Origin of the sequence: Polaribacter sp. IC066 (genome assembly GCF_007997085.1) — a bacterium.
Taxonomy (GTDB): Bacteria; Bacteroidota; Bacteroidia; order Flavobacteriales; family Flavobacteriaceae; genus Polaribacter.
Genome location: NZ_VORR01000002.1, coordinates 1 through 57,671, shown reverse-complemented (window position 1 = coordinate 57,671; position 57,671 = coordinate 1). Strand labels below are relative to the sequence as shown.

The 57,671-nt window shown below is 32.1% G+C and carries 48 protein-coding genes and 1 pseudogene (1 of these 49 running past the window's edge); 26 read left to right on the top strand and 23 right to left on the bottom strand.

Going from position 1 to position 57,671, the window contains the following annotated elements; all coding sequences use genetic code 11:
- From arsM to ES044_RS00980, 6 genes are all read left to right on the top strand, one after another.
- Positions 1-458 carry the final stretch of an arsenosugar biosynthesis arsenite methyltransferase ArsM gene (arsM, locus tag ES044_RS01005; protein ID WP_147117690.1) on the top strand. Its footprint begins 511 nt before the window's first position, so 458 of the gene's 969 nt are visible here — the last part of the coding sequence; its start codon lies off the left edge, out of view; its stop codon occupies positions 456-458.
- A gap of 71 nt (positions 459-529) precedes the next feature.
- On the top strand, positions 530-1,021 hold the full coding sequence (locus ES044_RS01000; RefSeq protein WP_147117689.1) for a rhodanese-like domain-containing protein: 492 nt from the start codon (positions 530-532) through the stop codon (positions 1,019-1,021).
- Positions 1,022-1,391: 370 nt separating this feature from the next.
- Complete coding sequence (locus ES044_RS00995) at positions 1,392-2,012, top strand: TIGR04282 family arsenosugar biosynthesis glycosyltransferase (RefSeq protein ID WP_147117688.1); 621 nt, start codon at positions 1,392-1,394, stop codon at positions 2,010-2,012.
- Positions 2,013-2,017: 5 nt separating this feature from the next.
- Entirely contained in the window at positions 2,018-2,722 is a 705-nt protein-coding gene (locus ES044_RS00990) for a DM13 domain-containing protein (RefSeq protein ID WP_147117687.1), read from the top strand.
- A gap of 5 nt (positions 2,723-2,727) precedes the next feature.
- Positions 2,728-3,543 carry a purine-nucleoside phosphorylase gene (locus ES044_RS00985; RefSeq protein ID WP_147117686.1) on the top strand — a complete coding sequence of 272 codons (816 nt, stop codon included), beginning with the start codon at positions 2,728-2,730 and terminating at the stop codon, positions 3,541-3,543.
- 56 nt (positions 3,544-3,599) lie between these two features.
- Positions 3,600-4,484 carry a sterol desaturase family protein gene (locus ES044_RS00980; protein ID WP_147117685.1) on the top strand — a complete coding sequence of 295 codons (885 nt, stop codon included), beginning with the start codon at positions 3,600-3,602 and terminating at the stop codon, positions 4,482-4,484.
- Positions 4,485-5,171: 687 nt separating this feature from the next.
- On the opposite strand, the gene ES044_RS00975 is transcribed toward ES044_RS00980, so the two are convergent.
- From ES044_RS00975 to ES044_RS00945, 7 genes are all read right to left on the bottom strand, one after another.
- Positions 5,172-7,406: an LruC domain-containing protein gene (locus ES044_RS00975; protein ID WP_147117684.1), complete on the bottom strand. Its 2,235-nt coding sequence runs from the start codon at positions 7,404-7,406 to the stop codon at positions 5,172-5,174.
- Between the two features lie 245 nt (positions 7,407-7,651).
- The gene (locus ES044_RS00970; protein ID WP_147117683.1) at positions 7,652-11,899 is read right to left on the bottom strand and encodes a collagen-binding domain-containing protein; all 4,248 of its coding nucleotides are present in this window, start codon (positions 11,897-11,899) and stop codon (positions 7,652-7,654) included.
- Between the two features lie 629 nt (positions 11,900-12,528).
- Positions 12,529-13,257 (bottom strand): metallophosphoesterase family protein, encoded by a 729-nt coding sequence (locus tag ES044_RS00965; protein WP_190311484.1) that lies wholly within the window; start codon positions 13,255-13,257, stop codon positions 12,529-12,531.
- Positions 13,258-13,878: 621 nt separating this feature from the next.
- The gene (locus ES044_RS00960; RefSeq protein WP_147117681.1) at positions 13,879-14,628 is read right to left on the bottom strand and encodes a hypothetical protein; all 750 of its coding nucleotides are present in this window, start codon (positions 14,626-14,628) and stop codon (positions 13,879-13,881) included.
- An 8-nt stretch (positions 14,629-14,636) separates the two neighbouring features.
- A complete protein-coding gene (locus ES044_RS00955) occupies positions 14,637-15,470 on the bottom strand; it encodes a universal stress protein (RefSeq protein ID WP_147117680.1) in 834 nt (277 codons plus the stop codon).
- Between the two features lie 83 nt (positions 15,471-15,553).
- The gene (locus ES044_RS00950; RefSeq protein WP_147117679.1) at positions 15,554-16,555 is read right to left on the bottom strand and encodes a glycoside hydrolase family 113; all 1,002 of its coding nucleotides are present in this window, start codon (positions 16,553-16,555) and stop codon (positions 15,554-15,556) included.
- Between the two features lie 27 nt (positions 16,556-16,582).
- Positions 16,583-17,476: a hypothetical protein gene (locus ES044_RS00945; protein WP_147117678.1), complete on the bottom strand. Its 894-nt coding sequence runs from the start codon at positions 17,474-17,476 to the stop codon at positions 16,583-16,585.
- Between the two features lie 163 nt (positions 17,477-17,639).
- Here ES044_RS00945 and ES044_RS00940 point away from each other — a divergent pair, with 163 nt between their 5' ends.
- From ES044_RS00940 to ES044_RS00905, 7 genes are all read left to right on the top strand, one after another.
- Positions 17,640-18,986, top strand: a complete 1,347-nt coding sequence (locus ES044_RS00940) for an NAD(P)/FAD-dependent oxidoreductase (RefSeq protein ID WP_147117677.1) — start codon at positions 17,640-17,642, stop codon at positions 18,984-18,986.
- Positions 18,987-19,045: 59 nt separating this feature from the next.
- Positions 19,046-20,668: a 4Fe-4S binding protein gene (locus ES044_RS00935; protein WP_147117676.1), complete on the top strand. Its 1,623-nt coding sequence runs from the start codon at positions 19,046-19,048 to the stop codon at positions 20,666-20,668.
- 570 nt (positions 20,669-21,238) lie between these two features.
- The gene (locus ES044_RS00925; RefSeq protein ID WP_189663149.1) at positions 21,239-21,931 is read left to right on the top strand and encodes a glycosyltransferase family 2 protein; all 693 of its coding nucleotides are present in this window, start codon (positions 21,239-21,241) and stop codon (positions 21,929-21,931) included.
- Entirely contained in the window at positions 21,931-23,421 is a 1,491-nt protein-coding gene (locus ES044_RS00920) for a cellulose synthase family protein (protein ID WP_147117674.1), read from the top strand. Before ES044_RS00925 ends, ES044_RS00920 begins: the two co-directional genes overlap by 1 nt.
- On the top strand, positions 23,421-24,782 hold the full coding sequence (locus ES044_RS00915; protein WP_147117673.1) for a mannosyltransferase: 1,362 nt from the start codon (positions 23,421-23,423) through the stop codon (positions 24,780-24,782). Before ES044_RS00920 ends, ES044_RS00915 begins: the two co-directional genes overlap by 1 nt.
- Before the next feature lie 63 nt (positions 24,783-24,845).
- Entirely contained in the window at positions 24,846-25,859 is a 1,014-nt protein-coding gene (locus tag ES044_RS00910; protein ID WP_147117672.1) for a LacI family DNA-binding transcriptional regulator, read from the top strand.
- Between the two features lie 2 nt (positions 25,860-25,861).
- Positions 25,862-26,671 (top strand): HAD family hydrolase, encoded by an 810-nt coding sequence (locus ES044_RS00905; protein ID WP_147117671.1) that lies wholly within the window; start codon positions 25,862-25,864, stop codon positions 26,669-26,671.
- 175 nt (positions 26,672-26,846) lie between these two features.
- Here the strand turns inward: ES044_RS00905 and ES044_RS00900 are convergent, their stop codons facing one another.
- The 4 genes from ES044_RS00900 to ES044_RS00885 all read right to left on the bottom strand — a co-directional run bounded on the left by ES044_RS00900 (position 26,847) and on the right by ES044_RS00885 (position 29,849).
- On the bottom strand, positions 26,847-27,269 hold the full coding sequence (locus ES044_RS00900; protein ID WP_147117670.1) for a secondary thiamine-phosphate synthase enzyme YjbQ: 423 nt from the start codon (positions 27,267-27,269) through the stop codon (positions 26,847-26,849).
- Positions 27,266-28,225: a carbon-nitrogen hydrolase family protein gene (locus tag ES044_RS00895; protein ID WP_147117669.1), complete on the bottom strand. Its 960-nt coding sequence runs from the start codon at positions 28,223-28,225 to the stop codon at positions 27,266-27,268. The genes ES044_RS00900 and ES044_RS00895 overlap by 4 nt, the downstream gene beginning before the upstream one ends.
- A gap of 116 nt (positions 28,226-28,341) precedes the next feature.
- Positions 28,342-28,926 carry a hypothetical protein gene (locus ES044_RS00890; protein WP_147117668.1) on the bottom strand — a complete coding sequence of 195 codons (585 nt, stop codon included), beginning with the start codon at positions 28,924-28,926 and terminating at the stop codon, positions 28,342-28,344.
- A gap of 131 nt (positions 28,927-29,057) precedes the next feature.
- Entirely contained in the window at positions 29,058-29,849 is a 792-nt protein-coding gene (locus tag ES044_RS00885) for a DUF2797 domain-containing protein (protein WP_147117667.1), read from the bottom strand.
- A 58-nt stretch (positions 29,850-29,907) separates the two neighbouring features.
- Between ES044_RS00885 and ES044_RS00880 the strand changes: the two genes are divergently transcribed.
- On the top strand, positions 29,908-31,416 hold the full coding sequence (locus ES044_RS00880; protein ID WP_147117666.1) for a GH3 auxin-responsive promoter family protein: 1,509 nt from the start codon (positions 29,908-29,910) through the stop codon (positions 31,414-31,416).
- 3 nt (positions 31,417-31,419) lie between these two features.
- Here ES044_RS00880 and ES044_RS00875 read toward each other — a convergent pair whose 3' ends face one another.
- From ES044_RS00875 to ES044_RS00855, 5 genes are all read right to left on the bottom strand, one after another.
- Positions 31,420-32,397, bottom strand: coding sequence for a polyprenyl synthetase family protein (locus ES044_RS00875; protein WP_147117665.1), 978 nt, complete (start codon positions 32,395-32,397; stop codon positions 31,420-31,422).
- A 22-nt stretch (positions 32,398-32,419) separates the two neighbouring features.
- Complete coding sequence (locus tag ES044_RS00870; RefSeq protein ID WP_147117664.1) at positions 32,420-32,908, bottom strand: hypothetical protein; 489 nt, start codon at positions 32,906-32,908, stop codon at positions 32,420-32,422.
- Between the two features lie 11 nt (positions 32,909-32,919).
- Complete coding sequence (gene rlmN, locus ES044_RS00865) at positions 32,920-33,960, bottom strand: 23S rRNA (adenine(2503)-C(2))-methyltransferase RlmN (protein WP_147117663.1); 1,041 nt, start codon at positions 33,958-33,960, stop codon at positions 32,920-32,922.
- Between the two features lie 88 nt (positions 33,961-34,048).
- Positions 34,049-35,098, bottom strand: a complete 1,050-nt coding sequence (queA, locus tag ES044_RS00860; RefSeq protein ID WP_147117662.1) for a tRNA preQ1(34) S-adenosylmethionine ribosyltransferase-isomerase QueA — start codon at positions 35,096-35,098, stop codon at positions 34,049-34,051.
- 67 nt (positions 35,099-35,165) lie between these two features.
- Positions 35,166-36,401, bottom strand: a complete 1,236-nt coding sequence (locus ES044_RS00855) for a 3-phosphoshikimate 1-carboxyvinyltransferase (protein WP_147117661.1) — start codon at positions 36,399-36,401, stop codon at positions 35,166-35,168.
- A 55-nt stretch (positions 36,402-36,456) separates the two neighbouring features.
- On the opposite strand from ES044_RS00855, the gene ES044_RS00850 reads away from it, so the two are divergent.
- Complete coding sequence (locus ES044_RS00850; RefSeq protein ID WP_147117660.1) at positions 36,457-39,564, top strand: VPS10 domain-containing protein; 3,108 nt, start codon at positions 36,457-36,459, stop codon at positions 39,562-39,564.
- Between the two features lie 52 nt (positions 39,565-39,616).
- On the opposite strand, the gene ES044_RS00845 is transcribed toward ES044_RS00850, so the two are convergent.
- From ES044_RS00845 to ES044_RS00825, 5 genes are all read right to left on the bottom strand, one after another.
- On the bottom strand, positions 39,617-39,865 hold the full coding sequence (locus ES044_RS00845) for a hypothetical protein (protein WP_147117659.1): 249 nt from the start codon (positions 39,863-39,865) through the stop codon (positions 39,617-39,619).
- On the bottom strand, positions 39,866-40,192 hold the full coding sequence (locus ES044_RS00840; RefSeq protein ID WP_147117658.1) for a nucleotide pyrophosphohydrolase: 327 nt from the start codon (positions 40,190-40,192) through the stop codon (positions 39,866-39,868).
- Between the two features lie 164 nt (positions 40,193-40,356).
- Complete coding sequence (locus ES044_RS00835; RefSeq protein WP_147117657.1) at positions 40,357-41,115, bottom strand: DUF481 domain-containing protein; 759 nt, start codon at positions 41,113-41,115, stop codon at positions 40,357-40,359.
- A gap of 137 nt (positions 41,116-41,252) precedes the next feature.
- A complete protein-coding gene (locus tag ES044_RS00830; RefSeq protein WP_147117656.1) occupies positions 41,253-42,032 on the bottom strand; it encodes an alpha/beta fold hydrolase in 780 nt (259 codons plus the stop codon).
- Between the two features lie 161 nt (positions 42,033-42,193).
- Positions 42,194-42,907: a pyridoxine 5'-phosphate synthase gene (locus ES044_RS00825; protein ID WP_147117655.1), complete on the bottom strand. Its 714-nt coding sequence runs from the start codon at positions 42,905-42,907 to the stop codon at positions 42,194-42,196.
- A 60-nt stretch (positions 42,908-42,967) separates the two neighbouring features.
- On the opposite strand from ES044_RS00825, the gene ES044_RS00820 reads away from it, so the two are divergent.
- The 8 genes from ES044_RS00820 to murI all read left to right on the top strand — a co-directional run bounded on the left by ES044_RS00820 (position 42,968) and on the right by murI (position 50,975).
- Complete coding sequence (locus tag ES044_RS00820) at positions 42,968-43,627, top strand: CBS domain-containing protein (RefSeq protein WP_147117654.1); 660 nt, start codon at positions 42,968-42,970, stop codon at positions 43,625-43,627.
- Positions 43,628-43,695: 68 nt separating this feature from the next.
- Complete coding sequence (locus ES044_RS00815; protein ID WP_147117653.1) at positions 43,696-44,595, top strand: NAD kinase; 900 nt, start codon at positions 43,696-43,698, stop codon at positions 44,593-44,595.
- 106 nt (positions 44,596-44,701) lie between these two features.
- On the top strand, positions 44,702-45,379 hold the full coding sequence (locus tag ES044_RS00810) for a DUF6089 family protein (protein WP_147117652.1): 678 nt from the start codon (positions 44,702-44,704) through the stop codon (positions 45,377-45,379).
- A gap of 3 nt (positions 45,380-45,382) precedes the next feature.
- Positions 45,383-46,126, top strand: a complete 744-nt coding sequence (locus tag ES044_RS00805) for an isoprenyl transferase (protein ID WP_147117651.1) — start codon at positions 45,383-45,385, stop codon at positions 46,124-46,126.
- A gap of 7 nt (positions 46,127-46,133) precedes the next feature.
- Positions 46,134-48,665 carry an outer membrane protein assembly factor BamA gene (gene bamA / locus ES044_RS00800; protein ID WP_147117650.1) on the top strand — a complete coding sequence of 844 codons (2,532 nt, stop codon included), beginning with the start codon at positions 46,134-46,136 and terminating at the stop codon, positions 48,663-48,665.
- Between the two features lie 64 nt (positions 48,666-48,729).
- Positions 48,730-49,575 carry an OmpH family outer membrane protein gene (locus ES044_RS00795; protein WP_147117649.1) on the top strand — a complete coding sequence of 282 codons (846 nt, stop codon included), beginning with the start codon at positions 48,730-48,732 and terminating at the stop codon, positions 49,573-49,575.
- 30 nt (positions 49,576-49,605) lie between these two features.
- A complete protein-coding gene (locus ES044_RS00790) occupies positions 49,606-50,112 on the top strand; it encodes an OmpH family outer membrane protein (RefSeq protein WP_147117648.1) in 507 nt (168 codons plus the stop codon).
- A gap of 68 nt (positions 50,113-50,180) precedes the next feature.
- Complete coding sequence (gene murI, locus ES044_RS00785; RefSeq protein WP_147117647.1) at positions 50,181-50,975, top strand: glutamate racemase; 795 nt, start codon at positions 50,181-50,183, stop codon at positions 50,973-50,975.
- On the opposite strand, the gene ES044_RS00780 is transcribed toward murI, so the two are convergent.
- Both ES044_RS00780 and ES044_RS00775 read right to left on the bottom strand, forming a co-directional pair.
- Positions 50,972-51,955 (bottom strand): type IX secretion system membrane protein PorP/SprF, encoded by a 984-nt coding sequence (locus ES044_RS00780; RefSeq protein ID WP_147117646.1) that lies wholly within the window; start codon positions 51,953-51,955, stop codon positions 50,972-50,974. The genes murI and ES044_RS00780 overlap by 4 nt on opposite strands.
- A 164-nt stretch (positions 51,956-52,119) precedes the next feature.
- Positions 52,120-52,893, bottom strand: a complete 774-nt coding sequence (locus tag ES044_RS00775; RefSeq protein ID WP_147117645.1) for an XRE family transcriptional regulator — start codon at positions 52,891-52,893, stop codon at positions 52,120-52,122.
- A gap of 52 nt (positions 52,894-52,945) precedes the next feature.
- Between ES044_RS00775 and dinB the strand changes: the two genes are divergently transcribed.
- The 3 genes and pseudogenes from dinB to ES044_RS00760 all read left to right on the top strand — a co-directional run.
- Positions 52,946-54,160, top strand: coding sequence for a DNA polymerase IV (dinB, locus tag ES044_RS00770; protein WP_147117644.1), 1,215 nt, complete (start codon positions 52,946-52,948; stop codon positions 54,158-54,160).
- 3 nt (positions 54,161-54,163) lie between these two features.
- A complete protein-coding gene (locus ES044_RS00765; RefSeq protein ID WP_147117643.1) occupies positions 54,164-57,121 on the top strand; it encodes a DNA polymerase III subunit alpha in 2,958 nt (985 codons plus the stop codon).
- A 37-nt stretch (positions 57,122-57,158) separates the two neighbouring features.
- Positions 57,159-57,671, top strand: a pseudogene (locus tag ES044_RS00760) (recombinase); the annotation flags it as partial.

Below are 57,671 nucleotides of genomic sequence, written 5' to 3'. Positions count from 1 at the left end.
TAATGAGCGACCCAACGTGTGAGCAAGAAATGAATGATGAGTTGCGCAATGATGACCGCTTGCGTGCTTTGTGTTTAAGCGGAAGTTTATCGATTGCAAACTATGTAAAAGCGCTGACCGATGCTGGTTTTGGAACGATTGAAATTAGAGCCAGAAAACCATATCGTATTTTAGACCCAAAGAGTTATCCAACAGATGAATTAATTTATATTGAATCTATAGAAGTTGCCGCAATTAAAGATCCGATGCCAACAGATGGTCCGTGTATTTTTACAGGAAAAGCAGCTATTTATTATGGCGAAGATGATTTTTTCGATGATGGTTTAGGACATACTTTATTAAAAAATCAGCCTTTAGCAATTTGTGATAAAACTGCTGCTGCTTTAGAAAGTTTAGGACGAGATGATATTTTCTTCTCTCCTTCTACTTTTCATTATGATGGCGGTGGATGTTGTTAACTAGCGCAGCTAGTTTTTATAGAAATAGCATTGCTATGAAAGTAGTCGTCTTTTGATTTAAAACACATTTTATGAAAAAAATTCTCCTACTTTTTTTAGTTATTAGTTCAGCAACTTTTGGTCAGAAAAAACTAGATAAATTACTAAACAAATGGAATCAGCGAAATATTCCTTATATGTCTGTAGAAACTTTGGCAATGCCCAAAACAAACGCTATTTTATTAGATGCAAGAGAAGAAAAAGAGTTTAAAGTGAGCCATTTGCAAGATGCTATTTCTGTGGGTTATAACGATTTTAAAATCGAAGAAACTTTGCGAAAATTACCAAAAGATAAAGCGACAAAAATTGTGGTGTATTGTTCTTTAGGAATTCGTTCTGAAACAATTGCTTATAAAATAATGCAAGAAGGCTACACCAATGTTTATAATTTATATGGCGGTATTTTTGAGTGGAAAAATGCCGATTTTCAAGTAATTGACACTTTAGGAAAATCAACAGAAAAAGTGCATGCTTTTAATAAAAACTGGGGTAAATGGCTCAAAAAGGGAGAAAAGGTTTATTAGTTGTTCGATTTACGATGTTCGTTGTTCGTTGTTCGTTGTTCGTTGTTCGTTGTTCGTTGTTCGGTAATCGATAATCGATTTACGACGTTCGGCTAACTATAATCGGTTAACGATAGACGATAATCGATGGACGATTTACGTTGTTCGTTGTTCGATTTACGATGTTCGGTAATCGATTTAAGACGTTCGGCTAACTATGATCGGTTAACGATGAACGATAATCGATGGACGATTTACGTTGTTCGTTGTTCGGTGTTCGGTGTTCGGTGATCGATTTACGACGTTCGGCTAACTATAATCGGTTAACGATAGACGATAAACGGTAATCGATGGACGATTTACGTTGTTCGTTGTTTAAAATTTATAAAAAATGAATTCATATAGTAGAAACTTACTTTTAATCTTCACAAGAAATCCTGAATTAGGCAAAGCAAAAACACGTTTAGCAAAAACGGTTGGTGATGAAACTGCTTTAGAAATCTATAAATTTTTACTAGAAAGAACTCGTGATGTTTCAAGTGAAGTAAATTCTGATAAAGCGGTCTATTATTCCGTAAAAATTAGAGAAAATGATATTTGGGATGCAAAAGTATATCAAAAACACCAACAAGTTGGTGAAAATTTAGGCATAAGAATGCAAAACGCTTTCAAAAACGGATTTGAAGCTGGTTATCAAAAAGTGATGATTATAGGGAGTGATTTGTATGATTTATCGTCGGAAAACATCGAAAAAGGATTTCAAGAATTAGACACGAATGATGTTGTTATTGGGCCTGCTGAAGATGGTGGTTACTATCTTTTAGGAATGAATTCGTTGCAAGAAAACATCTTCATAAATAAAGAATGGGGCACAGAAAGCGTTAGAAAAGATACGTTAGAAGATTTAAAGAATAAAAAAGTGAAATTATTGGCAATAAAAAACGACATAGATGTATATGAAGATCTTGTACATATTCCAGAAATCATGGATTCGTTTATAGACCCTAAATAATTTACATGAAAAAATTACTACTTATCTTACTTTTAGCATTTATTAGTATCAACATACATGGACAATGCACAGAAACTCTTGGCGAATTTGGCAACAATGTAAAAGATGCGCCTTCTTATAATATTTCTGGTGATGTAAGCATTTCATTAACATCTAAAAATCAAATAACACTATCTCTTGAAGAAAATTTTTCTACAGAGCCAGGACCAGATGTAAGAGCTTTTTTAGTTTCATCAAATGGAAAAACAAAAGAGGAATTAACGGAAACATTAATTGCTACTTTAAATCATATTGATTTCGGTTTGATAAAACCTTCAGGAAAACAGTCGCTTTCAGTTACCATTCCAGACAACAAAGATATTTCTGATTTTGATACCGTTTTTTTCTATTGTTTGCAATTTAATCATTTTTGGGATTTAGGGACTTTTACTAAATTTAATGCTAGTTCTTGTTCGGTATTAGATAATGATACTTTTAAAATAGATAAAATTTCTTTCTATCCAAATCCCGCAAAAGACAAAATTCATTTTTTAAATATGAATACTAGTTCTGCTGAAATTCGTATTTTTAATGTTTTAGGAAAACAAGTTTTTCATCAAAAGAACAACACAAAAACAACCCTTAATATTTCTAATTTTAGTCGCGGAATTTATCTCGTTAAAATTAATATGGAAGGAAAATCAAAAACTCAAAAATTAGTGATTCAGTAATACTTATGAAAAAACACCAATTAAAAGAAACAGTCAATTTTTTAATATCAAACGGAATTACAAATCCAGAAATAGGAATTGTTTTAGGAACAGGCTTGGGAAGATTAGTGAACGAAGTTTCTATTGAAAAAGAGATTGCATATGCCGATATTCCTAATTTCCCTGAAGCAACCGTAGAATTTCATTCAGGAAAACTAATTTACGGAGAATTATCTGGCAAAAAAGTACTTGTAATGGCTGGTCGTTTTCACTTATATGAAGGGTATGATGCTTGGGAAGTTACCTACGGAATTAGAACCATGCATGGTTTAGGAATCAAGAAATTACTAATTTCAAATGCTGCCGGAGCTATCAATCTTGCCTATAAGAAAGGTGATTTAATGCTCATTGAAGACCATATTAATTTGCAGGGAAGTTCTCCTTTAGCGTTTCCAGGCGCCAATAACTTTGGTAATATTTTTGCTGATATGTTGGCACCGTACTCTGCCGAAATGAACTCGCAATTGAATTTAATTGCTCAAGAACATAAAATTCAATTACATAAAGGAATTTATGCAAGCGTTTTAGGACCGCAATTAGAAACAAGAGCAGAATATAGAATGTTGCAAATTTTAGAAGTAGATGCTGTTGGAATGAGCACAGTTCCTGAAGTTATTGTTGCCAAGCAGTTAAACTTACCTTGTGCTGCTATTTCTGTTTTAACAGATGAATGTGATCCTAAAAATTTACAACCGGTAGATATTTCAGAAATTATTGCGATTGCTGGTGAAGCAGAACCAAAAATGATTACCCTCTTTAAAGAAGTGATTAAGGTTTTATGATATATTTAAGTATCCCACTTTTAATAATTTAAAAGCTCTCTGTATCTTTGTAGTCGATGGATAAATATATAGAAATCATAAAAATTTCCTATTCCAATTATTGGAATTACATAAAACAGTCTGTTTTAATGGATCTTAATTGGGAGAACTATTTCTACGGATTAATTATAATCTCTTTGGTTGTTTGGGGATTGGAAGCTATTTTTCCTTGGCGTAAAAATCAATCTTTATTCAGAAAAGATTTTTGGTTAGACACGTTTTACATGTTTTTTAATTTCTTTTTATTAAACTTAATTGTTTTAATTGCTTTATCAAATTCTGCAGCCGCAATTTTTAATGATATTTTAGGATTTATAGGTTTATCTGTTGCTAGTTTTCAATTATTAGATTTGAATTCAATGGCTTTTGTACCTCGTATTTTTATCTTTTTTATTGTGGTTGATTTTGCACAATGGTGGACGCATAGATTATTACATAGAGTTGAATTTCTTTGGAATTTTCACAAAGTGCATCACTCTGTAAAACAAATGGGCTTTGCTGCACACTTGCGTTATCATTGGATGGAACCTGTTGTTTATAATTCTTTACGCTATATTCCTTTAGCAATTATTGGAGGCTTTTCTGCACAAGATGTTGCATTTGTGCACTTTTTTAACATCACTATTGGGCATTTAAATCATGCCAATATCAATTGGGATTATGGCTTTTTAAAATACATTTTTAACAACCCTAAAATGCACATTTGGCATCACGCTAAAAAATTACCAGCAGAAAGAAAATTTGGTGTAAACTTCGGACTTACTCTAAGTATCTGGGATTATCTTTTTAAAACCAATTATATTCCGCATTCTGGCAGAGATATTGAAATCGGTTTTAATGGTGATGAACATTTCCCGAAAGGGTTTTTGAAGCAAGAATTATATCCTTTTAGTAAAAAATAATTGAATTCGTTACTGCAAAGCATCAACTAAAAAAATTTTTAAACAAAAATTATATGCCACAGTTTTGTGTTTTTAACCAGAAAAACAGAAAGAAGCCTCATTTTAGAATTCAATATTCTACAATTTCTGCTTGAGTTTATCTTGATTATTTTTATTTGGCTTTCTACAAACCTTTTTAAAAAGTAAAAATAATAGGAAGTTATAATTTTTTATCCTTTAAAAAAACACCTTAATCACCTAAAATAAATCAACTTACAAAAAAATTAACCGAAAACAAGCAACAACCTTTTTTGTATTTAAAGAGTTTACAAAGCAACTCTCTTATAAAATAAATAAGCTCTGTGTTTACTGGACACTAGATACCACTACTTTTTATTTAGCTACTATTTTATTTTAGCCGCTACAATAGTAGAGCTGAAGTGTAAATACTCAATCAAATTTCTGGTATCGTTTAATTTCTATTCATTAAAAGTAATCTACATCACTCTAAAAAGCAAAATTGAGCATCACAATAAATAAAATGCCCTGTTTTTTTTTCAAGAAATTTAGCCTGCTATTTTAATTGAAATCGTATTCAAAATACCTAATAATTTAGCTGTACACAAACTTAAACAAACTATAAAAGCGCCTACATACTAGTTGATTACTATTATGTAGGCGCTTTGTAATTGTTTAAACTCTATTTAATTATTTTATTATTTGCGATTCTTCTCTGTTTCCATTAATACTTGAATACCAATCTAAAGCAGGATTTGAAATTACAAAATCATCAAAATTAGGATACGCTTCTAAAATTAAAACCCCCTCTTTTGGCCAAGGTAAATCCATTGGTAAATCTGTTAACACCCAAGGAAATCCGTTTGCATTTATAAATAAATTACCATCACCTAAAGACTTATCATCACATCTTGAAAAGTTATTTGCATCATTGTACATCGTTGGTGTGTTTAAAGCCGAATAATTACGGTGCAACTCATTATATAAAGGATGTATTTCATGACCCAACTTACCATCTTGAAGTATAAACTCGTCATAAGCTCCGTTTATATTTGAAACAGTTCCTGAAATTACTGGAATGTCTGAATACTCTATTTCCACCGTATTAATGATGCCACTAACATTCTCGGTATAGATTGTTTTTATATTATTAAAAATAAATAAGGTTGTATTATTCTGACTGTCATGCATTCTTGTTATTTTGCTGCTAGCATACCGATCAGAGCTCTCTAAATTTAAAGTTGCATTATTATCTTCATCCATAACACGTAAAACAAGGCTGTTGTTAAAACCTGCTCCTATTGCTGGAAATTTATAATTGAATTTAATTTCGGTTATCGAAGCATTTTCTCCATTACTGATACTTTCTTGGTACGTGTAATTATGTACTAAATCATTTAAATCGTAATCTCCCATACACGGATATAAATCTTCATACAACGATGTAAAGAAAGTATTTTGTCCTTGCGGATACTGATAAGAAGCTACACTCGCGTTGTTATCATCTACATCTACACCTGCAATTGCGCCATCGTTATCGTTATCAACTGCGTTATTATATCCTAATGAACAAGCACTGGTAGAGATAAAAGTAGTACAAGAATTAATTACTTTGTTATCACCCATGCCGTCTGTATAACTATTAGAGCAAATATCTAATTCTCCTTTAAACTGTTTACTTGATGACCAAAAAGTTATAGAACCAGTTTCTATAATAGAATACCCATGATTTCCTTTTATGTTTCCGCCAGATGTAATACTTGCACATTTAAATATTGAACCTTCTTCAATTTTTATATCGGTACTTGGATTACTTGTAAAACTTCCAGTTATTGCGGTGTAAGAAGCATTTTTAAATTCTACTTTTTTACTGTTTACGAAGTTACCAGAAATAGTAGTTTTACATTCGTTTTTAAATTCACCACTATTAACAGTAAAATCCCCACCAACTTTAAGTGTAGATCCCTCTTTATTGTGCAATTTATCTGAAATTGTAACACTTCCACCAACATTTACAGTTCCTCCATCATTATCAAAATGTCCCTCTATGCTTAAAGATCCCGAAATATTACAAGTTCCTCCATAAATATTTATTTCATCAGAAAAGACACCAAGATTTCCAACAATATTCGCAGTCCCCCAGTTGTTAAATTCACTTTTATTTGTGAAGATTGTATTTACTCCATTAAAAGTACCTTCGTTATATGTAGTTGAATATAATGATCCACGAAGAGATAAACTCGCCCCACTAGCGACATAGATAGTAAGTTTACTACCCCAATCAGTTAACAAGGTTGGATTCCAAGAGCTACCGCTACATATATAGATACTTGTGTTTTTAGTAACTGTAAGTGATTGCGTTGAATTAGTGGTTATTTGGAAATTACCGTCATCGTTGCCATTAAATTCGGCATAATCACCGCAATTCCATGATGGAGGATTGTCTTTAGAAAATGCTGCGCTTGTTTTAGCTGCAGTAGCGCTTTTGTTTTCACTATCCTCCTCATCAATTAGAACTTCATCTTCAATAACTAAACTTCCTAATTCATTAGGTGTTAGGACCCACTCTCTTGTGCCTCTTGCTAAATCTGCTTGTACCGCTAACAAACCTACATGATTAGGTATTTTGATAAGACTACTAATTGATTTTTCTCTATCAATAGCGCCATCGAACAATAATTTATACGTATCATTCTCAATTTTGAATATTTTTATTTTTACAATATCTGCTTTAGATTCTTCAGATAAATTAATGTTGGTATTTTGTAATGTAATAGGTCTTAAATCGTGACCTTTGGGTACCACCAATGTTGTAATATCATCCGTGATGTATGCTACTGATTCAGCCTTATCTTTTGGAAATTCATTAGTACAACCTTGTAATAATGTTAATAAAATAATTAATGTAAAAAATTTAGTTTTCATATAATTTGATTTGAGGGTTAAACACAATAAACCTAATGTCTATTACTATTTTAAAATTTGATGATAAAATGAACTTTTTAAAGAACATTCTGTTTTTCTTTTGAACAAAGTTATAAATATAAACTCTTAAAAAACGGTAAGCCCTATAATTAACCTGCTTATGTCGATGAATTGTTTTTTTTTAAGATAAACACACTTTATCGATATAAAATGAAAAATATATTTAGCGCTTACACACTATTAGACTATCTGAATAGAATTTTAGAGGTCCCATAATTTACTTGATTGCTGGTTACTTTTAAAAGCATTACTCCTGGTTTCACCTTAAAATCGAACGCTAGTTCATTTTTACCCGCTGTTAATGTTGTTTCTCCTTGGTAGATGATTTTGCCCGTAATATCTGTTAAAGTTACTGTTGCTTCTGTATCTGTTTTACTAAACAATAACAAGTTTACATTTCCTTTTGATGGATTTGGATAGGCCATAAACTCATTCTCAAAAGTTTTGATTTTTTGTATTGTTTCACTTTCAACAGCTGTCTTGGTAAACCTTACATCAGAAATGTTTAAGTCTAATTCTTTTGTTTGTGCTTCTACAGGTAAAAACGTAAAGGTTAAGGTGGTAAAATCTTCTACAGTCATCTCATCCAAGGTTCCGGTAGATGTAAACACATCAAAAGGTACATAGTAGGTTTGTGCTTCTTCAGAGACGTCGACCATGATTCTGTATTGTGATTTCCAGTTTTCAATTGATGATTTGATCAAACCTAACTCCATTAATCCAGAGCCTGTTGCTGTAAAAGCAACATACTTGTATTCGGAATAATCTGCAGATAATGTTCCGGGTAATAATGACTTATAAACCGTTAAATAATCATATTCACTCGTTGCTTTGATGGCTATATTTCTGTTGATAGCATATTCATCGTCATTATAAAATCTGTCGAAATCATTAGATACAAAATACTCTTTTACCTCGGTGTATCTCTTGTCGAAATCCAATCCCCAGTTTCCGTCTGAATGATAAAAAGCGTCTTCTACTTGTCCGTTTACTTTGATCAAAGCATCATATTCATAACCATCTTTGATGTCTACTCTTACTGTTTGCTCAAACGCTGTATTTACAGGATTGTATCTGTATTTTACATTATTGGCCGTTTCAGAGTACAATTCTTCCATAGAGATCTCGGTGTTTAAACCTTCTTTTGTGCTTCTTAATAGAATGACCAAATCTGCTTGCTCTCTTGATATTTTTGCCGCAAAGGTTTCTGGAACTTTCTGCAGTTCTGTTTGTGTTACAGGAATAAAGGTTCTTAAGTTCTTTAAAATATCCGTCACTAACTTTTTAGTACCTTCAGGATTCGTAGACCATACTTGAAAATTATACACATCGTTAAACTTGGTGTAGTTGTTTACATACCAGTTGGTTTGAATGGTATACGTGTTCTCGTTGTTGTTCTTTGCCGTTGCAAAAGAGATAGCATATTCTACCACACCGTTTCTTTGCTGAATGCCTTGCATTAAGAAATTGTAGCCCTCTAATTGAACTGTTTGAATGTTTAAAATCTCGGCACCTCTTAATCGATCACAAGATGCTTTGGTATGGTTGTAGATTTTATCAGATGTTTTAATCCCTAATACAACCCCTTTTGTTTTTCCGTCTAAAGAAAAATCTACAGACAATACTTCATCGGCAACCGTATAATCTAAAATGTCTGTTGGTGAGGTAATATTCGCAATGTTTCCGGCAACTAATTCTGTAGGAAACATGTCTAACATTGTTTGTCCTTTTCCTTGATAAGGCTGTGCTGATTTTAACTTTGCTTTGTTGTACAAATTGGCATTTGATTTTACAAACTTTGTTGGTACAGAGTTTTTCTTACGACCTACATAGATTTTAGAAATGATATCGCCTAAAGATTCACTTTCAATCGCCCCGTCGTTACCTCCGGTAACTTCGTTAGAACTAATCACTACCACTTTGATTGTTTTTACCGTACATCCATTTAAATTGGTTCCAGAAAAGAGAATATTATACATTCCTGATTGGGTAAACGTAAAGTTTACTGTTGTTTGATTCGGAAATAAACCAGCCCCTGTTCCGGTTAAAGCCCAAGAATAATTTGTAAAATCATTGGGATTGTTTAGGGTAAACTCTTTGGTTACTGAAGCATCTGTAGCACTCATTGTTGTTGTGGTAATATCTGCATTTACAACAGGTATTACAGTAATTTGAGTTGTGGTAGTATCAGCGCCAAAAGTGTTTGTAGCGGTTAAAGTAACTGTATAGATGCCTGCATCTGAATAGGTTTTAGTAGGCTTCATAAAATTGCTAGTTGTCCCGTCTCCAAAGTTCCATGTATATGAAATTGGGTCTGTTGGCTGTGTTGCTGGCTGTATGTTTGAGGTATTGTTAAAAACAAACTCATTACCATTTAAACATTCGGTATTGTTAACAGTTAATGTTGCTACAGGTGCAAAATTTGAAACTGTAGAATCTACTACTTCGGGGATAAAGTTGGCACATTTTACATAGCCACCGTCTTGTGTAAAAGAAGTTCCAATTACCTGTCCTAAAATATCTGCGGTGTGTACCGTTTTTATAATCGCTGCAAAGGGCGCTAAAATAGTTCCGAATACATCGTTGTTCCCTTCCATGATTAACTCCGTAGTATTATAAAAATTATAGAGTACGTAAGGTGAGTCTTGATCTGCAAACCCTCCTTGAGACCATACATTCCAATTAAAAGTAGCAGGTGCATTTACATTAATCACTAATACTTTAGTTGCATCTGGGTGATTTTGAGCGGTAAAATTCTGAACGCTATTTAAATCTGCCCCTGTAATGTTCATATAGTTGATGCCATTGTTTAGAAAAATTTCTAAATCGCTGGGTGGATTAATATTGGATATTGAATTGCCTGCAGCGTCTTCTAAAGATGCATTGTGTGCATTCTCTGACATACTCGTTGAATTTGTTCGTAATCTTTGAAAAGCTAAAGGAAAATCAATCAAATCTTTTGCAAACACAGCGTTTGTTCCGGCAGATGCGTTAAAACCTGCTGCATTTCCTGACAATTGAATATAAGAGGCGCTCTGATAATCTGCTGCTGGTGTTATTCGAATTGGTGTTGGTGCGTTTTGTGGATCTGCATACCATGCATTAGATCCTGCACTTGTGCCAATTTGTGCATATTGTGTTGGATTGTATAACTTTAAAACACCCGAAGTATACTGAACTTTGCCAGCTACTAAAAGGCCTACTTTATTTCCGTTACTTTCAAAACAACCACAGTCTTGCAAAGCAACTCCATAATTACCGTTTATGGTTAAATCGCCTCCTGCTGCTAAACTTCCATTTGTACCACCACTAGTTACGTGAATGTTATTTTCTACAAAAATACTAAAACAATCTGCTGTCGCGGTTGGTTGATAAGGAGTATCACAAATAGATGATCTTACAGTATCATCTAAACTACTGCCTACTGTTTGACTTGTTAACATTGCAACTAACGGAACTCCGTTTGTATTTACATCACCTGTTAATTGACCATTGCTATCGATATCAGTAATTGTAAAGTTAGCGCCTCCTTCTAAAGCGTCTGGACACCCATCGTTGTCTGAATCTGTATCTAAATGATTTGGAATACCATCATTATCCGTATCTACATATAAAGGATAACTACATAAATCATTGATTAATCTAATTTTTTGACTATTGCTTAATCCTCCAGTAGATGACGTAAAACCAAAATGAACATTAGATTCCCCGTTAAACACATTCGCGATTAAATCATCCGTATAATTTGCGATAACAGTGCCATTAAAAGAATAGCTTAACGTTTTAGCATCTGCATCCCAACTAAAATCTACAAGATGCCATTTGCCATCTTCTATATTCCCTAAATCGGTCATTGGTGTAAGGTCAACCCAAGTCCTTGTATTTTTTATTTGCGTATGATCATTCCTTAAATCTTCTATATTTTGATGCGTATCAAATTCTATAGCAATACCGTTTCTAATATTTCTAGCGCCAATTCCTTGACCTGTAGAACCAACAGTAGCAATACCATTAGAATCGTTATGAAAAACAATTGCAATACCATCTGCTCCTATATCTTTAACGCCTAAATTAATTTCTATCGAAAAATCAAAATTTTGATTAAAATCAATTTTACCAAAAGACATCGACGACCCAGCTTGCGTTTGCAAGTCTGGTGTAAGTTCTATTTCGCTTGCACTGATAAAAGATGCACTGCCCGCAGTAGAAAACAAATTACTCAAAAACGGCGTGCTTGAACCATTTTCTACACAATCTAAAATACCGTCGTTATCGTCATCTAAATCAATGCTATTTACAATTCCGTCACCATCGCAATCTGTTGTCACTACACACTGTGCGTTTGCATGAAACATTGATAAAAAAGCACATAATAGCGTTAAATTTAACAGGAAATTACTTTTACTATTGAATTTTTTATTCTTTAAGATCATATTTATTTTTTAGAGGATATACAAAGTTCACTTTTAAAAGTGATTCAGAAATTAATATTCGATAAAAAGCAACCTTCTTTAGATTAATAACTTGTAAACTAATTTTAACTTACAACTAAAAACTAGTTTGTATCAAGTTTCAGAAAGGATTTCAAAAATTTACCAAATAAATTAAAGGCTAAAATTAAATAGGGAAAGAAACAATAGAAAAATGTTATAACCGTAAAACCGTCTGCTAAAGAATTTATGCTAGATATGGTTGGTAGATTAAGGTCTAAAAGACACAGGCCCATTGCAACTCCTAAAAGAATTGCTGCTTATTTTAAAGTATTCTTTTTCATAATTGGGGGAATTATAAGTTCATAAAAATAATTGAAAACCCAAATTTACATTAAAATGACGATTTGGATATCAAAAAAAGGAATGTAGTAGTATTTGCGCTTTTTAAAAAATAAACGTAGTAGGATAAAGAATAAGTGTATTAAAATCAAAAAAAACATTACTAGTGCTCGATAAAAACCTCTAAAATATTTTTTTTCAAAACTTAAGACAGCCTCTTTAAACGTTGCACCTATTGCATCTAAAGTTACAGCTATAACTTTAGAAATAGTTTAAAAGAAAGAAGGCACTTATTTATTTCTTCCTTTTTCATTAGGATATAAATCTGGTAAACAATCGCTCTGAAAAAAAACCTTTGTGTCTATATTCATTGCTGTAACTCGTCCTTTAAAGGCAGCTCCAGTGTCAACATTCCAAATATTAATTGCTTTCATTGGTACCGTTTCTGCGTAATTCGTTGTAGGCGTATGACCAATGTAAATTTCCTTATAATGCGTTAGCCTTTTAGGATAATTCGCACTGTTTTTAGCCATTTTTTTATCTATTGCCAAAGCCATTTCCCATAAAGTTCTGTCTGTGCAGAAAGTATGCGAAAACGCTTCTTTTTCAACGCCGTGCATCGAAGTAAAACCTGCATGCAAAAACAATCTATGGTCGCTATCTAAATAATAAAAAGGCATATTCTCAAAGAATATTAAATGTTGTTTCTTTTCATCATCAGAAAAACCCTCATAACTATCTATCGTTTCTTTACCTCCGTGCAAATACCAAGACGGATTTACAGATTTATCTTTTAACCAATTCTGACACCAAACATCATGATTTCCTTTGATAAAAATACAGTTAATTTTTTGTGACACATTAATCAAGAATTCGATTACTTGGGCAGATTCGCTCCAACCATCAACATAATCTCCCATAAAAATAATGGTATCCTCCTCTTGTATTTCTAACTGATTTAGAACTTGCACCAACGCTTTAAAACCTCCATGAATATCACCAACTGCAAACGTTCTCATTATAATTTTATTTTTTACAAAACTAACATCTAGAACCTCATCTCAAAGAATAATACGTTAAATTATCACTAAAAATATTGAATACTACCAAAAATTAAACCTCCTTCAGCATTATTTTTTTGGAATGAGCATACCAAAACTAAAATCTACTTTAAAAATAGCTTTGTATATTTTGTTACTGATACAGGGCAAACTAACACTACTGTAACATTTTAAACTATCAAACTTAAAAAAATTATTAGGATTCTTTTCAGGATTTCGCCAAAAACTCATATCAGCAAAAATATTCGTCTGAATTGCCAGCCATTTTTTATCGGAAACTGTATACCTATATTCCGAATTTAAAAAAAATGATTAGTCACTCTAGCTAACAAAATACCCGCACATCGCAAATTCATATTATGATCTAAAGCAAAAGGCACAAAAAGAAGTATATTAACTAGAAGACAGACCAAAACGCATGCTGTTTAACCAATTCCGTTTATCTTCAATTATTTTCTAGTTTAAAAAACTATTTTGATGTGCATTCTTAAAAACAACAAATTACAGAGATAAAAAACCTTTAAATTTATTTATATATTGCTAAAAAAAACAAGCGAAACACACATGTTTTGCAGTTCATTATTTGACTACAAATGATTTCTGAATCATCAAATTCACCCAATTATCTTTACTTAGAGCCATTAAAGTAAAATTATAGGTAGCATCTAAAATTAAACTTGGCGGATTTTTTGTATTGATAACAAGGTCTTGATCTGTATCTGAAATATCATAATATTGAAAAAAATTATTGCGCGTATAAATTCCTGAAATAAAATCATTTTCTTCATCTGTAAGCACTTGAAAATAAATGTCATTATCTGTAATACCGAAGTCTGACCAAGTAAATTTGGGTTCTAAAGGAGTAGTATATTCTATGGCAACCTCATTTTTCCAGTTTGTTGGGTTCGTTGCATTTTTTAATCTTATCGGTGCTGATCTATTTAATTTACCCCCTGTTAAATAGGTAACAATGCACCAAGATTCACCAGCACCTGATCGTGAAAAACGTTTTAACTTTCCGCCAAAAATAGCCGTTTCTGCTAAAATTTTTCTTGTATAATTAGCAAAATTATTTTCATCTACAGTGGCATTTTCTGTTTCAAAATATTTTATTTCTGTAGCACCATCAACCGGATAATAGAAAATATAAGTCAATGCTAAATTGGCATCTGCATTTGCGGCGTATGCAATAACATCGTTTAATTCACTATCGCTATTTGCAGCTATATATTCTTGCAAGTCTCTTGGGATTATTTCATCGTTATCTACAGAACAAGAGACACAAAATATTAAAACACAAAAAACAAACGCTATATATTTTAATTTCATAAAAGATTTTAAATTTTAAAAGTCATAATTGGTAGCGCAGCATGGTTTGAAATATCTTCAGAAATACTCCCTGTAAAAACATGAGACAATCCTTTTCTGCCATTTGTAATTAGCGTTATTAGATCGGCACCTATTAAATTTGAAAACGTTAAAATACCATCTTCAATAGATTTTGCACACACAAAATTAACATTAATTAATCGATCTACATTTCCTTCTGCTTGCATTAAAAAATTATTTGCTAAAAAATCCATTTCTGGCGTTGTCTTAAAATTTTCATTTGGCAAGTTCACATATAAAAGGTGCTTTCTAGCATTTAAAAAATCTAATGAATTGAGCATTTTTTTAAAGGTAGCAATAGACTCTTCAGAGAAATCTGTAGCAAAAACAATATCAGAAAAATTAATATCGAATAGCTCATGTTTAACAACCAAAACTGGCACTTCTGCATATCGAATTACTTTTTCTGTATTAGAGCCCATAAAAAATTCTTTTAGCCCACTTGCTCCATGAGACCCCATAATTATAAAGTCTGCATCTACTTCTTTTGCTATAGAATTTACCTCACTAAAAACTTTATAGTGCTTAATAATAGGAACAACTTTAACATCTTGTAAGTAGTCTTTTTTTAAAAATTCTTTGAATCTTTTTTCTGCTAATTTTAATAAAAACACAGCCTTTTCTTGACTGTATTCAGGGCTTTGTGACAAACTTACTTCATGAATATCTAGCATATGCAAAGCATACACCGTTACGGCTGTTTTTTTTGATAAAAGTGCCGCCGCTTTTAAGGCATATTCTGAATATTCAGAAAAATCAATGGGTACTATTATATTTTTCATAAGGAATTATTTTAAAATGATACTACAAATTTAACTTTCTATACAATGGTTTTCTACGACTTTCGTCATGTTTCAAAAATAAATTATTGCCTATATAATTGCTGCAATAAAACCTCTGCAGGTTTATTTTGTGGCGTAAATCTATTATTATTTTGACCACCAACTTTATCATGACGATGAAACCATTTCCAAATAAAACCACCTGCAAACCACTCTTCGTTCCAAAATTGATTATGAATTGCTTGCAGGCCATTTGCTTGCGCTTGTAAATTAATGTTCCCTTCTACTCTGTTAGAGTCCCAGGGTTTTTTACCATTAAAATCTACACTTCTATACCCAAATTCGGTAAACAAAACAGGTTTGTTAAATTGTTTTTGAATTTTCATAATTTCCTTTTTATGGGGTTTCCAACCCATTTCAAACTCTTGTATTGTTGGCGCTTTTTGATCACTCAAAGGAAAATAAGCATCAATGCCAATAAAATCGATTTCTCCCCAAAAAGGAATTCTTTTAAACTCGTCCCAATTTGCAGCGTAGGTTAATTTACCAAAGTAAACTTTTCTAATTTCTTTGATTAACCCTAGCCAATATTGAGGTCTGTTCTGTACAAATTTTTCTAGTTCGGTTCCTATACAAAACATATCTGCCTTTAAATTTTGCGCAGCTTTTGCATACGTGAGTATAAAAGCGCTGTACGATTCTTCTAACATTAACCAATTTTCTTCAGAATCCATTTCTATCAATCCTGTAAATTCGCCATTCCAAACCCAAATCTGGGGTTTTACCATAATTTTTATGCTGTTCTTTTGAAACTCTTTTGCGTATTGTAACAATCCGTTTTCAGTTTCTCCGAACCATTGTCTTTTGGTATTATGTATTATTTGAGGCGATGCCAATTTTTTTATAAAACCAAAAGGCATCAAGGCAACATAATTACTTTGTGCCTTTAAAACGGGCGCTATATGTGTAACATCGATAGAATCTCTTGAGGCCACAAAGCTTAATCCGTTAATTTTTTTGGTTTGACCTGTACACGAGAAATGTGCCAAAATAAGTGCGAATAAAAAGAGATTTTTTGTTTTCATAAATCTCCCTAAAAATAGTCCTTTTTATTAGAACAACGCCCTTAAACCCATGTTAAAACTTTGCCCCAAACCAGTATCGTTTCCTCTTACAAATTTGTTGTACAAAACTTCTAAATTTAAAACTTCTGTCAATTGATATTTGCCCCCAAAACCCATTGTGGTAAAATCTTGTGTAAAATCTCCAAAACGTTGGTAATGCTGTACCGAAACGAATACGGTAGACTTATTATGTGGAAAATAACTTATAAAAAACCCAGGAGCAATCACAAAAGTATTGTTGGCAAAACTAGCATCTTCGCCAAAATTATATTCTGTATTTAATTCTGTAAACAATTGCCAATTGCCGCTTGGTAATGTATAATCATAAAGAAATCTATTTTGAAACATGTATGCAGTTTGATCTAAAAAAACACGATTGATGTCCTTTTCTTCAACTACTAAAGGAATATGAAAAGCACTCTGAATAGAAAATTTATCGGTATTTTCTATGGGCTGCCATTTTAATGCAGGCGCAAAAGAAGACAAACTATTTCTTGAACGAACATCATCAGCAAAATTAAAAACCGCCGTTGCTTTTTTACCATTTATAGTATTAGATCTGTACGCTAATAACAAACCAATGTTTACCCTGTTGTTATCTGTAACTCCTGTAAAAATATCTAGCGTCGATGTAAAATAGGTTTCTCTTGCCTTAGCCCTTTTTACACCGTTAAATTTAGCTACTATTTCTGTGTATAAGTTATTAAAAAACTTAATATCCCATTGACCTTTGTTTAGTAATTTAGAAGGTGTATAAAATTGAATATTACTGGCTTGCATTGCACTTAATTCGCTATCAACATCTGAATCGTTTTGTGCAACCAAATGAATACTGATAAGAACAAAGACTAAAAAAGCTGTTTTTATGAATTTAAAGTTCATTTTGATTGATTTTGTTTAAATCACAAGGTAAGTCAATTAAAAAATGACTTACTTACAAAATTCTTTAAAATCAATTTGTTTTTTATTTAAATCAATTCTAAATTGCTATTAAAATTTAAGTTCTTCATATTAACTTCGACATAAACCCAACAACCTACAAACCATGGAACATATTGTTATTATCGGAAACGGAATTTCTGGAGTTACGGCTGCAAGGCATATCCGAAAAAATTCTGATAAAAAAATTACGATCGTCTCTGCAGAATCCAAATACTTTTTCTCAAGAACCGCGCTCATGTATGTGTACATGGGGCACATGAAATTTGAACACACACAACCGTATGAAAACTGGTTTTGGGATAAAAATAGCATCGACTTAAAAGAAGGTTTTGTAACTCATTTAAATACGGATGAAAAAATACTCACATTTAAAGATTCTTCTACACTTGCTTATGATAAATTAATTATTGCTACGGGCTCTAAACCGAATAAATTTGGCTGGCCAGGGCAAGATTTAAAAGGCGTTATGGGCATGTACCACAAACAAGATTTAGAGAATCTAGAAAAACATGCGCCCAATAAAGAGGTTTGCAAGAGAGCTGTAATTGTTGGTGGTGGATTGATTGGTATTGAATTGGCAGAAATGTTAAGAAGTAGAAAAATTCCGGTTACCTTTTTAGTACGTGAAGCTAGTTTCTGGAATGGGGTTTTACCAACACAAGAATCAGAAATGATTACTAAACACATCAAAGAACACCATATCGATTTGCGTTTAAGCACTAATTTAAAAGAGATTAAAGCGGATGAAAATGGCACTGTAAAATCGATTATTATTGAAGAAACTGGCGAAGAAATATTTTGTAATGTAGTGGGTTTAACCGCCGGTGTTGTACCCAATATTGATTTTTTAAAGGATTCTAACATTGCAACAAAACGTGGAATTTTAGTCAATCGTTTTTTAGAAACCAACATACCCCACGTTTATGCCATTGGCGATTGTGCAGAACAACATGAAGCCATAGGACAGCGCAGAAATATTGAAGCTGTTTGGTATACAGGCCGCATGATGGGCGAAGCATTAGCGCAAACAATTTGCGGCAAAAAAAGGGAGTACAACCCAGGACACTGGTTTAATTCTGCCAAGTTTTTAGATATCGAATATCAAACTTATGGGTGGGTATTTAGTGAACGAGATAAACTGGAGCATGAAAAATATTTTCAATGGCAACATCCAAAAGAAAATATTTGTATTACTATTTCCTATGATAAAAACACCCATCAATTTTTAGGGATTAATACATTCGGAATTAGAATGCGTCATGAAATTTTTGACAAATGGCTCACAGAAAATAAACCGATTGCACATGTTTTAGAATTTTTATCAGATGCTAATTTTGACCCTGAATTTTATAAATTATATGAGGTTGAAATTCTATCGAAATTTAATCAAGAAAACAACACCAACATCCAACTAAAGAAAAAAAGTTGGAAACGAATTTTTAGCCTTTAAATGAGAGTAAGCACCCATAAAAGTCTTTCAACTAAAACTTATAACATAAAATTATTATTGTGAAATTTATACAACAGACAGGTTTAGTAATCTTTTTAATAGGATTAGCCCTTTTTATAGGAGCTATTTTTACAGGTTCATTTAGTTTAACTCCGCAAGAATTAGATACTTTTATTTCCGAAAAGGGATATAAAAGTGAAATCATCAAAGACGAACTTTCTAAAGCAATTGTTGATAAAGAAGATTTAAATATTTTTGCTTTTTCTGACAAAGTAATTACTGCAATTGAAACATCTAACAATTATTACGATGCTTTAATTGCAAAATACAATGCTGAAAAAAATTGGACTAAAAAAGGACAACAATATCAATACAAAATTTCAGGCAAACTTCATAGCACAAGTTTTACACTTGCAAAAAAAGCAGGTAAAGGTTTCGCTGCTGACAACACAGCACTCGCTTGGTTTTTAACTTTTGGCTTGGGTATTATTGGTGCACTGCTATACATCGTTCCTGATGTTGTGCTATTAGGTAAACCAGGAATTAAAAACGATGGCATATTTTTAAACGCAGCTACAAACCGTGGCTGGATTGGTTGGTTTGCCTTTATATTTTTGGTGACTTTTTATATTCTGCTTTATTTTTATCCAGATTTTATCGTAAACTGGGTGTATTTAGTAGACCCTATTAGTAAATTTACAAGCGGTAATCCTGCCAGTCAATGGTTTTTATATGGTTTTTTATATTGCACCGTGATGACGGTTATGGCTGTAAGAATGTACATAAAATACCGCCACAGTAAATATCAAATTTTAAGAACAACGTCTGTTTTGTTCTTTCAAATTGTATTTGCTTTTTTAATTCCAGAAATTTTAGTTCGTTTTGATAAACCTTGGTACGACTTTAAAAATGCCTTTCCTTTAGACTATGATTTTTTCTTTAAATGGAATTTAGACGAACTACTTGCAAGCGGAACATTTGGTTTGTTTATTTTAGTCTGGGGCGTCGTTTTAACAGTCGTGGTAGTTCCTGTAATGGTTTATTTCTTTGGTAAAAGATGGTATTGTTCTTGGGTTTGTGGTTGTGGTGGTTTGGCAGAAACATTAGGAGATCCTTACAGACAGCTGTCTAGCAAAACGCTCCTTTCTTGGCGGGTAGAGCGTATTGTAATTCATTCGGTGTTAATTTTTGTTTTGGTGATGACAGGTTTTGCTTTGTACACATTCTATTCAGGGGCTGGCGAAGTAATCGGAATCAAAACACAAACAATTCAAGATATTTATGGTTTTTTAATCGGTGCTATTTTTGCAGGTGTTATTGGTACTGGTTTCTATCCTATTTTTGGAAATCGTGTTTGGTGCCGTTTTGGCTGTCCATTAGCAGCGTATTTAGGTTTTATTCAACGTTTTAAATCACGTTTTAGAATAACTACCAATGGCGGACAGTGTATTTCTTGCGGAAACTGTTCAACCTATTGTGAACAAGGAATTGATGTAAGAGCCTACGCCCAAAAAGGTGAAAATATTGTACGTTCTAGTTGTGTAGGCTGTGGTATATGTTCTGCTGTTTGCCCAAGAGGTGTTTTAAAATTAGAGAACGGCCCAGAAGAAGGAAGAATAAATCCGACTGAAATTTTACTAGGAAATGATATTGATTTAATGGAATTGGTGAATAAGAAATAGGTTTAGCTTTTAGCTCTAGGCTTTAGGCTTTTAGCTTTTAGCTTTTAGCTTTTAGCTTTAAAAATTACAAATTTCCCTATGAAAAAACGATAATAATGAATAAACTTTTCATCACCTTTATTTTATTGATACGTAGTACAATCTATGCCCAAAAAAAATATCAAAAAGAGTATTATACCAGCGGACAAATAAAAAAAAAGGCTGAGTTTTAAATAATTTAAAAACTGATTATTGGCTATTTTATTACAAAAACGGAAACATCAAAAAAGAAGGCAGTTTTAAAGATAATTTAGCAACTAAATATTGGTACTTTTACGCCGAAAATTCAGTTATCGAAAAAGAGGGTCATTTTAAAAAAGATACAAAAAGTAATTGGTGGTTGTTTTATGATAACGCAGGAAATGTGAGTCATAAATGTCAATTAAAAAACAATCTAAAAAATGGCTATTGCTTGGTATATCAAAAAAGCAAATTAGTAAAAGCCTCGAAATTTAAAGCAGGTAGAAAAGTAAAAGAATGGACAAGTTTTTCATCTTTCAGAAAGGAAAATAGTCTAAACGATTTAAGATAATGAAACCTATTATTAAAGTAATTATTCCTGCATTTAACGAGCAAGATTCTATTGGAAACGTCATTAAAGACATTCCTGCAATTGTTGATGAAATTATTGTCATCAGCAATAACTCTACAGACCATACAGAAATAAACGCTAAAAACGCTGGTGCCACTGTCTTATCAGAAAACAGAAAGGGTTATGGTTACGCCTGTTTAAAAGGAATGGATTATATTTCACAACAAAGTATAAAACCAGAAATTGTTGTATTTTTAGATGGCGATTATTCTGATTATCCAGAACAGTTAACAGAAATTATTGCACCTATTTTAAAGGATGGTATCGACTTTGTAGTTGGAGCTCGCGTAAAAGAATTGCGCGAAAATGGTGCTATGACACCGCAGCAAATTTTTGGCAATTGGTTAGCAACTTTTCTAATGAAATTGTTTTTTAATGCTAAATTTTCTGATTTAGGGCCTTTTAGAGCTATTAAATACGAACAATTGTTAGCACTGAAAATGGAAGACAAAACGTATGGTTGGACGGTAGAAATGCAATTAAAAGTATTAAAACAAAAAATGAGTTACATAGAAATACCCGTAAAATATAGAAATAGAATTGGTGTCTCTAAAGTTTCAGGTACTGTAAAAGGTTCTATATTTGCAGGCATAAAAATACTTGGTTGGATTTTTAAATACAGTTTTAAATAATGGTTTTAGCGTACTCAATTATAATCGTCTACACCATCTGTCTAGTGCTAATTTTTATTTATGCACTCGCACAGCTAAATCTGCTTATAAATTATTTAAAATACAAAGACAAAGAAGATACCTCTCTTAAATTCGACTTTAAAAAACCTTCTGAAATTCCTTTTATTACCATTCAGTTGCCTGTTTTTAACGAATTGTATGTCATGGAACGTTTGTTAAAAAACATTGCAGAACTAGCATATCCCTTAGAAAAATTAGAAATTCAGGTTTTAGATGACTCTACCGATGAATCCGTAGACATAACTGCAAAATTGATCAAAGAAATCCAAGATAAAGGAATCGATATTCAGCATATTAGAAGACCTAACAGAGATGGGTTCAAAGCAGGCGCTTTAAAAGAAGGACTCAAAATTGCAAAAGGTGAATTCATTGCCATTTTTGATGCTGATTTTTTACCAAAAACAGACTGGTTATACCAAACAGTTCCTTACTTCATAGATCCAGAAATTGGTGTTGTACAGACCAGATGGGGTCATATTAATAGAAATTACTCTGCGCTTACAAGAATTCAGGCTTTTATGCTAGATGCACATTTTACGCTAGAGCAAGTGGGCAGAAATAGCAAAGGTCATTTTATCAATTTTAACGGAACTGCAGGAATTTGGCGTAAAGAATGTATTTACGATGCTGGCAATTGGGAAGGTGATACGCTTACAGAAGATATCGATTTAAGTTACAGAGCGCAGTTAAAAAATTGGAAATTTAAGTATTTAGAGAAAGTAGAAACACCCGCAGAATTACCCGTCGTTATTAGTGCAGCCAGAACGCAACAATTTAGATGGAACAAAGGAGGTGCAGAGAATTTTCAAAAAATGATAAGACGCATTGTTACAAGTAAAAATATTTCTTTAAAAACAAAAATTCATGGAGTCTTGCACTTGTTAAATAGCTCTATGTTTATTTGTATTTTTTTAGTGGCCGTTTTAAGTATACCGATGTTGTACATTAAAAATGAATATGCACATTTAAAAAATTATTTTTATGTGATGAGCTTTTTTATCGCTAGCTCCATTATCTTTTTTGTTTGTTATTGGCATATGTATAAAAATATTTATGGCAGTAGCTTTATAAAGTTCATAAAATATATTGGTGCATTTTTTACTTTTTTCTCTGTTGCTATGGGTTTTTCTTTGCACAATACTATTGGTGTTTTGGAAGGTCATTTTGGTAAAAAAAGTGAATTTGTAAGAACTCCTAAATTTAATATTACGACTATAAAAGATGCTTGGAAAACAAATAAATACATCAAAAAGAAACCTTCTGTTCATGTAATTTTAGAAGGTCTTTTAGCAATTTATTTTGTTTTCGGAATGTATAGTGCATTTATTGTAGGAGATCAAGGAGGCGATTTTGGGCTATTTCCTTTCCATTTTATGCTTTTTGCAGGATTTTCTTATGTGTTCTTTAAATCTATTTTCTCAAAAGCGTAATGTATTTTTTTAAAAAATATAAAAATATTTTACCTTTATTCTTAAGCATTGTTTTATACGTTCTATTTGCTTATTTTACAGAAAGAGTCGAATTTAACAAACTCGTATTTTTATGGTTTTCGTTATTTGGGTGTTTTTACTGGTTGATAAAAAGTACTCAAATTTCATTTACAACACTCGTTATAATTTCTGTTATTTTTAGGTTGATATTTCTTTTTGCAACTCCAAATTTATCGCAAGATTTTTATCGATTTATTTGGGATGGCCGCATACTTCTAGAAGGATTGAATCCGTATTTATCATTACCACAAACCTTTATTCAGCAAGGTTTAAAACCTATTGCAGAAGCCTCAACCTTATACCAAGGGATGGGTGTTTTAAACGGAAGTCATTACACAAATTATCCGCCTTTAAACCAACTATGCTTTTTAATTGCAGCTATTTTTTCTAGTAAAAGTATTTTTGGTTCTGTGATTGTTTTAAGAGTGCTTATAATCCTAGCCGATATCGGAATTTTATATTTTGGTAAAAAACTTTTAGAAAAGTTACAGCTTCCAGTAAAAAATATTTTTTTGTATATATTAAATCCGTTTATCATTATAGAAATGACAGGCAATTTACATTTTGAACCTGTAATGCTATTTTTTTTAATTTTCGGAATGTACAAACTGTATCAACAAAAATGGATTTGGGCAGCCATTCTAATTGCTTGTTCTGTTTCTGTGAAATTAATTCCGTTGCTATTTTTACCCCTATTTTTTCAATGGTTTGTTGGTCACAAAAATATTTTACAGGTTTTAAAAACCAACGAGGTTTGGAAATTAATTTCATTTTACGCCATTATCTTTATCACAAACATCCTTTTATTCCTTCCTTTTTATTCTCAAGAATTAATTGCTAACTATACTGGTTCAGTGGGTTTATGGTTCAAAAATTTTGAATTTAATGCAAGTTTCTATTATTTTTTTAGAGAATTAGGCTACTTATTTAGAGGTTATAATGAAATTGCCATCATTGGTAAAATAACTCCTGTTCTTACTATAGGTTTCTTATGTATATTAACTTTCTTTAGAAAAAACACCTCACTACAACAACTATGTACAGCAATGTTATTTGGTTTGTGTTTTTATTATTTTACAGCGACCACGGTACACCCTTGGTATGTAGCAACGCCAATTATTCTATCTATTTTTACAAAATATAGATTCCCGATTGTTTGGAGTATCGTTGTTATTTTAAGTTATCAAGCCTATGCAAATATACCCTGGCAAGAAAACTTATGGTTTGTAACTCTTGAGTATTTAGTCGTATTTTCTTATCTTATTTATGAAATAAAAATTAAATCGACAAAAATTAGATAATTTAATAATTTCTTAAAAATAGAATGGTTATATTTTTATACCTTACCAGCTAACTTTTTTTTTATGAAAAAACTTACGATAAAAGATATTGCCAAAGAATTTGATGTTTCAATTTCTACGGTTTCAAAAGCGTTAAACGACAGCTATGAAATAAGTGAGGCCACTAAAAGTAAAATCCAAAAATATGCCAAAGAGCATAACTATAAACCTAATTTTAATGCATTAAGCTTAAAAAACAGAAGCACAAAAACAATAGGGATTATCATTCCTACCATGTTAAAGTATTTCTTTGCACAAGTTTTTAAAGGCATTGAAAAAACCGCTTTAGAAAGAGGTTATAAGGTTATTACCTGTATCTCTAACGAATCTTTTAGCAAAGAAGTAGAAATAATCGAGATGCTCTCTAATGGCAGTATTGATGGCTTTATTGTTTCGCTGGCAAAAGAAACAGAATTAAAAGGTGATTACAAGCACTTGCAAGACGCCATTGATAATGGCACGCCCATTGTAATGTTTGATAGAGTTGCGCAAACATTAGATTGCGATAAAATAATTACAGATGATTTTAACGGTGCAGAAAATACCGTTGAATTTTTATACAAAAGCGGGCATAAAAACATTGCATTTGTTTCTACAATGAGTGATTTTCATATTGGAAAACAACGTTTTTTAGGATACAAAAAAGGATTAGAAAATGTTGGTTTACCTTATAACGAGAATTTAGTCATCAATATTTTTGATAGAGATTACAAAAAATATGAGTCTATATTAATTCCTTTTTTAGAGAAAAACAAGATCGATAGTATCATTACAACTGGTGAATCTGCCGCTGTAGCCTCTATGAAAGCTGGTATAAAAACCGGACGTAAAATTCCGAACGACTTATCTGTAATTGCATTTTCTAACGGAATCTTAGCAAGACATTCTAGTCCTAAAATGACAACGATTAGTCAGCATGGAGAGCAAATGGGAGAATCTGCTGCCAAAGTTCTAATTGATAAGTTAGAGAAAAAAAACACAGATACCCTGATAAAAGTAGTTACAACAGATTTAGTAATTAGAGATTCCACCAAATAAATATGATCGATTTTTCTAAAGTAAAATTAGTAGTTTCTGATATGGATGGTACTTTACTGAACTCAAAAGGTGAAATTAGCAACCGTTTTTTTGAACTTTTTAAAAAATTGCAAAAACGCAATATTACCTTTTGTGCCGCAAGTGGCAGACAACATAACAGCATAGTTTCTAAATTAGATGCGATAAAAGATGACATCTATGTAATTGCAGAAAATGGTGGGGTCGCAAAAAAAGGTCACAAAGTATTGCTTTCTAATTTCTTAAAGCCAGAAAAAGTATTGAGCTTAATTCCTGTTTTAAGAGAACTTAAAGGGACTAATATCGTACTTTGCTGCAATGATGCTGCCTATATAGAAAGTAAAGACGCACGCTTTATTTCTTTGTTTCAAGAATACTATCATAGTTTTCAAGTGGTCGATGATTTAATGGAAACGGCAAAAACAATACCTGTTTTTAAAATTGCTGTCTATCATTTTGATAATTCAGAAAAATTTATTTATCCGTTTGTAAAACATTTAAATGACCAAATATTGCTCAAAGTTTCTGGTATAAATTGGTTAGATATTTCTGATGAAAAAGCCAATAAAGGAAATGCTTTAAGAGAAGTGCAACAACTTTTAAATGTTAACAAAGCAGAAACAATGGTTTTTGGTGATTACCATAATGATATAGAAATGATGCAAGAAGCGGACTTTAGTTTTGCGATGAAAAATGCTCATAAAGATATTACTAAATTGGCTAAATTTTCTACTGAAAGTAATGATAATTTTGGAGTTGAACGTATTTTAGAGAAGTTGGTTAGGTCTTTGTAGTTTTTACGCAGAGATTCGTAGCCTTTTTTATGGGTTCTTTTTATAAAGTTCAACAGAGAGATTCCGAATTTTGAAAACCTCCTTTTTTTTGTATAATTTACCTTTTATCTATAAACAATTTCCATTTAATTTCTCTTGCTTTAAGCATTTCACTCAAGACCAAGAAAACTCCAAATTAAACTCCAAAAGCAGAAAGAATTAATTTTCTAGAACCTCCAAGATTTCTATGTTCACAGAGATAAATTCCTTGCCAAATACCCATATTTAATTTGCCATCTGTAATTGGCACTTCAATAAAACTTCCTAACAAAGATGCTTTTATATGCGCTGGCATGTCATCACTCCCTTCATAAATATGTTGGTAATAACTTGCATTTTCAGGAACCATTATATTAAAATGACTTTCAAAATCTAATCTTACCGTCGTATCTGCATTTTCGTTAATTGCTAAACTCGCAGACGTATGTTTAATAAAAACTTTCAAAAATCCCTTTTCAATTTTTTCAACTTCAGGAAACTCGTTTAGAATTAGATCCGTGATTAAATGAAACCCTCTGTTAAAAGGGTTTAACTGGATTTCTTTCTGCTCAAAAATCATAGGATATCAGTATAAGAAACCGTGCTTTGTCTTTCTCTATTTACCTGCAATTTCGTGACATCTGGTCTCGAATAATGCCCAACAACATCAAAGTTTTGACGCTCTTCTAAAACGCGGTTAAAATCTAACGTTTCTATGATTAGTCCTTCTTTGTTAATGACAGGTTCTACGATCCACTCGCCATTAGGACCTGCAATACAAGAACCTCCGTTTGCCAAAATAGCTGGCGCATCTTCTACAATTTTCTCATAATGAGGAACATCCAAAGAAAAATCTGATTTTGCCATCAAACAACTTACTGAAATTACGAAAGAACGAGATTCTCTTGCAATAAACCGTGTAATATCTTTGGTGTTATGATCAGAACCTGGCCAAACAGCAATGTGTAAATTTTCTCCTAAACCATACAACGCAGTTCTTGGCAAAGGCATCCAGTTTTCCCAACAATTTAAACCGCCAACTGTAAATTCTTTTAATGAGTGCACTTGTAATCCATTTCCATCTCCAGGTGCCCAGGTTAAACGTTCGTCATACGTTGGTTGTAGCTTTCTATGTACAGATTTTATGTCTCCTTCTTGATTTATATAGACCAAAGAAGCATAAAGACTATGTCCGCCTCTATTTTGTGCACGTTCTATAATTCCTAAATAAATAGCAATCTTGTGATCTTTTGCCAATTTACAAATAGAATCTAATTCGCCTTTCTCGATCGTTATAGAATTCCGAATATAATGTGCATGAATTTCTTTTTGAGTTTTAGAATTCCATTCGGCACCGTTTGTTAAACTAGTCCAAAAAGGGTAACCCGGCAATAATGCTTCGCCAAAAACAATCAATTCACAGTTTTCTTTTGCTGCGTCTGTAATTGATTTCTCAATCTTCTCGATGGTTTTTTCTTTGTTTAACCAAACTGGCGCAATTTGCGCTAAGGCTACTTTTAATAAGTTGTTTTTCATAATATATTTATTATTTCTCCGCAAATCTTTGTGTTTTCTCTGTGATTCTTTGCGTAAAAATTATTAGACAGAGTCTCACAGAGTTTTTTTACAGAGATACTTAGAGATTTATTTCATCAATCTTCTATTTCAATTGGAGGTGGCGGAGGTGTTGGAAAAACTCCTTTTAAAGGATATTCAAGAAGAATATTAAACTGAATACTGTCTTTAAAATTAATATTTGTTTCATTATACGTTTTAATCACTTCTAATAACAACTCTTTTAGTTTTTTAGAACTTTCTTTTCTTTCTAAATTTAGCACTACATATGCCCATTTGTGAGAACTTGCATAAAAATATTCTTTATTATTATTTTCATAATGTAGTTTTAAATATTTTGATAAATCTTTTAATGGATACTTACCATTTATCAAATCTAAACTATCATTCCTTATATGAAGCCCATTTCTTTCTCTTCTATAACCTCCTGTATCGGCAAAAGAAATTACGTTATAAGTTTTATTAGACTCTTCAATTTTTAAAAATAATTTTTTATCATCGTATAATCCATTTCTTATTGAATCTGTAATTTCTTGAAAACTTAAATCATCAATAATAATTTCTTGCGGATTATTTTTATCAAAAAAATCTTTGGATGGATAATAATAAACTTCCTTTTTACAAGCTGAAAAAATCAATAATAAAATTAAGACCTTCTTCATATTATCCTCAATATTTCTTTGTAAATCTCTGTGTTTTCTCTGTAAATCTGTTTGCAGCAGGCAAGTATTTGTGTAAAATTGTTTCGCAGAGCCACACAGCGTTTTTTTACAAAGATTCGCAGAGCGTAACGTTACACCTCAATAGAAACTACCAAACCTTCATTGCTCCTCACATTAAAAACAGTATCATCATCAAAAATTAAATATTGCCCTTTGATACCTACTAATTTTCCAGTATATTTTGGTGTTTTTATCAAATTTAAACTTTTAGGCTTTTCGGGATGTTTTTTTACGGGAAAGTTTAAATGTGTTTCTGAATTATTTTCGATAAAATACTGTTTCGCTTCTTCAGGAATAAATTCTTTTAGCTTCTCTCTCCATTCAAGCAAACTAACATCTTCAATATCATTCTTTAGCATTTTACGCCAATTGGTTTTATCTGCAACAAACTCCTTTAAAGCAACCTCTGTAATTCCGGCTAAATATCTGTTTGGTGTTTCTACAATTTCAATGGCTTCGTGCGCTCCTTGATCTATCCATCTTGTTGGCACTTGTCCTTTTCTGGTTACACCAACTTTTACGTTGCTAGAATTTGCCAAATACACAATATGTGGTTTTAACTGCACTGATTGCTCATACGCTAAATCTCTATCTTCAATTCCTAAATGCGCCTTGCTTAATTCGGGTTTCATGATCCAATCTGCCGCATTCGGAATGTCAAAAAAACAAGATTTACAAAAACCTTGTCTGTAAACTGTCTTTTCTAAATGACAATTTAAACATTCGTATTTTATAAAACTGATAGAAATCTCCTTATTTAACAACTGATTCATGTTTAAAAAATCAGTTTTCATATCTAAATAATACTGAATTTCTTCTAGATTTTCAGTTTTCATTTTTTTTAACACTCCTTGATATTGCATAACGAAATTTTAGTATTTTTAGCGTTCAACAAATTTACAAAAAAACGGAACTTAATTTATGGCATTACCCATAGTAAATTCAATCATTTCATGGTTTTTAAAAAAACGAATTCATCAGATTGAATTATTTTTAAAATATCCTACGGATGTGCAGGAAGAACTGCTGTTAAAACTTACGCATGCTTCTAGAAAAACCGAGTTTGGTAAAGCGTATCAATTTTCAGCTATCAAAAATTATAAAGATTTTACAAATTTAGTTCCCATTCAAAAATATGAAAGTGTCGAACCTTTAATTGAGCGTTGTAGAAAAGGAGAACAAAATTTATTTTGGCCAACGCCCATAAAATGGTTTGCAAAAAGTAGCGGAACCACCAATGCAAAGAGTAAATTTATTCCTGTAAGTGACGAGTCCTTAGAGTATTGCCACATGAAAGCTGGCAAAGACATGCTGTGTTTGTTCATTAACAACAACGAAGAAACGTTGTTGTTTACGGGTAAAGCGCTAAGACTAGGCGGAAGTTCTGATATTTACGAGGATAATAATTCTTATTTTGGAGATTTATCTGCAATTATTACAGAAAACTTACCCTTTTGGGCAGATTATAGCTCTGCTCCTAGTCAAGAAGTTTCTTTAATGGCAGAATGGGAAACTAAAATGGAGGCGATTATTGATGAGACAATTCATGAGAATATTACCAGTTTAGTTGGTGTACCAAGTTGGATGCTCGTCTTATTAAACCGCGTTTTAGAACGAACCGGAAAAAATAATATTCTAGAGGTTTGGCCTAATCTGGAAGTATATTTTCATGGAGGCGTTAACTTTAACCCTTATAGAGAGCAGTATAAAAAGCTAATTCCTAAAAAGGATTTTCAATATTATGAAACCTATAATGCTTCTGAAGGCTTTTTTGCTATTCAAGATAAAAATCGTTCTAAAGAATTATTGTTGATGTTAGATTACGGAATTTTTTATGAGTTTATTCCGATGAAAAATTATAAGGGAGAAAAATCTTCAACAATTCCTTTATCCGAAGTAAAAAAGGATATTGATTATGCTTTAATAATTACCACAAATAGTGGTTTATGGCGTTATTTAATTGGCGACACCATAAGGTTTACCTCTTTAGAGCCTTATCGAATTAAAATTACAGGAAGAACAAAACACTATATTAATGTTTTTGGTGAAGAACTAAATATTGAAAATGTAGAAGATGCTTTAAAACTAGCTTGCGAAAAAACAAATGCAACCATTGTTGATTATACGGTAGGACCTATTTTTATGAAAGATAAAAATAGTGGTGGTCATGAATGGATTATTGAATTCAATAAAAAACCAAAAACCATGTGTTATTTTACAGAGTTGTTAGACAATGCCTTAAAATCTATCAATTCTGATTATGAAGCAAAACGTTACAATTCTATGGCTTTGGCAATGCCTAAAATTCATGTGGCAAAAAAAGGGTTATTTTATGATTGGCTAAAGAAAAAAGATAAATTAGGCGGACAACATAAAGTGCCAAGGTTGTCTAATTCTAGAGCTTTTGTAGAGGAGTTATTGGCGTTATAAAAACTACACTTTACGTTCTACAACATAATCTATCATTTGTAATAAAGAGGCTCTATAAGGCGACTCTGGGTAATTTTGTAAAATGGCTAAAGCTTTGTTTTTATAACTATTCATTTTAGCAGTAGTGTATTCGATACCACCATTTTGTTTTACGAATGCAATCACTTCTTTTACTCTAACTTTATCTTTATTGTATTTCTTGATAGAATTTATAATCCAAGCTTTTTCTTTTTTAGAGCAATTATTCAAAGTATGAATTAGTGGTAAGGTCATTTTTTGCTCTTTAATATCGATGCCTGTAGGTTTTCCTATTTTTTCATCAGAATAATCAAATAGGTCATCTTTAATCTGGAAAGCGATACCAATATATTCGCCAAATTTTCGCATTTGCTGCACAGTGTCTTGTTTTGCACCTACAGAAGCCGCACCAATTCCGCAACAAGCAGCAATTAAACTTGCTGTTTTCTGACGGATAATATCAAAATAAATATCTTCTGTAATATCTAGCTTTCTTGCTTTTTCTATTTGCAATAATTCACCTTCGCTCATTTCACGAACCGCGATAGAAATTAATTTTAACAAATCGAAATCTTCATTATCGATCGATAAAAGCAGTCCTTTAGAAAGTAAAAAATCACCCACTAAAACCGCAATTTTATTTTTCCAAAGAGCATTTATAGAGAAAAAACCACGTCTTCTATTGCTATCATCTACCACATCATCATGCACTAAAGTGGCTGTATGAATTAATTCTACGACAGAAGCTCCTCTATAGGTTCTTTCATCAAAACCGCCATCAGAAACCATTTTTGCAACTAAAAAAACAAACATTGGTCGCATTTGTTTTCCTTTTCTACGAACAATATAATAGGTAATTCTGTTTAAAAGTGGTACTTTAGAAAGCATAGAATCCTTGAACTTTTTTTCAAAGAGTTCCATTTCACTTTTAATAGGAAGTTTTATAGATTCTACTGTTTTCATCCGTTTTACAAATTTTACTATATTAAAGGAAATATCGAAAGCCGTAAATACCAACGGCAGGAGATAAAGCTAATTGAAAGCTAAATTTTTTAGCGAATCTATAGTCAAAAGTAAGCCCGGCCAAAGGGTTAATTTCTCCTTTAAATAGAAACGTATTTCTAAACGGTATAGTAGGTACATCGACTAATTCACCATGATAACCATACATAATACCAATACCATAAATAAGCGACAATTTTTGAGTAATACCAATTTTCCTTTTATATAGTGCCCCTATAGTAGGCTCATTAAAAGAATTTTTAAAAACCAAAAGCTCTATACTTTTGTAGTTAAAAGTGGTGTACCAAACTTCATTAAACTCTAAAGAAGTGTAGTGCGTGCCAAAGGGAAGAAAAGATATCGAAGTTTCTAACTCTTCTCCTTTTAGTGTTTGCCAAAAAGTTTTCTTTTTGTCTTGCGCTACTAAACTTAATGAACATAAAAGTAATAAACTGATACTAAAATTCTTCATCATTAAAGTTTTTAAGATTTATTTGCCAATTGTCCGCAAGCAGCATCAATATCTTTACCTCTACTTCTTCTTACATTTATGGTAATACCATTCATTTCTAAATTAGAAATATAATTATTAATTGCAGATGAACTTGCTTGCTGAAACTCACCATCATCTATAGGATTGTATTCTATTAAATTCACTTTACAAGGTACCGCTTTACAAAAATCTACCAGTGCTATAATATCCTCTTTTTTGTCGTTAATTCCGTCCCAAACAATATATTCATAGGTAATTTCTCGTTGCGTTTTTTCATACCAATACTCTAAAGATTCGCGTAAATCTTTTAACGGAAAAGTACTATTAAAAGGCATAATTGAAGTTCTTACTTCATCAATCGCAGAATGTAAAGAAACGGCTAAATTAAATTTCACGTCTTCATCTGCCATCATTTTAATCATTTTTGGCACACCAGAAGTAGATACTGTAATTCTTTTTGATGACATTCCTAAACCTTCGGGAGATGTAATCATTTCTATAGATTTCATTACGTTTTTATAGTTCATGAGCGGTTCTCCCATTCCCATAAAAACAATATTTGTCAGTTTATGATTAAAGTACAATCTGCTTTGCTTATCGATAACCACAACTTGATCGTAAATTTCATCAGGATTTAAATTCCGCATTCTTTTTAAACGAGACGTTGCACAGAATTTACAATCTAAACTACAACCAACCTGACTAGAAACACAGGCTGTTGTTCTTTTTTTAGTCGGAATTAAAACAGACTCTACAATTAAACCATCATGTAGTTTAATGCCGTTTTTTATAGTACCATCCTCACTTTTTTGCATAGAATCTACTTGTATGTGATTAATCACAAAGTTTTCTTCTAACATTTCTCTGGTTTGTTTAGAAATGTTGGTCATAGCATCAAAAGTGTGCAACGATTTACTCCATAGCCACTCATAAACTTGGTTGCCACGAAAAGCTTTGTCGCCATTTTCTACAAAAAAATCTCGCAATTGCTCTTTAGTTAAGGCTCTAATATCTTTCTTTTTTGTTTCCATGTTCTGCAAAAATACAAAACCTCACAGCGATACTGAAGTAAGTTCAGCAAAGGCTTGTGAGGTTTATGAATATATAAATGATTTGTAATTATATAATTAACAACGCATCGCCGTATGTAGAAAATTTATAACCTTCTTTAATGGCTACTTTATACGCTTCCATTAAAAAATCATACCCAGCAAAAGCAGCTCCCTGCATCATTAAGGTAGATTTTGGTGGATGAAAATTCGTAATCATAGCGTTTGCGATGCTAAACTCAAAAGGAGGAAAAATAAATTTATTTGTCCAACCTTCAAAAGCATTTAATTCTTGTTTTGAAGAAACAGAAGATTCTACAGTTCTCATAACCGTTGTACCTACGGCACAAATTCTTCTTTTTTCTTTTTTAGCTTTGTTTATTTTCTCTGCCGTAGCAGCAGGAATTACAATTTGTTCAGAATCCATTTTGTGTTTCGATAAATCTTCTACCTCAACAGCACTAAAAGTTCCTAACCCAACATGCAATGTCATTTCAGCAAAATCTACGCCTTTAATTTCTAAACGCTTTAATAAATGTTTAGAAAAATGCAAACCCGCTGCAGGTGCTGCAACCGCTCCTTCATGTTTTGCGTAAATGGTTTGAAAACGATCTTCATCAGAAGCTTCCACGTCTCTATTCATTGACTTTGGTAAAGGAGTTTCTCCTAATTCCAATAATTTTTCTCTAAAAGCCTCGTAACTTCCATCGTATAAAAAACGTAAAGTTCTTCCTCTAGACGTTGTATTATCTATCACTTCTGCCACTAAACTATCATCTTCTCCAAAAAACAATTTGTTTCCGATTCTAATTTTTCTTGCCGGATCTACTAAAACATCCCACAATCTGTTTTCAGAATTTAGTTCTCTCAATAAGAAAACCTCAATTCTTGCTCCTGTTTTTTCCTTATTCCCAAACATTCTTGCAGGAAAAACTTTGGTGTTATTCAACATCATTACATCACCTTCTTCAAAGTAATCAATAACATCTTTAAAAGTTTTGTGCTCTATAGTTTGGTCTTTTCTATTTAATACCATCAAACGAGATTCATCTCTATGCTCTGCAGGGTAAGTTGCTAGCAGTTCTTCTGGTAATTCAAAATCAAATTGCGATAATTTCATATATATATTTGCTATAAAAGTTGCAAAGATACGATATGCAAATAGGCGTTGTCAAGTGTTTGACTGTTTATCTTTTAACTTCGCTAATATTAATTCCAATTTGTTGCATATCATCCCAAAATTTTTGGTATGACTTTGTAACCACTTCCGCATTTAAAATTTTAATAGAAACCTTTAAAGCCAAAGGTGCAAACGCCATTGCCATTCTGTGATCGTTATAGGTTTTAATGGCTATATTTTCTTTTATTTCTGATGATTTTTTTAGATGTAAACTTTTGTCTGTCACGGTAATTATGGCCCCCAACTTCGATAATTCGTCATGTAAAGCCACCAATCTATCGGTTTCTTTGATCTTTAAAGTATGCAAACCCACTAAATTGCACGCAATTCCTTCTGCAAAACATGTAACTGCAATTGTTTGTGCAATGTCAGGCGCATTTTTTAAATCGATTTCTAAAACCCCTTTATTACTTTCCTTTTCTTTTTTTAGGGTGATAAAATTCTCGCCGAAAATAGTTTGTACCCCAAAATGTTGGTAAATCTCTGCCAAACAAGAATCGCCTTGTAAACTTTCTTTTTTATAGGCAGATAATTGGATTTCTGAACCCATTGCTGCAGAGGCAACAATCGAATAAAAATAACTTGCAGAGCTCCAATCAGATTCTACCACAACAACTTGTTTCTGTATTTCTTTCTTCGGATGTACCTTGATGACATTCCCTTCAAATTTATTCTCGATGCCTAACTGCGTTAACAAACTCAATGTCATTTTTATATACGGAATTGATGTAATATCGCCTAAAAGCTCAATTTCCAATCCGTTTTCTAATTTCGAAGCGATTAATAATAAGGAAGAAATATATTGACTACTCACATTTCCGTTAATCTGAACTTTATCTTTTGTAATTTTTGTTCCTTTCAATCTTATTGGCGGATATCCAACTTTTTCTTCGTAAGATATTTCTGCGCCCAAATCACTCAAAGCATTAACCAAAATTTCAATCGGTCTGTTTTGCATTCTTTCAGAACCTGTTAAAACCGTTTCTCTACCTTGGTTTACTGCAAAATAAGAGGTTAAAAAACGCATCGCTGTACCCGCATGGCTAATATCTACCAATTCATTATCTGTAGAAAGTGCATGTTGCATATGTATAGAATCATCTGAATCTGATAAATTTTCAATAGCTATTTCTGGAAATAGTTTTTGTAAAATAAGCAATCTATTCGACTCACTTTTAGAACCAGAAATGGTAATTTTTTCATGAATATTTTTATCCGCTATAACATTTAACAATATGTCCATTCTCAAACCTGATTTTAATTCTTACTTTTAACTTTCAAACTTACAACTAACCCTTATGAAAAAAATTCTTTTTCTGGCAATTTGCATTTTTCTGTCTGCAAGCGTCAAAGTTAATGCACAAAAAACAGCTACCAAAGTTTCTGAAGAATATTTTAGCGCTGTAGAATGGCGAAATATTGGCCCTTTTAGAGGCGGAAGATCTGCTGCCGTTACCGGTGTTTCTGATAAAGCGAATCTTTTTTATATGGGCGCAACTGGCGGTGGTGTATGGAAAACTACCGATGCCGGTAATACTTGGCAAAATATTTCTGACGGCTTTTTTGGGGGTTCTGTGGGCGCAGTTGCCGTTGCTGAATCTGATAACAACGTAATTTATGTTGGTATGGGAGAAAAAACCGTTCGAGGAAATGTTTCTTCTGGTGACGGAATTTGGAAATCTGAAAACGCAGGAAAAACTTGGAAACACATGGGTTTAAAAAACTCTAGACACATTCCTAGAATGAGAATTCATCCTGAAAATGCTGATATTGTTTTTGCAGGTGTCATGGGTGATTTATACAAACCAACCCAAGAAAGAGGTATTTATAAATCTGTTGATGGTGGCGAAAACTGGAAAAAAGTGTTATTTTCTGATGAAAACTCTGGCGTTGTCGATTTAATTATCGACCCAAATAATCCTAGAATTTTATATGCTACTACTTGGGATGTGCGAAGAACTCCGTATAGTTTGTCGTCTGGCGGGAAAGGTTCTGCGATGTGGAAAAGTACCGACGAAGGAGAAACTTGGACGAATATTTCTGAAAATAAAGGATTACCAAATGGCATTTGGGGAATTAGCGGTGTAACTGTTTCACCAGTAAATTCTGATATTGTTTGGGCATTGATAGAAAATGAAAAAGGTGGCGTTTATAAATCTACGGATGCCGGTAAAACTTGGGAACTGATCAATTCTGAACGAAAATTACGCCAAAGAGCTTGGTATTACACGCGTTTATACGCAGATACTCAAGACGAAGATATTTTATATGTTTTAAATGTTCGCTATCATAAATCTACCGATGGCGGAAAATCATATTCAACTTACAATGCTCCTCATGGCGATCATCATGATTTATGGATTGCGCCAGAAGACAACCAAAGAATGATTATTGGTGATGATGGTGGAGCTCAAATTTCTTTTGATGCTGGTGAAAATTGGAGTACGATGGATAATCAACCAACTTCGCAATTTTATAGAGTTACCACAGATAATCATTTTCCGTATCGAATTTTAGCTGCACAACAAGACAATTCTACTGTTCGAATTGCTCATAGAAATTCTGAAAGTTTTATTACAGAATCTGATTGGACATCCACCGCAGGTGGAGAAAGTGCACATATTGCCGTAGATCCTTTAAATGATGATATTGTTTATGGTGGAAGTTATGGCGGATTATTAACCAGAAAAAATCATAAAACGGGAGAAACAAGAGCTATAAACGTTTGGCCAGACGACCCAATGGGGCATGGAGCTGAAGATTTTAAATATCGTTTTCAATGGAATTTTCCAATCTTCTTTTCGCCAAATAATAAAAAGAGATTGTACGCTGCTTCTAATCAGTTGCATGTGACCGAAAATGAAGGACAATCTTGGGAAGTAATTAGTCCTGATTTAACAAGAAACGATCCTACAACGTTAGGCTCTTCTGGCGGCCCTATTACACAAGACAATACAGGCGTTGAATATTACGGAACTATTTTCGCTGCAACAGAATCTGCCTTTGAACCTGGTTTAATTTACACAGGCTCTGATGACGGTTTGGTGCATGTCTCTAAAAATAATGGCAAAACTTGGGATAATATTACCCCTAAAAAAATGCCCGAATGGATGATGATTAATTGTATTGAAGTAGATCCTTTTACAAAGGGTGGCGCTTATATTGTTGGTACAAAATATAAATCTGGCGATTATGCACCTTATATTTATAAAACAGAAAACTACGGAAAATCTTGGGATTTAATTGTAGACGGAATTGGAGAAGAAAGTTTTACCAGAGCCTTAAGAGCAGATCCTAAAAGAAAAGGCTTGTTATATGCTGGCACAGAAAAAGGAATGTATATTTCTTTTGATGACGGAAAAAACTGGCAATCTTTTCAACAAAATTTACCGATTGTACCAATTACCGATTTGGCCATTAAAGACGATAATTTAATTGCGGCAACACAAGGTCGTTCTCTTTGGATTATTGACGATTTAACCCCTTTACATCAACTAAATGAAGCAATCTTAAAAGAAGATCTGGTTTTATACCAGCCAAAAGATGCGTATAATTTATCTGGCGGAAACGGACGAACTTCTAGAACTGCAGGGACAAACCATGCTGGTGGTGTTGCTGTAAATTATTTTATCAAAAAAGAAAACGAAAAAGATACGATTGCACTGTCTTTTTATGATTCGAATGATACTTTAATCAAAAAATATTCAACAAAACCAAACAAAGAAAACAAAGAAGAAACTTTAAAACTTGAAGATGGAAACAATGTTTTTAACTGGAACATGATGTATACTGGCGCAGAATCTGTAAAAGGAATGATTTTATGGTGGGCTTCTTTAGATGGCCCAATGGCATTGCCTGGAACTTATAAAGTAGAATTAGCTGTGAACGATAGAAAAATACAGCAGAGTTTTAAGATTTTAAAAAATCCTGTTTCTGAAGCTTCAGAAAGTGATATGAAAGCGCAATTTGACTTTATCAATAATATCAACACTAAAATGACCGAAATTCATAAAGCATTGATAAACGTGAAAAAAGTGAGAGCCCAGGTTAGTTTGTTAAAAACATCTATTTCTGATAAAACAAAACATAAAGAGTTGTTAGATTTTGCGGATACTTTAGTAAAAGACATGACTAAAATTGAAGAAACGCTATATCAAACAAAATCTAAAAGCGGACAAGATCCATTGAATTTCCCGATTCGTTTAAACAATAAATTGGCACATTTAAATTCTTTAACAAGAATAGGAAACTATGCGCCTACGCAACAAGCAATCGATTTTAAGAATGCTATTACAAAAGATATTGACATAGAATTAACTAAATTATATACGCTGTTTGATAAAAAGGTAAAAGAATTAAATAAAAAAGTAAAAGAAAGTACGATTGATTTGATTCGGTTGGATTAAAGAACACATCACTTAATTAAAATAGCGACTTTTTAAAGTCGCTATTTTAATTTTACTTCGTTTTCTTATTGGTTACATAAATGCCATAGAAAAAGCTAATTAGAATTTTTGATACCCAAAAATTCTTCCATTTTCCGTCTGCAAAATTTAGCTCATTTACTTTAGCGAAATCTCCTGAAAAAATAGCTCCCCAACTATTCCATAACAAACTAATTAAAACCACAATAATAAAAAAAGGAATGGTAATTTTTGCAACATTATTCCAAAATATTGGTTGTTTAATTTTTTCTTTAAAAGTCATTTATTTTAATTTTTGATTATTATGATGGCGATCGTGATCGCGTTTTGTTTTAATATCTAATTTCTTTTCAAAAGCATCTTGCAAATTAATACCTGTTTGATTTGCTAAACACAAAACCACAAATAATACATCTGCTAATTCTTCTCCTAAATCTTTGTTTTTATCAGATTCTTTTTCACTTTGCTCGCCATAACGTCTTGCTATAATTCGGGCAACCTCACCAACCTCTTCGGTTAGTTGTGCCATATTTGTAAGTTCATTAAAATAGCGAACTCCATGCTTTTTTATCCAATCATCTACTTGCTGTTGTGCGTTTTCTATATTCATGTTTCTTTTATTAAAAGATTGTAGCGTTTAAAGATTCAAAGATATAGTTTCTAAAATTAGTTGGTTTGTTTCTAAACTTTAAAACAGCCCCAATAAAAACAGCCCCAATATAAGTTCTAAAAAACGTACGTATTTATTTCTTAAAACATGCCGTTTTCAGCCAATCAAAAACTTTTTAAAGTAAAGCCAAAAGACAGCATACCGTCTTCTTGTTTTTGACTTTCGATAACAATACTTTCAAAAGTATGCAGGTAATTTATTTTAAAATTTAAGAATTTCCAAACAGGCAATTCTAACCCTAAATCTGCTTGCCAGCGAAAATTATTACTTTGCTCAAGAGAGGGTTGAAAATAAATTTCGTGATTTATAAGTACTTTTTTCTTAAACAAATTATACTTTCCGTTTACCCAAAAAGTACTCCGAAAGGTATTGATAGATTGATTTCCGTTATATTCGGTAAGATTAAATTTAGCGCTTGCAAACTTGGTTTGCTCGTACTCACTTGAAACCGAAAATTTAAGCCAATATTCTTTATTTTCTAAAACCTGATAGGTAACTCCGACACCTACTAAAGAACGTAAATCGATTTCCCTTCTAAAATTTGTGCTTACAAAGCTTAACAATAACGGATATATTTTACGGTTTGGATTGAAATATAAAAAGTTAAGACTCAAAATATCTTCATCTGCCTTTACTTTTCCGAATGCCTGATACACATAAGAATTGATAGTTTTAAACACCCATTTTTCGGCTGGTTTGAAACTCACATCAGATTTTGCCCTAAAAATTAAAGTCTCTACATTACCTCCTTGCCAAAACCCTGTTAAAGAAATTTTTGCCTTAAATTTTAAGGTATCACTTTCATTAATTTGAGCTGAAATAAAAATGGGGAGAAACAAAAAACAAAATAAAATATTTTTCATGCTATTTCATTAAAAAATTACTCTTTTAAACCTTTTTCTGAAGAATAAAATTCTAAAACAAAAATATACAACATAAATTAACGAACAACTAAATTTAAGAAAGCAATCAAGAGCAAGGTTAGCAACCGGTAAACTCTTTAACATGCATCTAAAAACACATCAACTTCTTTATAAAAATCTTTCGGATTTTCTGCATGCAACCAATGCCCTGCGTTCTTTATTTCTACAATTTTATGGTTAGGAAAATGAGCATCGATAATAATATGTTCAGAAGAAATGATATATCCCGACTTTTCTCCTTTTAAAAATAAGGTTTCTTTTATAAACTTTGTACCTGTTGGCAAAGGTTTACCAACTTCAGGATTATTTTCTGTCAATGATTTTAAATTAAAACGATACGCTAAAAGCCCTTTTTCTTTCCAATAGATGTTTTTTAGTAAGAACTGACGAACCCCAATTTCTGCTATATACTTGGCAACTTGTTTATCAACCAAACCTCTAGAGTTTTGTTTTGTAAAGTCGACCGAATTTAAACCTGCTAAAATTGCGTTATGATGTTGTGCATATTCTTTTGGTGAAATATCAACAACTATCAATTTATCAACCAAATCTGGATATTTTACAGCAAATAACATCGCTGTTTTTCCGCCCATAGAGTGCCCGATCAAATAAAAGCTTTCTAATTTGTAATCTTGAATATACGCGTACAAATCATCGACCAAAAGCTCATAATTAAACGCATCGGCATGAAAACTTCGCCCGTGATTTCTTTGGTCTATTAAATGAACTTGGTAATTTTCAGCAAATTGATTTCCTAAAGTTTTCCAATTATCACTCGAACCAAAATAACCATGTAAAATTAATAAAGGCTTCCCTTCTCCTAAAATTTGTGAATGTAATATTGGATTTTTTGTCATTTTTATTTGATTGTACTGAAAAGTTTCCCTGTACAAGAAACAATAATGCACAGAAAAACTATAACTTTTATTTTAAGATTCTCTTCTTTAGAAATTATTTAGATGCAGATCGCTTTTTTAGCATCGCTTATTGATTATAGACTGATACTAAAAACTAACTATTATTTTAATCGATGCAAATACATATTCACAACATTTTCTAAACCTAAATACAAACTTTCTGTAATTAAGGCATGTCCTATAGAAACTTCGGCTAGATTAGGAATGTTCTCTTTAAAAAACTTGATATTCTCTAAACTTAAATCATGCCCTGCATTAATTCCCAAACCTAATTTATGTGCTAAAATTGCAGCCTCTGTATATGGTTTTATAGCGTCTTTATTGCCTTTAGTAAATTCGCTTGCAAAATATTCTGTGTACAATTCTATTCTGTCCGTTCCTGTTTTTGCGGCAGCTTCTATCAATTTCACATCTGTATCAATGAAAATAGAAGTTCTAATTCCGTTTTTCTGAAACTCTTGAATTACTTCTTTTAAAAAAGATTGATGCAATATGGTATTCCAACCTGCATTAGATGTAACTGCATCAATTGCATCTGGCACGAGAGTAACCTGCGTTGGCTTTGTTTCTAAAACCAAATCCATAAACGATTGTATCGGGTTGCCTTCGATATTAAATTCTGTTCTCACAGTATTTTTTAGATCTCTTGCATCTTGATACCGAATATGCCTTTCATCTGGTCTTGGGTGAATTGTAATTCCTTCTGCCCCGAAATCTTCGATATCGGCAGCCACTTTTAATAAATTAGGCACATTACCACCTCTAGAGTTTCGTAAAGTTGCAATTTTATTAATATTTACGCTTAACTTTGTCATTGTATAAAATTAGCTTACAAAGATAATTCATTTAATCATTTTATCCTATATTCGTAACGAATGAACATAAACGATTACATACTACAAGAGATTAAAGTTATAGAACTGAAAAACACAGTGAGGAGCGCCCAAACGCTGTTTAAAAATTATCCGATAACACATTTTCCTGTTATTGAAAACGAAAAACTATTAGGTTCTTTTGCCGAAGACGATCTACAAACAATTGAAAACAAAGAAGATGAACTTGTAGGTTATGCACATTTATTAAATACTTTTTTTGCAGATGAAGAAGCGACGGTCTTAGAGTTGCTTAAAATTTTTGCGGATAACGATACCAATATAATTCCGGTTTTAGACAAAGATAAAAACTACATTGGTTATTACGACTTGAGAGATGTACTGGATGTTTTTTCTACAAGTCCTTTTATGATCGAAGAAAGTGAAACTTTAATTGTAGAAAAATTAGAAAATGATTACTCTATGAGTGAAGTAACTCAAATTGTAGAATCTAATGGTGGTAAATTATTAGGCTTGTATATTTCTCAAAAAGAAAATGAATCTGTGCAAGTAACCTTAAAAATAATATCCGAAGAAATTAACGAGATCATGCACACGTTTAGGCGGTATGATTACAAAGTTATTTCTGCTCATGAAAATGATATTTATTTAGAGGATTTAAAAAACAGATCAGAGTATCTACAAAAATATCTAGAAATGTAACCATCTTAGATGGTTTTATTAAAAATTACTACACGGTTTTTTTTTAATACGTTAATGAATTATACAAAATGAAGAAAGTTGCAATTTACGGCCAATCTTATTCAATTTCTGCAGAAAAAGAAATCCAGATTTTATTGGAGGTTCTTAAAGAAAATAACATTGTCAATTTTATTGAAAAAGAGTTTTATGATTTATTAGTTGAAGGTAATATTTTAGATAAAAAATACCCAACTTTTTCTCATTTTTCTGATTTAGATAACTCTTTTGATGCCATGTTTACTTTAGGTGGAGATGGTACTATTTTAAGAGCTGTTACCTATATAAGACATTTAGACATTCCTATTTTAGGAATTAATACAGGACGTTTAGGTTTTTTGGCCACCATTAATAAAGGAAAAATAAAAGAAAGTATTACGTTAATATTAAATCGTGCATATACCATTCAAGAAAGAACCTTACTTTCTGTTAAAACATCACCCAAAACACCAGAATTTGAAGAGCTTAATTTTGCTTTAAATGAGGTAACTATTGCCAGAAAAAACACGACTTCTATGATTGGTGTTAGAACAAGTTTAAACAACGAATATTTAACAAATTATTGGGCAGATGGTTTAATCATAGCAACCCCAACAGGCTCTACAGGTTATTCTTTAAGTTGCAATGGTCCTGTAATATCACCAGACTCTAAAAACCTGATTATTACACCTATTGCACCTCATAATTTAAACGCAAGGCCTATGGTAATATCTGACGAAACCAATATTCAGTTAACCATAGATTCTAGAGAAAAAGATTTTTTAATTTCATTAGATTCTAGAATTACTACCGTACCAAAAAACACCCAAGTATCCATAACCAAGGCGCCGTTTACAATTCAAAGTATTATTCCGAATAATCAATCTTTTCTAAAAACTTTACGGACAAAACTGTTGTGGGGAGAAGATACTAGAAACGAAACCAACCTTTAACAAAGAAGCTGCAATAAATCTCTCAAATAGTTGTTATTCAAAAAAGACTGACTATTAACTTTAAAAAGCAAATTGAAATCCCTACATTTGCTCGCTATTTTTTAGGATGAAAAAAAGAATATCATTACTCATTTTTATAAGTATCTCTAGCATTTTGTTAGGGCAAGAATATGAGGCTGGCGTATTTATTGGAGGCTCTAATTATGTTGGAGACATTGGTAGAACCAACTATATCTACCCAAATAATATTGCTGGTGCTGTATTTTTTAAATATAATTGGAATCCAAGAATAGCACTAAGAGCTACCTATAGTTATTTACCCATAAAAGGAGATGATTTAGACGCAGATACAGATTTTAGAAACGATAGAGCTTTAAACTTTTCAAATACCATAAACGAATTGGCAGTAGGGATAGAATATAATTTTTATGAATACGACATCTCTTCAGAGGATAAAAGCTGGACTCCTTATCTTTTATTAGAACTAGCCGCTTTTAATTATAAGTATATTGTTTCAGAACCGCTACCTGGTCAGTACGAGTATGCCACTAAGAATTCGGTTTCCGTACCTTTTGGAATAGGCTTTAAATCTAAATTAGTAGGTCCTATTGCATTTTCTTTAGAAACAAAATTTAGGTATACTTTTGAAGATGATCTCGATTATACAACTGGCAGAATACCAAGTTTAAGCTTGGGAGGCGATGGTAAAGATTGGTATATGTTTACAGGCGTTTCTTTAATTTATACGTTTGGTAGACCTGCGTGTTATACAAAAGGATTATAACACATGGATAAAAAACTACGCATCGATTTACAGAGAGTTCCAAAACACGTTGCCATTATTATGGATGGCAATGGGCGCTGGGCTAAAGGTAGAGGGATGAGTAGAATTTTTGGTCATAGAAATGCACTAACTGCGGTAAGAGAATCTGTAGAGGCAGCTTCACAATTAAATATAGAAGCCATTACTTTATATGCCTTTTCTACAGAAAACTGGAATCGTCCTAAATTAGAGATAGATGCTTTAATGAGTTTACTCATTAATTCCTTAAAAAAAGAATTACCAGACTTTATGAAAAATGGCGTGAAGGTTAATTCTATTGGCTCTATAGAAAACATGCCAAAAAATGCCCAAAAAGTACTAAATGATGTTATTTTTGAAACCAGAAATAACACAGATATTATCTTAACTTTTGCGCTTAGCTATGGCTCAAGAGAAGAAATTGTTAACGCAATCAAAAACATATCCAAAAAAGTTGTTAATAAAGAGCTCGATTTAGAAAAAATAGATGAAAATACTATAAATAACCATTTATATACATTTAATTTGCCCAACGTAGATTTAATGATAAGAACTAGTGGAGAACAACGCATTAGTAATTTTTTATTATGGCAAATGGCGTATGCCGAACTGTATTTTACGGATACACTTTGGCCTGATTTTAGACAAGAACATTTCTATGATGCAATCATAGACTACCAGAATAGAGAAAGACGATTTGGAAAAACAAGCGAACAAATTACAGAATAAATTTTATATGAAATTAATTTCTGCAACAGTAGTGCTATTCGCATTATTTTTTACTTTTAATGTAAATGCACAAACAAAAATAGACACTATTTCTAATACTACTGCTTCTTTTGAGAAAGGAAAAGATTATATTTTAGGAGGGATTTCTGTTACTGGTTTAAAGAAATTTAGTGAAGAAACCGTAAAAGTATTTACAGGTCTTAGAACAGGTCAGGTAATTAAACTACCGGGTGATAAACTTACCAGTGCTATTAAAAAGTTATACGAAAGTAAGCAGTTTAGTAACGTAGATGTTTATTTAGCTAAATTAGATGGTGAATCTGTATACCTTGAATTTGATGTACAAGAATTACCTCAATTAAATGAAATAACCATTAGCGGAATTAAAAAATCTAAAGCTAAAGAATTAAAAAAAGAGGCTGAATTAAAAACAGGCGCCATGGTTACAGACAATTTAGTTGTAACCACTAAAAACTATTTTACAAAAAAATATACAGATAAAGGGTTCCTAAAAACAAAAGTTAATTTAGATATTCAAAACGATACTTCAGATATTAACATTGTTAATATGAAGATCTATATTGATAAAGGTTCTAAAATAAAGATAAAAGACATTATTTTTGACGGTAATAAAGCGCTTGCAGGCAAAAAGCTTCGTAAGGCAATGAAAAACACCAAAGAAAAATTCTTTGGTCGTTTTTGGAAAGGGTCAAAATATATAGAAGAAGAGTATCAAGAAGATTTAGAAGCTATTCTAGATAAATACAGTAGACTTGGTTACCGAGATGCCCGTATTTTAAGTGAAGGTATTTCATGGAATGAAGACAATACGATTAACATAAATATAGATTTAGAAGAAGGAAGACAATATCGTTTTGCAGACATCTTATTTGTAGGAAATAAAGAATATACAGACGAACAGTTAAGAGCTGTTTTAAGAATTGATAAAGGTGATGTGTACAATGGCGCCGTCTTAAAAGAGAGAGTTAAAGGAGATGGTTCACCAACATCAGAAGATTTATCTACCATGTACCAAGATACTGGCTTTTTATTTTCGCAAGTAAATGCCGTAGAAACAAAAGTTGAAAACGATTCTATTACGGTAGAAATTAGAATTAGAGAGGATGAAAAAGCAAGAATTAGAAAAGTAACAGTAACAGGTAATGACAAAACAAATGATCATGTAATTTTTAGAGAATTGCGGGTAAAACCAGGAGATTTATTTAGTAGAAGTAATATTATACGTTCTATTAGAGAAATTGGTCAATTAGGTTTCTTTGATCAAAATGTATCTCCAAATGTAATTCCTGATTATCAAAATAAAACGGCAGACATCGATTTTACTGTTATTGAAAAAGGAGGAAGCCAGATAGAATTACAAGGTGGTTATGGTGGTGGTGCCTTTATTGGTACTCTAGGATTGTCATTTAATAATTTCTCGATTAGAAACCTCTTAAACAAAGACGCGTACAAACCTTTGCCTATGGGCGATGGTCAAAATTTAGCCTTACGTTTACAAACAAGTAGAACCTTTAGTACGTATAGTTTTTCGTTTACAGAACCTTGGTTGGGTGGTAAAACTCCGCAATCATTATCATTCTCTGTATACTCATCAAACCAATATCAACTAAATCCGCAAACTTTTGATGTAGATAGAGATCGTAGTTTGGGTATTATTGGTGCATCAATCGGTTTAGGAAAACGTTTAAAATGGCCAGATGACTTTTTCCAGTTATCACAAACCGTCAGTTACCAAAGCTTTAAATTAAATGATTATGGCTTTAGAGTGGGCGCAGATATTTTAAATAATGGTACTTTAAATAATTTAGCATACAATGCAAGTTTAACAAGAAACTCTGCCGGACCTAGTTTAATTTTCCCAACCTACGGATCAGAATTTACTTTAGGCGTAAAAGCAACATTTCCTTATTCTTTAGTAAATGGTAAAGACTATTCTATTGATGGGGGTTTATCTGCAGCGGAAACAAGTGCACAGATAGCAGAAAAATACAAATGGTTAGAGTACTATAAATTAAGCATAAAAGGTAAATGGTACACGGCTTTTACAGACAAGTTAGTTTTAATGTCTAATGCAGAAATGGGCTATTTAGGATTTTATAATTCTGAAGTAGGTTTATCTCCTTTTGAACGTTATTTTGTGGGTGGAGATGGTATTGCTGTTTTTCAATTAGATGGTAGAGAAGTTGTTGGTTTAAGAGGATACGAAAACAATAGATTATCGCCTTTAGAAGGAGGCTCTATTTACAATAAATTTCAACTAGAATTAAGGTACTCTATTACAGATGCTCCTTCTGCCTCTATTTATACATTAGGTTTTGTAGAAGCGGGTAATTCTTATGACAATTTTGAAACATTTAATCCGTTTGAATTAAAACGTTCGGCTGGTTTAGGTGTAAGAATATTTATGCCTGCCTTTGGATTATTAGGTATCGACTTTGCGCACGGCTTTGATCCGCTGCCAGGACAAATAGAAAAATCTGGCTGGCAAACACATTTTATTATCGGAAGACAATTCTAGGAAAACTGTACATTTGTGATGTCAAGGTTTTTTTGGCACGGTTTTTTCTAAACACATTATACAAATGAAAAAAATATTTTTAGTAGCCGTTCTCTTATTTATCGTAACAACATCTTGGTCACAAAGAAACCAAACTATTGCCTATTTAGATATGGAGTATATTCTAGAAAATGTACCTGAATATTTACAAGCGCAAAACACCTTGGACTCTAAAGTTGCCAAATGGAGAAAAAAACTTGACAAACAAGCACGTTTTATAGAAGTTTTAAAATCTGATTTAGCAAATGAAAAGGCAATTTTAACAAAAGATTTAATTGAAGAAAAAGAAGAAGAAATTACCCTAAAACAAGAAGAATTAAGAAGACTAGAATCTTTGTATTTTGGTTCAAATGGCGATATGTTTTTGGTAAGAAAGCAATTAGTAAAGCCAATTCAAGATCAAGTTTACAATGCAGTTCAGAGTATTGCAAAAAGAAAAAAATACGACTTTGTTTTTGAGAAATCTACTGATTTAGTAATGCTATATTCAAATAAAAAATACGATATTAGCGACCTTGTTTTAGCTACTATAAACAGAACAAGATTATCTGAAGAAAAAAAGGAGCAGATAGAGGCAAGAAGAAATAAAACAAATGCCCCTACAAGAGAATTATCTGAAAAACAGCAAGAAGTATTTGCTGAAAAAACAGCAAAGAAAGAAGCGCAACTAGAAGAATTAGAAAATAAACAGATAGAAGCTGTAAAAAGAAAAGTAGCACAAAGAGAAGCACAAAAAGAGGCTATCGAAGAAAAAAGACAAGCCCGTTTAAAGCAGCGTGAAGAAAAAAGAAAACTGTTAAGAGAAAAACAAGAAGCTGCCAGAAAGAAAAAAGAAGACGAGAAAAAAAAGAAAGAAAAAGAAAATAATTAAACAAAAAATAATAATTAAATCAAAACAAGAATGAAAAATTTTAAAACGTTACTATTAATTGCTGTATTTACTTTAGGAGTAGGTGGTGTTGCAAATGCACAAAAGATGGGTCATATAGACTTTGAAAAACTAGTAGCAGAAATGCCTCAAACACAAAAATTAAAGTTAGATATTGAAAAATTAGGTAAAACATACCAAGATGAAGTTGAAGGCATGGCTAAAAAATTAGACGCCAAAATGAAAAAGTATACTGCTGAACAACCTTCACAAACTAAAGAAATAAACGAAATTAGAGCTCAAGAGGTTCAGCAAGAAAATGCTAGATATGAGCAGTTAAGACAAACTGCATACCAAGACATGCAAAAAAAGCAAGCTGAAGGCTTAAAACCAATCATTGAAACTGCACAAAAAGCAATTGATGAGGTTGCTGCTTCTAAAACTATTTTATACGTATTTGATGCATCAATGGGTAAAGGCTTATTAGTTAAAAAAGGAGAAGATCTTTATGCAGCTGTAAAAACGAAATTAGGATTCTAAAAGAACCTTTTTTAAAACTTATTTTAAAACCTACTTTTTAAAGTAGGTTTTTTTACTTTTACAACTATATGAAATCAAACAATAATCCTATTGGTATTTTTGATTCAGGCATTGGTGGTACTTCTATTTGGGCAGAAATTACAGCACTCTTACCAAATGAAAATACCGTATATCTTTCTGATAGTAAACACGCTCCTTATGGCGAAAAAAGCAGCCAACAAATTATTGATTTATCAATTAAAAACACAAAGTTTCTAATTGATCAAGATTGTAAAATAATTGTTGTTGCCTGCAACACGGCAACCACAAATGCTATAAAATTTTTAAGAGAACATTATAGGATTCCTTTTATTGGCATAGAACCTGCCATAAAACCGGCCGCCTTAAAAACAAAAACAAATAAGATTGGTATCCTCGCTACAAAAGGCACCTTAAACAGCCAATTATTCGAAAAAACGTCAAAGACTATAGACAAACAAATAACAATTATAGAAACCATTGGTAAAGATTTGGTAGAACTTATTGAAGCGGGTAAAATAGATTCTATAGAAATGAAGAAATTACTACGCAACTACCTGAACCCGATGCTTAAAGAAGGTGTAGATTGTTTAGTTTTAGGATGCACACATTACCCTTATTTAATACCTCAAATTAGAGAAATTATTGGCGATAAAATGCAAATTATAGATTCAGGACAAGCAGTTGCAAAGCAAACAAAATGGATACTAGAAAAGCATGATCTTTTAAAAATTGATCAAAAAACAGGAACGCATCAATTTTACATCAATAAAGATAAAAGAGTTTTAGAAAAGATTATTTCAAAGAATAATAACTTCATTAAAATAGATGAAAAAAAATTTTAAAACCCTCCAAAAGCAGCATTAATATTAGGACAAGCTGCAGCTCTTTGTTCTCTTGTCCATAAATTTATACCTACAGAAATTTGATGAAACCCTGTATTTGTTAAAACGGTTTCATTCATTTGACTTGTATACGTATAAGAAAACATTAAGTTTTGGTAGTTAACACCTACTATTGGCGTTATATATTGAGCGTTTTCTATGGCATTTACATCAAAACCTCTTCTGTAAGAAAGTGCTCCCCAGAATTGAGTTTTAGAAATTGTTTTATACGCCTTGATGTTAAAATCTGCAATTCTCTCTCCTGTACCTTCTCTAAACTGAATCATTATAGAAGGCTCAAATTGAACAAAAAGCTCTTCTCCGAAGTAGTAACCAGTAGATAGTATATAATTTCTTAAATCTAGTGGCTCTTGAACGTTCAAATTATTTTTAGCCGTTAGCAATAAATTTTTAACGGTAAAATAAGAAGAGAATCCACCTAAATGATAAGCAACACCAAAATCTGCATTGTAATAACTTGTACTTTCGATAATTGAAGATACTGCAGCATCACCTGTAAAACTTCTTTGATCAGATTGATTTTGAACAAATGTAAATGCCAAACCAAACGAAAGTTGGTTAAAAACTTTACCATCACTCATAGGCAAATGGTAGGCGTAACTTCCTTGAAAACCTTTTTGAGAATGAAATCCGTTTTTATCATTAAAAAACACAAAACCATAACCCGCATTAGAATACTCGCTAAATTTTGTATGAAAACTTAACGTTTGTAAAGATGGTGCATCTGGTATACCTGCCCACTGTTGTCTTGCTGTAAAACGTAATTTACTTGAGTTCCCAATTCCTGCCGCTGAAGGATGTACCAAATAGACGTTGTCTGAAAGATAATCTTGATAAATAGGTAAAGTCTCTTGAGAGGTTCCTTTTAATGAAAAAAGAAGTAGAAATAATACATAAAATCTAGTGCACAATAGCTTCATTAAAGTCTGATTAGTTTTAGTAAACCAAATATATTAATTTTGAAAGAATAAATACTTTTAAACTTATAGTTTTAACACAAATAAAGAACTGATTTTATATTCTTTTACTGCCAATTACAATTATCAAATAGTAGTCCCTAAAAGCTTTTGCACACAAAAAAACTTTAAATTAATGATTTTTTTAAAGCCTCTAACTCTACCCCCAAACCATGAAACATTTGTATAATGCTACTTAATTTTAATTCATGCTCTTCATATTCTTGTGTGTTAATACTGCAGGTAAATTTCCATAATTCTAAAATTTCTGAAACAGGAACTTCATAGGCTTGGTAACTTGTATTATCTGGCTTTAACAAAAAAGATTGCTTCTCCTCTACTCGGTTTTCTAATCTTTTATACGTCATTCCGTCGTCTTTTGTAACCACAATATAAGAATGACCACTTTTTGCTTGTTTAATATCTTCAACAAATTCTGCCACTACATAAGAACCATCTTTCATGGGCAACATAGAATCTCCTTTTATCGGAAAAGCTCTGTGTTTCCCTTTTGGTAAAAAAGGCAACTTTATTTTTTCTAATTGCTCTATATATTCTGGATCATCGTAGCCTAATAAATATCCTGCAGATGCTTTTGCCGAAATTACCTCAATTAAATTCTCGTTATCATTATCAATTGTAATAGGAAACAAGACTCGCTTATTACCCACTTCAATAAAAGAGACATCTTTGGCTTTGGTTAAATCGTTCTTGATAATAATATCTATAGGAATTTTAAAATAGGCTGAAAATGCAATTAAAAACTCAATCGTTGGCGATGATCTATTTTCTTCATAAGAACTAATTCTAGACCTTGTAACAGATAATTCTTCTGCTAAAGATTCTTGTGTTAATTTTTTAAGCGTTCTTAAATGTTTTATATTTTTTGATAAGTTTTTCATATTGCTACAATTATAAGCAACAAATGTATGTATTTGTAGCTAATTTTACACTATGCAAAAGCACATTTTACATCTCGATTTAGATACTTTTTTCGTTTCTTGTGAACGGCTGATTGACAGTAGGTTGCAAAAAAAACCATTACTGGTTGGCGGTACTGGAGACCGAGGTGTTGTTGCGGCTTGTAGTTATGAGACCAGACGTTTTGGTGTACATTCTGGAATGGCTATGAAAATTGCCAAAAAATTATGCCCAGAAGCAATTATCATTAGAGGAGATACAGGTACCTATTCTAAATACTCAAACATCGTTACAGAAATTATCAAAGAAAAAGTGCCCATTTTCGAAAAAGCAAGTATTGATGAATTTTATGCAGACCTTTCTGGTATGGATGCTTTTTTCGGAAGTTATAAATATGCTTCTGAACTGCGCCAGCGAATTATAAAAGAAAGTGGTTTGCCAATTTCGTTTGGGTTATCGCAGAATAAAATTGTTTCTAAAGTGGCAACTGGCGAAGCAAAACCAAATAATCAATTATTGATTAATGCAGGCTTTGAAAAAGAATTTTTAGCGCCTTTATCGATTCGAAAAATTCCATCCGTAGGAAATAAAACCTACCAAATTTTAAGAAATCTTGGTGTAGACAAAGTAAAAGTGATTCAAGAAATGCCTTTAGAAATGATGATCAGTGTTTTAGGCGCCAACGGAAAAACAATCTGGAAACGTGCCAACGGCATTGACAATCCGCCAATTATTGCCTTTCATGAGCGCAAATCTTTATCTACAGAAAGAACCTACAATAAAGACACAATTGATATGGTAAAACTAAAGGCAACCCTATTTGCCATGGCAGAAAACTTGGCCTATCAATTAAGAAAAGGCAATAAACTAGCAGGAACGTTAAGCGTAAAAATCAGATATTCAGATTTTAACACCTACAGTAAACAGGTTAAAATTCCGTATACAAGTGCCGATCATATTATCATTCCTGCTGTTTTAGAATTGTTTAAAAAATTATATCAACGTAGGTTATTAATACGATTGGTTGGTGTAAAAGTATCTGATATTGTAAGCGGCAGTTATCAAATTAATCTTTTTGATGATACAGAACAAATGCTAAATCTATACAATGCCATGGATACGATTAGAGATAAATACGGAGAATTAAGCATTATGAGAGCCACTGCCATGGGCGCGAAATCTATTGGCAGATTTAGCAATCCTTTTAATGGCGAGCCTCCCTTAATTTTAGCGCATAGAAAACAATAACGCATGTATACAAACTGTCATACGTATTATTCGCTACGCTATGGTACCTTTTCTGAAGTTGCCTTATTACAACTTGCCGTAGAGAATAATATCGACACGATTGCACTTACAGACATCAACAATACGTCTGCGTGTATGAATTTTGTGCAACAGGCAAAAAAGCTAAATATCAAACCAGTTATTGGTATCGATTTCAGAAATGGTAATACGCAACAATTTATTGCGCTTGCAAAAAGTAACACAGGTTTTGAGAACATCAACAGGTATTTATCTTCTTTTTTAGAATCTAAAACGGTTATCCCTAATAAACCAAAACCTTTAGAAGATGTTTTTATCATTTATCCTTTTGAAAAAGTTTTGGAATTGAATCTGACCTCTTTTGCTACCAATGAATTTATAGGAATTTCGATTGCAGAAATTAATAAACTGCGCTTTTCCTATTTAAAAAAGTATGAAGATAAAATAGTCATTCAACAACAAGTAACGATTCGTAATAAAAAAGATTTTAATGCACACCGACTCTTACGTGCCATTGATAACAACACATTATTAAGCAAACTACCAACAACCGAAGAATGTTTAGAAACAGATAAAATGCATTCCGCAATAGCACTACAAAAACATTTTGATGAGTTTCCTTTTATTCTTGAAAACACAAAAAAGCTGTTGCAACAATGTACTATCAACTTCGGATTTGGTGATGCTCGTAAAAATCAAAATCTAAACTTGTATTATAATAGTTTTGATGAAGACTGTAAAATGTTATTGCAATTGTGTGATGAAAAAATACACAAGAGATATAAAAATCCGTCTGAAAAAGTACATGCTCGCCTACAAAAAGAATTAAAAGTAATTATAGAACTGAAATTCGTTTCGTTCTTTTTAATCAATTATGACATTATCAACTATGCAAAAAAAAACAACTTTTTTCATGTAGGTAGAGGAAGTGGCGCCAATAGTATTGTGGCCTATATTATCGGAATTACAGATGTAGATCCTGTTGAATTAGATTTGTATTTTGAACGTTTTATCAATCCGTTTAGAGCTTCTCCACCAGATTTTGATATTGATTTTTCGTGGAAAGATAGAAACACCGTTACACAATATATTTTTGATCGTTTTGACAATGTAGCCTTATTAGCAACCTATGTTACCTTTAAATACAGAGCCGTTGTTAGAGAGTTAGGAAAAGTATTTGGGTTGCCAAAAGAAGAAATTGATAAATTAAGTAAAAGAGTTGTTGGAAATACATTAGATGATATCTCTAAATTGGTCTTAAAATACGGGAAATTAATAGAAGGCTTTCCGAATTATGTAAGTGTACATTCTGCCGGGATTTTAATTTTAGACAAACCTATTCATTACTATTCTGCCACAAATTTACCTCCAAAAGGATTTGCTACCGTTCAGTTTGATATGAATATTGCTGATGATGTTGGCATTTTTAAGTTTGATATTTTAGGACAACGAGGTTTGGCAAAAATTAAAGATGCTTTAGAAATCATCAAAGAAAACAACCCAAATGCTCCTGAAATAGATATTACCGATATTGAAAGTTTTAAGAAAGATAAAAATATTAATAACCTCTTAAAAAGTGGTGGTGCTATTGGTGCATATTATGTAGAATCGCCCGCCATGCGTGGATTGATGCAAAAACTACAAACACAAGATTATTTAGGTTTGGTAGCTGCGAGTTCTATTATAAGACCCGGTGTTTCTGGTTCTGGAATGAAAGAAGAGTTTATCAAAAGGCATCGTTTTCCTGAAAAAAGAAAAGAAGCGCATCCTATTTTATTAGAAATTATGCCCGAAACCTATGGCGTAATGGTATATCAGGAAGATGTGATGAAAGTGGCAAATAAATTTGCAGATTTAACACTAGGCGAAGCAGACGTTTTAAGACGAGGAATGAGTGGAAAATATAGATCTGTGGAAGAATTTAAAGCCGTGGAAGATAAATTTGTTTCTAATTGTAGAAAAAAAGGACACAAAGACGAATTAATTTTTGAAGTATGGAATCAGATTAAAAGTTTTGCAGGCTATGCCTTTGCAAAAGGGCATTCGGCATCTTACGCAGTAGAAAGTTACCAAAGTTTATTTTTAAAATGCTACTACCCTATTGAGTTTATGACGGCAGTTTTAAATAATGGCGGCGGATTTTATTCCGCAGAACACTATATTCATGAGGCTAAAATGTGTGGAGCAACCATAGCATTGCCTTGCATCAATACCAGCGATCATGCAAATACCGTAAAAGGAAAAACTATTTATTTAGGTTTTGGATATCTTAAAAACGTAGAACAATTAACGATTCAACGAATTTTAACCGAACGACAAATTCATGGACCTTTTTTTTCTTTGGATGACTTTATCGATCGGATTGCAATTTCTATTGAACAAGTAACCGTTTTAATTCGGATTGATGCGTTTCGGTTTACATCAAAACAAAAAACGACCTTACTTTGGGATGCTACTTTTAAATTGAATGCCACAAAATCAAAACAAAAACAAACACAAGGAAAACTATTCCGTTTGCAGCATCAAAATTTTAAGATTCCGGAACTCCATTCGCATTGGCTAGAAAATGTATATGATGAAATGGAATTGTTAGGGTTTACCATTCATGACTATTTTTCTATGGTTACAGAAAAATTTTGCCCACATATTAAAGCCAAAGAAATGAATCTATTTACCAATCAAAATGTACTTTTATACGGACAGTTAGTAACCACTCGCTTCAATAAAACATCACAAGGAAAATTAATGCGATTAAGCACGTTTATTGACGCCGATGGCCATTATTTTGATGCGGTACATTTTACCGATGTTGTAAACCAATATCCAATAAACGGAATGGGAATTTACGCCTGCTATGGTAAAATTACCAACCGTTTTGATTTTTGTAGTATGAATGTTATTAAATCTAAAAAGATGAGCATTTCTAGTGACCCTAGACACTGATAATCAAATAAAAAGCTTAAATTTACATATTTACGCTATGAAAAAAATAACTTTAAATTCTGCTAAACATCGAAATAAAAATGTGCTTACAATTCGGTTCAAATATGATACTGAAATAAAAGAGCATATTAAGAAACTAGAAAATACTCTTTGGAGTCAAACTTTACGATGTTTTTACATGGAATTGTCTTTAGATAATTTAAGAATTGTCTTTAAACATCTTAAAGATCAAAACTGGAGCGTTCACTATTTAGAATTACAACCTTTCATTGATAAAAGTAAAATAGAAGAAAAGAGAAACTCGCACTTAATACCTAAAGTTCCTGATGCTTATGAAATAGAATTACAAAAGTTCAGAAAATGGTTGCTTCAAAAAAGATTCAGTAAAAATACTGTAAATACATATTTAGATGTAACTACGACCTATATAAAATATGCGCTTTTAAAAAGAGCTGATATATTTTCTACAAAAATAGTAGAAGCTTTTAGTTATGATTATATTTTTGTGCCTAATAAATCGGTTTCATATCAAAATCAATTTATAAGTGGC

Coding starts and splice junctions, on each gene's coding strand:
- ES044_RS00950 (WP_147117679.1), bottom strand. CDS start 16,555: ATGAAAACAAAAAATCTCTTTTTATTCGCACTTATTTTGGCACATTTC.
- ES044_RS00880 (WP_147117666.1), top strand. CDS start 29,908: ATGGCATTACCCATAGTAAATTCAATCATTTCATGGTTTTTAAAAAAA.
- ES044_RS00925 (WP_189663149.1), top strand. CDS start 21,239: ATGAAACCTATTATTAAAGTAATTATTCCTGCATTTAACGAGCAAGAT.
- ES044_RS00820 (WP_147117654.1), top strand. CDS start 42,968: ATGAACATAAACGATTACATACTACAAGAGATTAAAGTTATAGAACTG.
- queA (WP_147117662.1), bottom strand. CDS start 35,098: ATGAAATTATCGCAATTTGATTTTGAATTACCAGAAGAACTGCTAGCA.
- ES044_RS00830 (WP_147117656.1), bottom strand. CDS start 42,032: ATGACAAAAAATCCAATATTACATTCACAAATTTTAGGAGAAGGGAAG.
- ES044_RS00975 (WP_147117684.1), bottom strand. CDS start 7,406: ATGAAAACTAAATTTTTTACATTAATTATTTTATTAACATTATTACAA.
- ES044_RS00960 (WP_147117681.1), bottom strand. CDS start 14,628: ATGAAATTAAAATATATAGCGTTTGTTTTTTGTGTTTTAATATTTTGT.
- ES044_RS00990 (WP_147117687.1), top strand. CDS start 2,018: ATGAAAAAATTACTACTTATCTTACTTTTAGCATTTATTAGTATCAAC.
- ES044_RS00895 (WP_147117669.1), bottom strand. CDS start 28,225: ATGAAAAACAACTTATTAAAAGTAGCCTTAGCGCAAATTGCGCCAGTT.
- murI (WP_147117647.1), top strand. CDS start 50,181: ATGAAATCAAACAATAATCCTATTGGTATTTTTGATTCAGGCATTGGT.
- ES044_RS00795 (WP_147117649.1), top strand. CDS start 48,730: ATGAAAAAAATATTTTTAGTAGCCGTTCTCTTATTTATCGTAACAACA.
- rlmN (WP_147117663.1), bottom strand. CDS start 33,960: ATGGAAACAAAAAAGAAAGATATTAGAGCCTTAACTAAAGAGCAATTG.
- ES044_RS00890 (WP_147117668.1), bottom strand. CDS start 28,926: ATGAAGAAGGTCTTAATTTTATTATTGATTTTTTCAGCTTGTAAAAAG.
- bamA (WP_147117650.1), top strand. CDS start 46,134: ATGAAATTAATTTCTGCAACAGTAGTGCTATTCGCATTATTTTTTACT.
- ES044_RS00980 (WP_147117685.1), top strand. CDS start 3,600: ATGGATAAATATATAGAAATCATAAAAATTTCCTATTCCAATTATTGG.
- ES044_RS00840 (WP_147117658.1), bottom strand. CDS start 40,192: ATGAATATAGAAAACGCACAACAGCAAGTAGATGATTGGATAAAAAAG.
- ES044_RS00815 (WP_147117653.1), top strand. CDS start 43,696: ATGAAGAAAGTTGCAATTTACGGCCAATCTTATTCAATTTCTGCAGAA.
- ES044_RS00985 (WP_147117686.1), top strand. CDS start 2,728: ATGAAAAAACACCAATTAAAAGAAACAGTCAATTTTTTAATATCAAAC.
- ES044_RS00885 (WP_147117667.1), bottom strand. CDS start 29,849: ATGCAATATCAAGGAGTGTTAAAAAAAATGAAAACTGAAAATCTAGAA.
- ES044_RS00995 (WP_147117688.1), top strand. CDS start 1,392: ATGAATTCATATAGTAGAAACTTACTTTTAATCTTCACAAGAAATCCT.
- ES044_RS01000 (WP_147117689.1), top strand. CDS start 530: ATGAAAAAAATTCTCCTACTTTTTTTAGTTATTAGTTCAGCAACTTTT.
- ES044_RS00765 (WP_147117643.1), top strand. CDS start 54,164: ATGTATACAAACTGTCATACGTATTATTCGCTACGCTATGGTACCTTT.
- ES044_RS00940 (WP_147117677.1), top strand. CDS start 17,640: ATGGAACATATTGTTATTATCGGAAACGGAATTTCTGGAGTTACGGCT.
- ES044_RS00835 (WP_147117657.1), bottom strand. CDS start 41,115: ATGAAAAATATTTTATTTTGTTTTTTGTTTCTCCCCATTTTTATTTCA.
- ES044_RS00825 (WP_147117655.1), bottom strand. CDS start 42,907: ATGACAAAGTTAAGCGTAAATATTAATAAAATTGCAACTTTACGAAAC.
- ES044_RS00910 (WP_147117672.1), top strand. CDS start 24,846: ATGAAAAAACTTACGATAAAAGATATTGCCAAAGAATTTGATGTTTCA.
- ES044_RS00790 (WP_147117648.1), top strand. CDS start 49,606: ATGAAAAATTTTAAAACGTTACTATTAATTGCTGTATTTACTTTAGGA.
- dinB (WP_147117644.1), top strand. CDS start 52,946: ATGCAAAAGCACATTTTACATCTCGATTTAGATACTTTTTTCGTTTCT.
- ES044_RS00850 (WP_147117660.1), top strand. CDS start 36,457: ATGAAAAAAATTCTTTTTCTGGCAATTTGCATTTTTCTGTCTGCAAGC.
- ES044_RS00855 (WP_147117661.1), bottom strand. CDS start 36,401: ATGGACATATTGTTAAATGTTATAGCGGATAAAAATATTCATGAAAAA.
- ES044_RS00970 (WP_147117683.1), bottom strand. CDS start 11,899: ATGATCTTAAAGAATAAAAAATTCAATAGTAAAAGTAATTTCCTGTTA.
- ES044_RS00955 (WP_147117680.1), bottom strand. CDS start 15,470: ATGAAAAATATAATAGTACCCATTGATTTTTCTGAATATTCAGAATAT.
- ES044_RS00900 (WP_147117670.1), bottom strand. CDS start 27,269: ATGATTTTTGAGCAGAAAGAAATCCAGTTAAACCCTTTTAACAGAGGG.
- ES044_RS00775 (WP_147117645.1), bottom strand. CDS start 52,893: ATGAAAAACTTATCAAAAAATATAAAACATTTAAGAACGCTTAAAAAA.
- ES044_RS00875 (WP_147117665.1), bottom strand. CDS start 32,397: ATGAAAACAGTAGAATCTATAAAACTTCCTATTAAAAGTGAAATGGAA.
- ES044_RS00915 (WP_147117673.1), top strand. CDS start 23,421: ATGTATTTTTTTAAAAAATATAAAAATATTTTACCTTTATTCTTAAGC.
- ES044_RS00845 (WP_147117659.1), bottom strand. CDS start 39,865: ATGACTTTTAAAGAAAAAATTAAACAACCAATATTTTGGAATAATGTT.
- ES044_RS00905 (WP_147117671.1), top strand. CDS start 25,862: ATGATCGATTTTTCTAAAGTAAAATTAGTAGTTTCTGATATGGATGGT.
- ES044_RS00965 (WP_190311484.1), bottom strand. CDS start 13,257: ATGAGAACGTTTGCAGTTGGTGATATTCATGGAGGTTTTAAAGCGTTG.
- ES044_RS00870 (WP_147117664.1), bottom strand. CDS start 32,908: ATGAAGAATTTTAGTATCAGTTTATTACTTTTATGTTCATTAAGTTTA.
- ES044_RS00780 (WP_147117646.1), bottom strand. CDS start 51,955: ATGAAGCTATTGTGCACTAGATTTTATGTATTATTTCTACTTCTTTTT.
- ES044_RS00945 (WP_147117678.1), bottom strand. CDS start 17,476: ATGAACTTTAAATTCATAAAAACAGCTTTTTTAGTCTTTGTTCTTATC.
- ES044_RS00810 (WP_147117652.1), top strand. CDS start 44,702: ATGAAAAAAAGAATATCATTACTCATTTTTATAAGTATCTCTAGCATT.
- ES044_RS00805 (WP_147117651.1), top strand. CDS start 45,383: ATGGATAAAAAACTACGCATCGATTTACAGAGAGTTCCAAAACACGTT.
- ES044_RS00920 (WP_147117674.1), top strand. CDS start 21,931: ATGGTTTTAGCGTACTCAATTATAATCGTCTACACCATCTGTCTAGTG.